The following is a 57082-nucleotide window of genomic DNA, read 5'->3' as shown; positions in this document are numbered from 1 at the left end:
CCAAACCTCTGCGCCGCCGCCTTTGGAATGAGTATATAAAAATCGGCGTCATTGCGCACGGTGCCGGCAAGCTCACCGGCGTCATAGCCCGAGCCGGTAAAAATATCCCCGCGGGCCGGCCCGACGATCGCCGAACCGGTATCCAGCGCCAGCATCAACCTGGCGAACGGCCTGCCGTCGTCGAGATGGGTCAGGTTTTCCGAACGGATGAAGAAAGGAAAGCCGAACGTATGGATCAGCCGGTCCACCGCCAGAGAACGGCCTGATATCAGCGGCACCTTGGCGGCCGCGATCGGACCCAGGCTCTCGTCACTAACATCGGCCTCGCGGAAGAAAATATAGGATCTGTTGTGTGCGAGGACGTCATCGACCTCTTGCGGGTGCGCATAGAGCCAGTCGCGGATCGTCTGCATCGAAATCGTCGCCCGGTCGAGCAAGCCACGATCGATCAGCAAGCGGCCGACAGCGGAGAAGGCATGGCCGGCCTTGGCGGCATAGGTGATGCGGCCCAGGCGTCCATCGGGATAGCGCAGCCTGGCGGCGCCCTGCACATGCACAAAGAAGACATCGACCCTGGATTTCGCCCAGGCGATCTCCAGACCTTTGCCGTCCAGATAGCCACGATCGATCTCGCCGCGATCGGGATAGGCCGAGACGACGCCATCGCGAAGCCGACCGAACATGTAAGACGGATCGAGTTCCGCAGGCCTGTTGCTATCGTCGAGGTCGATCAGATCATCCGGTCGGCGATAGAACGGATAGCGGTAGGCTTCATCCGGGGTGGCGGAAACCTCGATTTCCGGCTCGAAAAACGCCGTGACAAAACCATTGCCTCCATCGCTGCGGCGGATGAAGAAGGGCTGGCAGTGCTCTTCGAAGAAAGCCCGTGCCTCGGCAGCGTCTTGCGGCTCGCGATCTTCGGCGGCATCAAGCAGCGCCAGGAGATCATTGCTGGTTAGCCCCACCGCACCGGTGCGATAGGGCTTCAGGTCGCGGATATGGATCCGACAGTCCTTCATAGCACGAAAAAGGCTGGAAGGATCATCATCCTCCCAGCCCTTCAGATCGGCGAAGGTTGCCGGCTCCAGCCTGAATTGCTGCAATGGGCTCGTCATTGTTCGGATTCGGTCGCCACAAGTTTCCAGTTCGGATCGCGCGAGCGCGTATCGCGGGAAAAGGTCCAGAGATCGCTGATCTCCGCCACGGTCTCCGCATCGCCATCGATCAGCGTATCGGCCTTGTCGTAGGTTGCCGAAATCATCTGGCTGACGAGGCGCATGGTGACGAAAACTTCCGTTCCCTTCATCTCGGCGCTGAGCATGTCTGCCTTGTCGATGCCGACGAAGGTCGATTTGATTTTCTCGCCCTTGGCCTCGCGATCGGCGATGGCGGCATCGAAGCCGTCATAGACCTCCCGCGACAAGAGCCCCTTCAGGGCCTTGCGGTCGCCATCGGCAAAAGCCATGACGATCATTTCGTAAGCCATGCGGGCGCCATTGACGAATTCCTTCGGATTGAAGGAGGGGTCGGCCTTGTTCACCTCGCGCAGCGAATCATTCAGCGGCGTGCCTGCCGGCGTGAAGGCGTCGATGGCGGCAAAACGATCTTCCTCTTCGGTCGCATCGCGACGTGGCAGGGTCACCACCTTGCCGGCATCCGGCGCCGTCTGACCATTTGCCGCATCGGTGGGGCTATAAAGATCGCGCGGCGGCTTCTCATTCCCCGTGCGGCGGCCAAGGACGCTGCGCAACTGAAAGAAGATCAGCACCGCTGCCACTAGGAAAAAGATCGTCACAAAGTCGTTTGCACCCATCTCGTATCGGAACCACCGTTAAAATTAAAGTTTCAATCCCCATATAGTCCGCATCGATCTATCATTCAAATAGCGGACCAGTTTCTTTATTATGCGTGATCAACTAACGATTATGCCTAGAAACCCGCATTCAGGACCACGGTACCATGCGCCTATCACTTCTTCCTATCTTCGTTTTTCTGATGCCGCTGGCGGAAATCGCCGGCTTTATCGTCGTCGGAAAGATGGTTGGCGTCTGGGCGACGCTGGGATTGGTGATCCTTAGCGCCATCCTCGGTGCGGCGCTCCTGAGAATTCAGGGGATCGGCATTCTGCAGCGCATCTCGACCGAGAGCCGCAACGGCGGTGATCCGGGCCGTGAGATGGTGCATGGCGCCATGATCGTGATCGCGGCCTTCTTCCTGATGCTGCCTGGCTTCATCTCCGACATTATCGGCCTGTTGCTGTTCATCCCCGCGGTCCGCGACATTGCCTGGAGAATCCTTCGCAACCGCATTGTCGTCGTCGGCAATTCCCGCGCCTTTCGCCGCGGGCCAGGACCCGGCAACGGTCCGCAAGCTCAGCCGCGCAACAAGGGAACGGTGGTCGATCTCGACGAAACCGATTTCCATCGCGAACCCAAGCGCAACTCGCCCTGGTCCGACCAGAAGCGGCTCGAGGACTAGCGCGGCGGCCAAAAAGCGCTGGGGTATAAGGGTTGTAAGCCCTAATTCGAAATGCTAGATGGCGACACCCATTGACGTGAGAGGACACCCCCATGGCCAACGAGACCAACGGCAACGGCGCTGCCAGCCCGAGCCTCAGCATCCTTGCTCAGTACACCAAGGATCTTTCCTTTGAAAATCCGGGTGCGCCGCGCTCGCTTCAGGCCCGGGAAAATGCTCCGGACATCAATATCAATGTCAACGTCAACGCCAATCCGCTGTCGGATTCGGATTTCGACGTCGTGCTGACGCTGAATGCCGAAGCCAAGGACGGCGATCGCGTTCTCTTCCACACCGAGCTGGTTTATGGCGGTGTCTTCCGCGTTACCGGCTTCCCGCAGGAACACATGCTGCCGCTGCTCTTCATCGAGTGCCCGCGCCTGCTCTTCCCCTTCGCACGCCAGATCATTGCCGACATCACCCGCAATGGCGGCTTCCCGCCGCTGATGATCGACCCGATCGATTTCGCGCAGATGTTCACGCAGCGCATGGCTGAAGAACAGACCCGCGCCCAGGTTTCGGCCGTTCCGAACTAAGCTTTGCTTCTTTCCATTGCTGGAAACAGAAATGCCCGGATCAACGTCCGGGCATTTTCTTTTGGTGCCTTGAGATATCCCTATTCGGACATGCGATATTTGGACCAGATTCCCTTCGCGCCGAGTTTGGCAACCAGTGCGGCATGGGCTGCCGCTTCTTCTTCGCTGACCCTGCCCGGCAGAGGATCGGGCCGCACGAAGATATCGGCGACGACGTCTTCCGCATCATCGTTCTGACGGGAACGCGCCGATGAACCGTTGCTGCTGCCGAGACCGAGCGCAGTCTGCCGGCCGCCGATCATCTCGATATAGACTTCGGCAAGCAGTTCGGAGTCGAGCAGCGCGCCGTGCCGGGTGCGGTGGGAGTTGTCGATGCCGTAGCGCCGGCAAAGCGCATCCAGCGAGTTCGGTCCCATCGGATGCTTGCGGCGCGCCATGGCCAGCGTGTCGATCACCATATCGGGCAGGATCGGCGGCCGTCCCAGCCGCGCGAACTCGGCATTGACGAAGCCCATGTCGAAGGTGGCGTTGTGCGCGATCCACTTGGCATCGCCGAAGAAATCGAGGATCTGATCGACGACGTCGGCAAAGGGCGGCTTGTCCTTCAACGACTCATCGGTGATGCCGTGCACGGCGAGCGCATCCGGATGAACCTTGCGGTCACCTGGATTGATATAAAGATGCAGCGTGTTCCCTGTCGGGAAATGGTTGATGAGCTCGATGCCGCCGATTTCGATGATGCGGTCTGCCCTGTTGTCCAGCCCGGTGGTTTCCGTATCGAAAATGATCTCGCGCATCAGGGCTCTCCGCTTTCGGGTGCATCGGCTTTCGGCTTGCGCCGCAGGTCCGCTATGATCTCTTTTACCTGTTCGCGCGCCGCATCGATGCTGCCGCCGGTATCGATGACGTAATCGGCACCTGCCCGCTTTTCCGCATCCGGCGTCTGGCGGGAGAGAATCATCTCGAATTTCTGCTCCGTCATACCCGGCCGGGCAAGCACCCTCTGCCTTTGAATCTGTGGATCGCAGCTGACGACGACGATCTTGTCCACCCTTTTGTCGCCACCGGTCTCGAACAGCAGCGGAATATCGAGCACCACCATATCGGCGCCCGCTTGTCGCCGAGTTTCGAGAAACAGGCGCTCGTGCTCGCGAACCAATGGATGGACGATAGCTTCCAGCCGCTTGAAGCCGGAGGGATCGGCCGCGAGCTTTCGGCCAAGCTCCTGCCGGTCGACCATTCCGTCCCTGATCGATCCCGGGAAAGCCGCTTCGACGAGGGGAACGGCTTCGCCGCTGTAGAGATCATGCACCACCGCATCGGAATCATTTACCGGGATGCCGGCTTCGGCAAACAGCTTTGCCGAGGTCGATTTTCCCATCCCTATCGATCCGGTGAGGCCGATTTTGATCATTTGTGTTTATCCATGTCGGCGACGATCAAGGCCCTCAGGGCTTCATCGACGACCGGGCGTTTCCCGAACCACTTTTCGAAACCCGGCACGGCCTGATGCAGCAGCATGCCAAGACCATCGACGATGGCAAAACCCTGCTCTTCGGCCTGCGCCAGAAGCGGCGTCTTCAGCGGCACATAGACAATGTCGGTAACGACGGCCCCTTTCACAAGAGGCGAAAAATCGATGTGCAGGGCCGCTTCGCCATCCATGCCGAGCGAAGTGGTGTTAATGAAGAGGCCGGCGCCCTGCATGACTTCGCCAAGTGCAGCCATCGGATGCGCGTGAACCCGCTCGCCGAAGCGATCGGCAAGTTCCTGCGCGCGGGCGACGGTGCGGTTGACGACATGGATCTCCTGGAAACCACGATCGCGGACGGCCTGGATGATGGCGCGGCTGGCGCCGCCCGCCCCGAGGATAACAGCCCGGCCACTGCGATCCCAACCGGGATGACGCTCATCGAGATTGGCCGTGAAACCCTGGCCATCGGTATTGGTCGCGTGAAGCAACCCATCTTGAAGCCACAGGGTGTTGGACGCACCGAGCTCTTTCGACAGTTCATCCGGCCGATCCACCGATTTGAACGCCAGTTCCTTGTGCGGGATGGTCACGTTGCCGCCGACAAAGCCGCTGGTACCGTCCTTCAGCGAGGTGATGAAGGCCGGAAAATCCTCCACGGAAACTTCATGCGCGCGGTAGCTGCCGGCAAGGCCAAGCTGACGGAGCCAATGACCATGGATCAGCGGCGAGCGGGAGTGCTTGACCGGATAGCCCGTGACGAAGGCTTTCGGAGCCAGTGTTTCACGTGAATCATCCATCGATCGCCCCCAATTCCCGCAGCTGCTGAAGGAGCGGCAGCATCGGCAGCCCCACAATAGTAAAGTAGTCGCCCTCGATTTTGGAGAAGAGCTGAATGCCCTCCCCCTCCAATTGATAGGCGCCAACGCTCGACAACGCCTTCTCGCCGACCCGGCTCAAATGCCGATGAATGAAATCGGGCGAGAGTTCCCGCACCGTCAGCTCGGCGTGTGACACGTGCTCCCAGATGATATCGCCGTTCCGCGCAAGCGCGATGGCGCTGTTCAGGCGATGGGTTTTACCCGACAACGTCCTCAAGTGATTTTCGGCGTCGGCCATGGACGTCGGCTTGTGGAAGACCTGGGCGCCAAGTGACATGGTCTGATCCGAGCCGATGACGAGCGAGCCCGGAAAGCGGTCACTCACTTCTTTAGCCTTGGCCTTGGCCAGCACCAGCGCCACCGCATCGGGGCTGGCGCCATTGCGCTCCAATGGCGCCTCGATCGAGCGCTCATCGACATTGGCCGGAATCGCTTGAAAATGCAGTCCTGCATTCTCCATCAGCATCCGCCGAAACGGGCTGGACGATGCAAGGATAAGGGGCACGGTCATGACGGCTGCCTCCGAAATAATGGTGTGCAGCGCTTAGCGCAGCTTGGGGCGCAGGGCAACAATGGCGGCGGCAGTCTCTTCGATGGAGCGGCGCGTGACATCGATGATCGGCCAATTATGCCGCGCACAGAGTGAGCGGGCATATTTCAGCTCTTCCGAGATGGCGGCGCGATCGGTGTAATCACCGCGATCGAAGCCAGGGGTCGTGCCGAGAATGCGGTTTTCGCGCACTTGCGATATCCGATCCGTCGTTGCCACCAGACCTACGATCAATGGCTTCGTCGCCCTGGCCAGGCTTTCCGGCAGGGGCACACCTGACACGATCGGAATGTTGGCGGTCTTGATACCACGGTTTGCCAGATAGATGCTGGTTGGCGTTTTCGAGGTTCGGCTGATGCCGATGATGACGACATCGGCATCGTCGTAATCATCCGGCATCTGCCCATCATCATGATCCATGGTGAAGTTCAGGGCTTCGATGCGGGCAAAGTAGTCAGCATTCATCACATGCTGCGCCCCGACTCGCCGGCGCGACGCCGTGCCGAGATAGGTCTGAAAGACATTCATGACCGGCTCGAGAACATTGACACAGGGCACACCCATCTCCCGGCAACGTTCATCGATGAAATCCGCGAGCTCGCGATCGACGATCGTATAGAGGACAATACCGGGGCTATGATCGATCGCTTCCAAAACCGGCAGGAGCTGCTTGCGATTCCGAATCAGCGGATAGACGTGCTCGATCGGCTGTGTGGCATGGAATTGAACGGAAGCAGCGCGCCCGGCAGAGATCAGAGTCTCTCCCGTTGAGTCAGAAATCAGGTGCAGATGAAAGAAGCTTGTTCGGTTTTCCACGCTACTTTCCATCACCTGTTGATATCCCGGGACAAAACAGAGGTACGAGAACCGGCCTCTCCTGGGCAAGTGGAAAACTGCCGAGTTTTCCACATTTGGGGTTTTCGTGGGGAGCCTTCAGCGAGGCCTGTGGGCAATGTGGACAAGATGAAGTAGGCCGGACAGGTCCCCACCTTATCCCCAGATACCGCTGGCAGAAGATTCCCCTCAAGCCTCTCAAAAGATTGAATAATCAATTCTGTTTTCCACATATCCTCGAAGCAGCACCGATATGATTGCACGATTGGCGATAGAGGCGCGACAAATTGGACAGGCTCTGGATGAGTTTTAATCCTTGATAGTCACCGACTCTAAGAAATAGAAACCTTTAGATATATGTTTGTTTTTATATAGGACGACGTCATTGACCGATGAACGCCGGAAGATCTTACGGGTGCTGAGCGGAGAAACGCTAAGCCCACCCCCTCTCTGGCTGATGCGTCAGGCTGGACGCTATCTGCCCGAATATCGGGAGACACGCGCCAAGGCAGGAAGCTTCCTCGATCTCTGTTATTCGCCTGACCATGCGGTGGAAGTGACGCTGCAGCCGATCCGTCGTTATGGCTTCGATGCGGCCATTCTCTTTTCCGACATCCTCGTCATCCCTGACGCATTGAAGCGCAATGTTCGCTTCACCGAGGGACACGGCCCCGAGATGGATCCGATCGATGAGGCGGGCATCCTGGCTTTGAAGCCTGAGGGCGTGATTGAATACCTTGCGCCTGTCATGGAGACGATCCGGAGGTTGCGGCGGGAGCTGCCCACCGAAACGACCCTTCTCGGCTTCTGTGGCGCGCCATGGACCGTTGCGACCTATATGATTGCCGGTCACGGCACTCCCGACCAGGCCCCTGCCCGCTTGTTCGCTTATCGTTATCCGAAGGCATTCGAACATCTACTGATGTTGCTCGCCGATATCTCCGCCGCTTACCTGGTGGCGCAGATCGATGCGGGCGCCGACGCTGTGCAGATTTTCGATTCCTGGGCCGGAGTGCTCGGCGAGAGGGAATTCGAGGCATTTGCCGTCAAACCGGTCGCGAGAATGATCGCCTCCGTCAAGGCGCAACGGCCGAATGCGCGGATCATCGCTTTCGCCAAGGGTGCGGGCTATCAGCTGAAGACCTACCGCCAGAAGACCGGTGCCGATGCGATCGGCCTGGATTGGTCGGTGCCGCTGGCTTTCGCGCGGGAACTGCAGCTGGAAGGCCCCGTGCAGGGCAACCTCGATCCGATGCGGGTCGTTGCCGGCGGAAAATCACTGGAGGACGGGATCGACGATATCCTGCAGTATCTCGGCAATGGTCCGCTGATTTTCAATCTTGGACACGGGATCACGCCGCAGGCAGACCCGGCCAATGTCGCAGCGCTCGTCGAGCGGGTTCGGGGATGGAGAGGCAGATGACAATCGAGAAACAGACGGATGCCGCACCCGGCAAAAAGGCGGGAATGCGCGCCTATTTCATGATCCTGATATTCGCCGCATTGGCGATCGGGCTGTTTGCCTGGCATCCGGCCGATCTCTATCTCTGGATCAAGGCGCTCCACATCATCGCGGTGATTTCCTGGATGGCCGGCATGCTCTATCTGCCGCGGCTTTTCGTCTATCACACCGATGCCGAGCCGGGGTCGCAGCAATCCGAAACCTTCAAGGTGATGGAACGGCGCCTGCTGCGGTACATCATAACGCCGGCGATGATCTTGACCTGGATCTTCGGGCTTTATCTCGCCTGGTCGGTCTATGATTTCCACGGCGGCTGGCTGCATGCGAAGATCGGGCTCGTTGTCCTGATGTCGGCTGTTCATGGCCATTTCAGCAGCGCGGCGCGCGCTTTTGCCCGTGACGAAAACAAGCGTTCGGCGCGCTATTGGCGCATGATGAACGAGGTGCCGACGCTGTTGATGATCGTGATTGTCATACTCGCTGTCGTGAAACCGTTTGCGTGAGACGAGGCTTTTTTAGCGGTGACGTTAAATTTCCTTCATTTTGCCTGCCCCCCTTGCGGGCCATAGACTGAATCGCTATTTTCCCGCCATCTCTTCTTCGTGGCATGTATCCATTCTGTCTCCCGCGAACGCCCCTATCGCGGTTCTGAATACGAGCAACATTGCCTTTCCCCTCCTAAAAAATGAGTAACTCCCTTCATGGCTGAAATGAAGCTTCAAGAACTGAAAAACAAATCCCCGACCGACCTCCTGGCCTTTGCCGAGTCGCTCGAGGTCGAAAACGCCAGCACGATGCGCAAACAGGAATTGATGTTTGCGATCTTGAAGGTGCTCGCAAGCCAGGACGTAGAAATTATCGGCGAGGGCGTCGTCGAAGTTCTGCAGGACGGCTTCGGTTTCCTTCGCTCCGCCAATGCCAATTACCTTCCCGGCCCAGACGACATCTACATTTCTCCCTCCCAGATCCGCCGCTTCTCGCTGAAGACGGGCGACACGGTCGAGGGACCGATCCGTGGTCCGAAGGAAGGCGAGCGCTATTTCGCGCTGCTGAAAGTCAACACCATCAATTTCGACGATCCGGAAAAGATCCGTCACAAGGTTCATTTCGACAATCTGACGCCGCTCTATCCGAATGAGCGTTTCCGCATGGAGCTCGACGTCCCGACGTCGAAGGATCTTTCGCCGCGCGTCATCGATCTGGTCGCGCCGCTCGGCAAGGGCCAGCGCGGCCTGATCGTCGCACCGCCGCGTACCGGTAAGACCGTTCTCTTGCAGAACATCGCTCACTCGATCACCGCCAATCATCCCGATTGCTATCTGATCGTTCTCCTGATCGACGAACGCCCGGAAGAAGTGACCGACATGCAGCGCTCCGTGCGCGGCGAAGTCATCTCCTCGACCTTCGACGAACCGGCTGTGCGCCACGTTCAGGTTGCCGAAATGGTCATCGAGAAGGCCAAGCGTCTGGTCGAGCATGGCCGCGACGTTGTCATCCTGCTCGATTCGATCACCCGCCTCGGCCGCGCCTACAATACCGTCGTTCCCTCCTCCGGCAAGGTTCTGACCGGTGGTGTCGACGCCAACGCCCTGCAGCGCCCGAAGCGCTTCTTCGGTGCCGCCCGTAACATCGAAGAGGGTGGCTCGCTGACGATCATCGCGACTGCGCTGATCGATACCGGCAGCCGCATGGACGAAGTCATCTTCGAAGAATTCAAGGGCACCGGTAACTCGGAAATCGTGCTCGACCGCAAGGTTGCCGACAAGCGCATCTTCCCGGCGATGGATATCCTCAAGTCCGGTACGCGTAAGGAAGATCTGTTGGTGCCGCGTCAGGACCTGCAGAAGATCTTCGTTCTGCGCCGTATCCTCGCGCCGATGGGCACGACCGACGCGATCGAATTCCTGATCGACAAGTTGAAGCAGACGAAGACCAACCCCGATTTCTTCGAGTCGATGAATACCTAATTCATGGACTGAATTCGCCGGACTGTCATTTCGATGACGGTTCGGGATATGGTACGATCGGGTCGCCTTGTGCGGCCCGATTTTCATTTATGGAGTCCGAGGACTTCCTGCGCAATTTGCGATCGATTCGGAAGCGGATCAATTTATGCACGCGACAAACAAAACGATCTACGCTCTCTCGAGTGGGAGCCTTCCGGCCGGTGTGGCGGTGGTTCGCATCAGCGGTGCCGCGGCTTTGACCGTCGCTGAATCACTGGCAGGCGCTTTACCGCCGGCGCGACATGCAGCCCTTAAATCGATTCGGACTCGTAACGGTCTTCTTATCGACCGTGGGCTCGTACTCACATTTCCGGGTCCAGCCTCTTTCACTGGCGAGGATTGTGTCGAGATCCACGTTCACGGCGGTAAGGCAGTCGTTGCAGCACTGCTGGCCGAGCTCTCGACATTCGATAATTGCCGTCTCGCTGAACATGGTGAATTCACAAGGCGCGCGATGGAAAACGGCAGGATGGATCTTGTCGAGGTCGAAGGGCTTGCCGATCTCATCAGCGCGGAAACGGAGATGCAGCGACGGCTGGCCATGGAGCATGCGGCCGGTGGTCTCTCTGATCTCTATGATGGCTGGGCGGATCGCCTCACCCGTGCACGGGCGCTGATCGAGGCCGAACTCGATTTTGCCGATGAGGATGATGTTCCGGGCTCGGTGTCGGACCTGGTGTGGAAGGATATGGAACGGCTCCGTTCCGAACTTTCGGAGCATCTGGCCGGAGCCGATTTCGGCGAAATCATCAGGGATGGCTTGAAGGTGGTTATTGCCGGCCCGCCAAACGCCGGCAAATCGAGCCTGATGAACATATTGGCGAAACGCGAAGTGGCGATTGTAACGGATGTCGCGGGAACAACCAGAGACGTTCTGCATGTCGACCTCAATATTGAGGGCTATGCCGTCAAACTGTACGATACGGCCGGCCTGCGCGAAACGGAAGAGCGTGTTGAGCGGGAAGGAATTCGCCGCGCGCTTAAAACCGTTGCCGACGCCGATCTGGTTCTGTCCCTTGCTGAAATCGGCCAGCCCGCTCAAACAGACTTTCCCGACTTCGTCGGTGATGTTCTGACAATCGGCACCAAGTCCGATATTCGTGATGGTGGTGAAGATGGCTACGACCTGCTGGTTTCATCAGAGACCGGATCGGGATTGGCGGCGCTTCATCAATGCCTGCTGAGGAACCTGCAGGATCGCTCAGCGTCCTTGTCCCTCGCCTTGCCAAGCCGATTGCGTCATCGAGGGTTGCTCTCAGAGAGCCTGAAGGCCTTGGATGCCGCTGTAGGTTCAGCAGGCCACGGTCTCGACATAAGGGCGGAATATCTACGGCAAAGCGCAAACAGCTTGGGCCGTATTACCGGGCGGGTCGATGTCGAGGATTTGCTCGATGTTATCTTCTCAGAATTCTGCATCGGCAAATGATTCACGTGAAACACGGCCAGCGGCACTGCCGGTGGCACCATTTGCTGACGTTTCACGTGAAACCTTCTTGACTCCCAAAACCGATGTGCCAAACAAGCGGCTTCATCGAGGATCGCGATTATGCTCGACACTATATATGATGTCATCGTTGTAGGGGGTGGCCACGCCGGTAGCGAGGCCGCGGCTGCGGCCGCGCGTTTGGGTGCCCGCACGGCTCTTATCACCCATAAGCGCAGCACGATCGGCGTCATGTCCTGCAATCCGGCCATCGGCGGACTTGGCAAGGGGCATCTTGTGCGTGAGATCGACGCCCTGGATGGTCTCATGGGCCGCATGGCCGATGCCGGTGGTATCCAATTCCGTATGCTGAACCGGAAAAAGGGTCCTGCGGTTCGCGGCCCTCGAACGCAGGCTGACCGCAAGCTCTATCGGCTCGCGATGCAGGCGGAAATCGACAACACTGCCAATCTTAACGTGATCGAGGGTGATGCCTTTGATCTGACGATAGAACAGGGGCGTGTTTCGGCCGTTGTGCTGAAGGATGGCAGAATTTTCCGCTGCGGCGCCGTCGTTCTAACGACCGGCACCTTTTTGCGCGGCCTGATCCATATTGGTGATAAGAAGATTCCAGCCGGCCGTGTTGGAGAAGAGCCGTCAGTCGGTCTGTCCGGGACGCTGCTGCGATATGGGCTGGCACTCGGTCGGCTCAAGACCGGGACACCGGCTCGCTTGGATGGCGCCACGATCGATTGGGAATCAGTTGGTAGGCAAGGTGCAGACGAGGATCCGACACCATTTTCCTTCATGACCGATAGTATCACAAACCCGCAGATCGAGTGTGGGGTGACGCGTACAACGAGCGAAACTCATCGGATCATCGCCGAGAACCTCAATCGTTCCGCCATGTATTCCGGCCAGATCGAGGGCATCGGCCCGCGCTATTGCCCGTCGATCGAAGACAAGATCGTCAAGTTCGGCGAGCGCGACGGCCACCAGATCTTCCTCGAACCGGAAGGTCTCGACGATACGACGGTTTACCCGAATGGCATTTCGACCTCCTTGCCCGAAGAGGTTCAGGATGCTTTCATCAGAACCATTCCGGGTCTGGAACGAGTCAGCATCCTGCAGTGCGGCTATGCAATCGAGTATGACCACGTCGATCCGCGGGAGCTGAAGCTGTCGCTGGAAGTCGAGAAAATCCCGGGATTGTTCCTGGCGGGCCAGATCAATGGCACTACCGGCTATGAAGAGGCTGGCGCGCAGGGTCTTGTTGCCGGGTTGAATGCCGCGCGGCTGGCATCTGGCGGGCAGCCGGTGGAGTTCAGCCGTACAGAATCCTATATCGGCGTCATGATCGATGATCTGACGTCGCGAGGCGTTGCCGAGCCCTATCGTATGTTCACCTCCCGGGCGGAGTATCGACTGTCGTTGCGAGCTGACAATGCGGATGTGCGCCTGACGCCGATCGGGCAGGCTATTGGCTGTGTTGGCACTGACCGCGCGCAGCGGTTCGAGCGTTATACCAAAAAGCTCGAGGAGGCGCGTATTCAGTTGAAAGAGCTGTCGGTGACGCCGAGCGAGGCGGCAAAGGCGGGTTTGCATCTGAACAAGGATGGCCAGCGTCGGTCTGCCTACGAACTTCTTTCATACCCGGACCAGTCGATCGAATCGCTGTCGCGGCTATGGCCTCAATTGGGCTCGATCGAGCGGAATGTCGGTGAGGCCGTCGAGATTGAAGCAGCCTACGCCGTTTATATGGATCGGCAGACCGCGGATATTGTTCAGGCCAGGAAAGAGGAAGAGCGCGCTATTCCCACCGACTTTGATTTTGCCGTTCTTTCCGGCCTGTCCAACGAGCTGAAGCAGAAGCTGATCGCTGCTCGTCCGAAGAATATTGCTCAGGTATCCCGCATCGACGGGATGACCCCGGCCGCTATTTCCTTGCTGCTGGCGCATCTTCGGAAGCTAGGCAGCGCAGAGAAGCAAAAGCTCGTTTCTTAAATTTGCAAGGTTTGAGAGTCCAGAATATGGAATTGAACGGTGTACGTGTTTCACGTGAAACACAGGAGCGGTTGCAGCATTTTGCCCAGCTTTTCCAGAAATGGGCAAAAACGATCAACCTTGTAGCGCCATCGACGATTGATGACCTCTGGCGGCGCCACATCGCCGACAGCGCACAGATTTTCCAGATTCACCCCAGGACTGATCATTGGGTTGACCTAGGTAGCGGCGGTGGTTTTCCGGGGGTGATCACCGCGATTCTGCTTTCGGAACACGGCGCCGGGCATGTCGATCTGGTGGAGAGCAACCAGAAGAAGGCCGCTTTTCTACGCGTCTGTTTGCGGGAATGTGGCGCTCGCGGCACTGTTCATGCTGTTCGGATCGAGGAAGCGCCGGCGGCTATCCAACATTGCGATATTATTTCGGCGCGTGCCCTCGCCGAGCTTGAAGGGCTGCTCGATTATTCGGCTCCCTGGCTCGAGCGCAACGAGAATTTGATTCTTCTGCTGCATAAAGGCCGGGATTATGAACGCGAGCTTGAGAAAGCCCGTGGTCGTTGGGAATTCGATCTGGTAAAACATCAGAGTGTCGTCGAGCGAGATTCCGTAATTTTGGAACTGAGTCGCCTTCGGCGCCTGATTTAACCGGAATTGGATGTGCGACAGATGATCGGCGAGCGAAATCGGATTATTACCATCGCAAATCAGAAGGGTGGCGTCGGAAAGACTACGACGGCGATCAATCTGGCGACGGCGCTGGCCGCGATTGGCGAGCGCGTTTTGATCGTTGATCTTGATCCGCAGGGCAATGCGAGCACCGGCCTCGGGATCGAGCGTCGGGATCGAAAGCAATCATCCTATGACCTTTTGGCCGGGACTCACACGATTCTGGAGACAGTCCAGGAAACTGCCGTCCCGAATCTTTTTATCGTGCCGTCAACCATGGATCTGCTTGGCGTCGAGATGGAAATTGCGCAGCAACCAGATCGCGTCTTCAGGCTTCGCCGCGCACTGAACACCCCGGATGCGCTTTCCTTCTCCTATATTCTGGTTGATTGCCCACCTTCTTTCAATTTGTTAACCATGAATGCCATGGCGGCTGCACATTCGGTGCTGGTGCCGTTGCAATGCGAATTTTTTGCGCTTGAAGGCCTCAGCCAGTTGCTTGAGACCGTTGATCAGGTTCGGCGTACCGTCAATCCGTCGCTCGATATTCAGGGTATCGTGCTGACAATGTTTGACTCCCGTAACAATCTCGCCCAGCAGGTTGTCAGCGATGTACGCACGCATTTGGGTGAAAAAGTCTACCATACGTTGATTCCGCGCAACGTACGCGTGTCCGAGGCCCCTTCCTATGGCAAGCCTGCTATTCTCTACGATCTGAAGTGCGCGGGCAGCCAGGCCTATTTGCAGCTGGCCTCCGAAGTTATCCAGCGAGAGCGGCAACGCAAGGCCGCAGCCTGATTATAGTATTTGTTCCAGAGTGAGTACCGGTGATGAATGATGATCCTTCGAAGCGGCGTCTTGGGCGCGGACTAGCAGCTCTCATTGGAGAGATGGACCAGCCGACGCCTGTGGATGCCGGGAAACCGGCGGTCAATCCGGATCGCATGGTGCCGATCGAATTCATCAGCCGTAATCCGCGCAATCCACGTCGCTACTTTGATGAAACAGAGCTTCACGATCTCGCCAGCTCTATTCGTCAGCACGGCATCGTGCAGCCGGTCGTCGTTCGCACTGTTTCGGCAGATCGCTATGAGATCATCGCCGGTGAAAGACGCTGGCGGGCGGCACAACTTGCTGGTTTGATTGAGATTCCGGTCATCGTCCGAGATGTGGACGACAAGACGGCGCTGGAAATCGCCATTGTCGAGAATGTTCAGCGCGCCGATCTCAATCCATTGGAAGAGGCTCTGGGTTATGAGCAGCTGATAGCCGAGCATGGCTACACGCAGAATGATCTTGGCGAGATCATCGGCAAAAGCCGCAGTCACGTCGCCAACTCCCTGCGGTTGCTGAAGCTGCCTGATCCTGTGCGCGATATGCTTGCCGGCGGCAGTCTGTCGGCGGGCCATGCGCGGGCGCTGGTGTCTACGTCCGATCCGACCACCCTCGCCCGCACAATCGTTTCGAAGGGCATGTCGGTTCGCGATGCCGAGCGATTGGCGCAGAACGACATCAAGGCGCAGAATGATCCCCGTCCCGCCGGACCGCGCAAGGATGAAAAGGATTCCGACACGCTGGCGCTGGAGCGCACTCTGTCGGATACGCTCGGGCTCGATGTTGCGATCAACCATCGCGGCAGTGGCGGGCAGGTCAAAATATCCTACAAGACGCTGGAGCAGCTTGAGGAAATCTGCCGGCTGCTCGAGCGCCGCTAGGGTAATTTCAGGAAGCCGTATAACGGTTTTTCGCAGAAATTATAGCAAAAACAATGTGATAGATTCCATCAGCGATTTCGTGAGGCGCTGGTGAGAGCAATATGCTTTTCATGAAACCTTAGCCCTTGCGGGCTGATTGCAGCGTGGTCGCGAGCAAGGTTTGCGTGGCGATCGTATCCTCGAGGCTGGCGCGTTGTCGTGTCTGGAGGATGGCTGACTGCAGCCTGTTCATCTCACGCGCAATGGCAGGCGCCGTCCAGGTCTTGAGGGCCTGTTCGATAATCGGCTTGCGGCGAAAATGCAGGTGACGTCCGTGTGACTGCATGACCTGTGCCGGAGCCGACCGCTTTTCATCCATTTCGGCACGCATCGCATCCAGCAGCTGAAACTGCTTGAGGCAGCCCTGCAACACGAGAAACATCGGCGTCTTGGAGGTGGAGATCTTCTGCATGGCATGCAGGAAGGCTTCCGAATCGCCCTTCAGGATCGCGTCGACGGCGTCGTCGGCGGAGACGGCGCTGGCATCGCCGATGATTTCGGTGACGTGTTCTTCCTCTATCGTGCCCAGCCCGCGGCAATAGAGCGCCAGCTTGCGGACTTCATTGCGCGAGGCAATCCGGTCGCCGCCGAGAAGCTCCAACAGCACCTGGCGTGCGGCCGGCGTGATCCGCAGGCCTTCATTTGCCAGCTCGGTGTCGATCAGGCTATTGAGCGCTCTGATATCATCAGCATAGCAGGGGATTGTCGCTACGCTGCGCGCAGGCTCGACAACCTTGCGCAGCCCGGAACCCTTCTTGAGGTCACCGGCTTCCACGATGACAAAACTGCCATCCGGCGGATTGGCGGCAATGATCTGCAGCGAATCGACCAGGGCCTTTTCGTTGGCGGCGCCACGAATCCAGACGAGCTTTTCGCCGCCGAAAAGACCAATGGCGTTGACTTCGTCCAGCAGGCGGCCCGCATCGTTCTGAAGATCACCGACATCAAGCTTGATAAGGGAAAATGGATCCTTCAGATCGACGCCGGTCTTGGCCGCAATCTGAGCGGCACGCTCGGATACCAGACCACGATCCGGGCCATAAATGACGAAGATGCGGTAATTGCGCGCGGCATTTTGGAGGAATCCGTCAAACTCGTGAGACTTGATTTCCGCCATGCCGCGCTCTTGATCAGCGGCTGAGCGCAGCAGCGATGTCGGCAGCCACCATCTCGGCGACTTCGCGGGAGGCGCGGTCTTCCGAATCACGAACTGCGCGCTGCTTGGCGAATTCCTGTGTTGGGAAGTCGACCAGCGAGGTTACCGCGCGGCTACCGGATTTGATCACCTTGCCGGTGATTGCATCCTTCAGGGTGAAAGATGCGGTTACCGTGGTGCGGCCGGCGCCAGATGTGTCGGAAGACGGCAGATAGAGGACGCCGCCGGTTCCGGAGGTGACGCTCAGGTCAACGGTGTATTTCGGCGTCTTTGTCTCGCCGGCGCCGCGGCCGGCGATGAAGATCAGCTGGTTGCGGACTTCCTGGCCGACGCGCGAATTGGCGTCGGAGAAGGATACTTCCGACAGCTTCTGGGTGACGCCGGTGCTCAGGGCATAGAGCGGCTTCACCTGGCAGGCGGACAGAAGACCGGTAACAGCCACCAGAAACGCAATGCCGGCGATGCGGGCGAACTTGAAGAGAGTATCAGACGACAATGTTTACGATCCTCTGTGGAACGACGATGATCTTCTTTGGCGCCTGACCATTCAACGCGCTTTTGACGGCATCCAGGGCGAGAACGGCCTGTTGCACGGCATTCTGATCCGCATCGCGCGCGATTGTCAATTCGGCGCGCTTCTTACCGTTGATCTGAACGGGATAGACGATCTCGTTCTCGATCACCAGCGCTTCGTCATAGCTGGGCCAGGGGCTCGTGGCGATCATATTGGTGTTGCCGAGCACCGCCGAGCATTCTTCGGCAAGATGCGGTGTAATCGGCGCAACCAGCGCAATCAGGATTTCCACGGCTTCGCGGGCAGCTGAGACATAGGCCGCATCGGCATGGCCGGCGGCGACCTTGCCCAACGGAGCTGCCAGCGCATTGACGAATTCATAGATGCGCGCGACCGCCTTGTTGAAAGCGAGCTTGTCGTAATCACCCTGGACAGCCTTAAGCGTGCGATGTGCGATCTGCGAAATCGCCAGCGCCTCACCTTCCTTAGCCGGATTCGGTTTTGCAGCTTTCAGCGCGTCTGCCGCTTCTGAGACCAGACGCCACATGCGCTGCGTGAAACGATGCGCACCTTCGACGCCGGCTTCGGACCAGATGACGTCACGGTCTGGCGGTGAATCGGACAGCACGAAGAAGCGCGCCGTGTCGGCACCGTAGGACGCGATGATGTCATCGGGATCGACGACATTCTTCTTCGACTTCGACATCTTCTCGATCGAGCCGATGGCGATGTTTTCTCCCGTGGAGAGCAACGTGGCGCTGCGCTGGCCGTCGACTTCCTCGATGCGGATATCGGCCGGTGACACCCATTCGCGCGTCAGGCCCGAGCCGCGGCTATAGGTCTCGTGCACCACCATCCCCTGCGTGAACAGTCCCTTGAAGGGCTCCTTGACGTCGAGATGGCCGGTTTCGCGCATGGCACGCGTGAAGAAGCGCGAATAGAGCAGATGCAGGATCGCATGCTCGATGCCGCCAATATACTGGTCGACGGGCAGCCAGCGGTTGGCGGCGGCCTGGTCGGTCGGCTGGTTCTCCCATGGCGCGGTGAAGCGGACGAAATACCAGCTCGAGTCGACGAAGGTATCCATCGTGTCCGTCTCGCGGCGAGCGTCCTTGCCGCATTGCGGGCAAGCGACATGCCGCCATGTCGGATGCCGATCGAGCGGATTGCCGGGCTGGTCGAAGGTAACGTCGTCAGGCAGCCGGACCGGCAGATCCTGCTTTGGCACCGGCAGCACGCCGCAATCATCGCAATGGATGACCGGGATCGGGCAGCCCCAATAGCGCTGGCGGGAAATGCCCCAGTCACGCAGACGGAAATTCACCTTGCGCTCGGCCTGCGGCGCATTGCCGAGGCTGGCGGCAGATAGTTTCGAGGCGACGGTATCGAACGCCTCTTCCGTGCCCATGCCGTCAAGGAAGCGCGAGTTGATCATGACGCCGTCACCATCATAGGCGACATCGCCGACGCTAAAGCTTGCCGCATCGCCATCCCTAGGCATGACCACGGGCACGACAGGCAGATTGTATTTGCGGGCGAAATCCAAGTCGCGCTGGTCACCGGACGGGCAGCCGAAGATCGCGCCCGTGCCATAGTCCATCAGCACGAAATTGGCGATGTAGACGGGCAGTTCCCACGAGGGATCAAAGGGATGGCGCACGCGAATGCCGGTGTCCATGCCCTTCTTTTCGGCGGTTTCGAGCGCGGCGAGCGAGGTGCCGGCGCGGCGGCACTCCTCGCAGAAGGCTTCAATCTCGGCATCCTTTGCGGCAGCTTCCTTGGCGAGCGGATGGTCGGCCGAGATCGCCAGGAAGGAGGCGCCGAACAGCGTATCGGGACGCGTCGTATAAACGGCGATTTCGCGGTCGCTGTTGGGTGCGGTTTCCGGCACGATTTCCCAGCGAATGGTCAGACCTTCTGAGCGGCCGATCCAGTTCTTCTGCATCAGCCGCACTTTTTCCGGCCAATGGTCGAGTGTATCCAGTGCGTCCAACAACTCCTGGCTGAACTCGGTGATCTTGAAGAACCATTGCGTCAGCTCGCGCTGCTCGACGAGCGCGCCGGAACGCCAGCCGCGGCCGTCGATGACCTGCTCGTTGGCCAGAACGGTGTTGTCGACCGGGTCCCAGTTGACCTTAGACTTCTTGCGATAGACCAGGCCCTTCTCCATCATGTCGATGAAGAGCATCTGCTGGCGGTGGTAATAATCGACGTCGCAGGTGGCGAATTCGCGGCTCCAGTCCAGCGACAGGCCCATGGCCTTCAGCTGGGTGCGCATCGAGGCGATGTTCTGGTAGGTCCATTCCTTGGGATGAACCTTGTTGTCGCGGGCGGCATTTTCGGCCGGCATGCCGAAGGCGTCCCAGCCCATCGGGTGCAGCACGTTATAGCCGCGAGCGCGCTTGTAGCGCGCGACGACATCGCCCATGGCATAGTTGCGCACATGGCCCATGTGGATGCGGCCGGACGGATACGGAAACATTTCTAGAACGTAGTATTTCTCACGCGGATCGGCATTGTCGGTCACGAAGACCTCGTCTTCGTTCCATTTCTGCTGCCAGCGGGGCTCGGCGTCGCGCGGATTATAACGTTCGATAGTCATCTGATCTTGTATTCCGGAAAATCATGGGGATTAAGGGGTGACCTTCACCACGAAACCATCCAAGCGTCAAGTTTAGCAGGTGCGGCAAGTGCTTTATCTTGCAAAGCAAAGCCGGATTCCGGCGCATTCGCCCTTGGCAAAGGCCGCCTGCCTCATTATTGCAAAGTCTGAGAAGCAAGCGTGAATATCGAGGCGAAAAGATGGAACTTCAAGAGCGCCTGAACGAAGTTCGTTCCCATATCGCGGCAGCGGAGCGTCAGGCCGGCCGAGCGGCCGGCTCCGCGCAGCTGGTTGCCGTTTCCAAGACCTTCGATGCGGATCAGATCCGCCCGGCAATTTCGGCCGGCCAGCGTGTGTTCGGCGAAAACCGAGTGCAGGAAAGCCAGGGCAAGTGGCCGGAGCTGAAGGCGGAAACGCCCGGGATCGAGCTGCATCTGATCGGGCCGCTGCAATCGAACAAGGCTGCCGACGCGGTGGCGCTGTTCAATGTCATCGAAACCATCGATCGGGAGAAGATCGCGCGCGCGATTGCCGATGAAATGAAGCGCCAGGGCAAGAGCGTCAGGCTCTACGTCCAGGTCAATACCGGGCTGGAGCCGCAGAAGGCAGGCATCGCGCCTGATGATACGGTTGCCTTCGTCGACCTCTGCCGCAAGGAGCTCGGACTTTCGATCGAGGGCCTGATGTGCATCCCGCCTGCGGACGAAAATCCGGGGCCGCATTTCGCCTTGCTGGCGAAGCTTGCCGGCGAGGCAGGTGTCGAAAGGCTGTCGATGGGCATGTCGAGCGACTATGAAACCGCGGTTGCCTTCGGCGCGACAAGCGTTCGCCTTGGTTCGGCGATTTTTGGCGCGCGGTAGATCTTTCAGCGAACACAAAAGCAACGGCGTCATGGATCGGGCGGAGATGCGTGTGGCCATCCGCCACCCGCCCTCGTGGTTCGAGACGGCCCTGTGGGCCTCCTCACCATGAGGGCTGGTTCTCTCGCCCTGCTCGCAGCTCGCTCCGCCCTCATCCTGAGCTTGTCGAAGGATCGGGGCGGCCCATGATCGAGCAAAAGACCACTCCTCATCCTGAGGCGCGGAAGCTTCTGAGCTTGGCGAAGGGAGGCGAAGGGGACGGCCTGTGTCTTCCGACAAAAAAGCCCCGGTCGAAAACCGGGGCTTTGAAACTAGCGAAGATCGATCCCGCCTCAGAACTGATCGTCGTCTTCGTCGTCCGGTGTGGTCGACTTCAGCGACTTGAGCTTGGCGAAAACGGCGTCGGCGTCGATTTCCTTTTCCTTCGGCTCGTCACGCTCATAGCTGAAGCCGAGCTTTTCGGTTTCCTGAGCGGGCTGCAGCGTCGCGCCGAGTTCGGCGGCGGTCGGCAGCGGACGGCCCTTGGCGGCCTTTTCGACTTCCATGTCAAGATCGATCTGGCTGCAGAGGCCAAGCGTTACCGGGTCCATCGGCGCCAGGTTGGCCGAGTTCCAGTGGGTGCGGTCGCGGATCTGCTCGATGGTCGACTTGGTGGTGCCTACGAGACGGGAAATCTGCGCATCCTTCAGTTCCGGATGGTTGCGCACCAGCCAGAGAATGGCGTTCGGGCGGTCCTGACGCTTGGAGACGGGCGTGTAGCGCGGGCCGCGGCGCTTCGATTCCGGCACGCGAACCTTCGGCTCGGAAATCTTCAGCTTGTGGTTCGGGTTGGCTTCGGCGCGGGCAATTTCATCACGCGAAAGCTGGCCGGTCGAGATCGGGTCGAGGCCCTTGATGCCCTGTGCTGCTTCGCCATCGGCAATGGCCTTCACTTCGAGCGGATGCAACCTGCAGAACTGCGCGATCTGTTCGAATGACAAGGCTGTATTGTCGACAAGCCAGATGGCAGTTGCCTTCGGCATGAGCAATTGTTGAGCCATGGATATAGTCCTTCTGTCAGTCCGCGCCGGTGTCGCGGTCCGGGGTGTAACACCTCAATGTCCGGGAAATACGGCCCTATATAACGATAGTGTCGCGGAATTGCAATTCTTTGCGGATGAAATGCACTTTGTCCAATTGCTGTCATGGTTTGACCTGCTATTGATGGCGCGGAAAGTGCGCCCATACTTGCAAATCAGGGTGCCAGGACTCGAGGAGGAGACTATGTCGGAAAAGATTCATCCGGTGACGAAAGCGGTCGAGGCGCATGCTTTGATCGATCAGGCGAAATATCAGAAATGGTATCAGCAGAGCGTCGAGGATCCCGACAAATTCTGGGGCAAGCACGGTAAGCGTATCGACTGGTTCAAGCCCTATACCAAGGTCAAGAACACGTCATTTACCGGCAAGGTCTCGATCAAATGGTTCGAGGACGGCGTCACTAACGTCTCCTATAATTGCATCGACCGGCACCTGAAGAAGCATGGCGACCGCGTCGCCTTCATCTGGGAAGGTGACAATCCCTATATCGACAAGAAGGTTACCTATAACGAGCTTTACGAGCAGGTCTGCCGTCTGGCGAACGTCCTGAAGAAGCAGGGCGTCAAGAAGGGCGACCGCGTTACCATCTATATGCCGATGATCCCGGAAGCGGCCTATGCGATGCTCGCCTGCGCCCGTATCGGCGCGGTGCATTCGGTCGTCTTCGGCGGCTTTTCGCCCGAGGCACTGGGTGGCCGCATCGTCGACTGCGAATCGACCTTCGTCATCACCTGCGATGAAGGCGTTCGCGGCGGCAAATCCATTCCGCTGAAGGAAAATACCGACAAGGCCGTCCAGATCGCCGCCAAGCAGAAGGTCGATGTCAAGACTGTGTTGGTGGTGCGCCGCACCGGCGGTAAGGTCGCCTGGGAAGCCGGCCGCGATATCTGGTACCACGAGGCAACTGCCAAGGTGAAAGCGGATTGTCCGCCAGCGAAAATGAAGGCGGAAGATCCGTTGTTCATTCTCTATACCTCCGGCTCGACGGGCAAGCCGAAGGGCGTGCTGCATACGACCGGCGGCTATCTTGTTTATGCGGCGATGACGCATGAATATACGTTCGATTATCACCCCGGCGATATCTACTGGTGCACGGCCGATGTCGGCTGGGTGACCGGTCACTCCTACATCGTCTATGGGCCGCTTGCGAATGCGGCGACCTCGCTGATGTTTGAAGGTGTGCCGAACTATCCGGACCAGGGCCGCTTCTGGGACGTCATCGACAAGCACAAGGTCAATATCTTCTACACGGCGCCGACGGCGATCCGCTCGCTGATGGGTGCCGGCGATCATTTCGTCAAGCGTTCGTCGCGCTCCAGCCTCCGCCTGCTCGGCACGGTGGGCGAGCCCATCAATCCGGAAGCTTGGGAATGGTATTACAAGGTGGTCGGCGACAGCCGCAGCCCGATCGTCGATACCTGGTGGCAGACGGAAACCGGCGGTCACATGATCACGCCGCTTCCCGGCGCGACTGACCTCAAGCCCGGTTCAGCCACCCTGCCCTTCTTCGGTGTGCAGCCGGAGCTGGTCGACAGCGACGGCAAGGTGTTGGAAGGTGCGGCCGACGGCAACCTCGTCATCGCCGACAGCTGGCCGGGCCAGATGCGCACGGTCTATGGCGACCATGAGCGTTTCATCCAGACTTACTTCTCCACCTACAAGGGCAAGTATTTCACCGGTGACGGCTGCCGCCGTGACGAAGACGGCTACTATTGGATCACCGGCCGCGTCGACGACGTGCTCAACGTCTCGGGCCATCGTCTCGGCACGGCTGAGGTCGAATCGGCGCTGGTGTCGCACAAGCATGTGTCGGAAGCTGCCGTCGTCGGCTATCCGCATTCGATCAAGGGCCAGGGCATCTACTGCTACGTGACGCTGATGGTCGGCCAGGAAGGCTCGGACGCGCTGCGCCAGGAGCTGGTGAAACACGTTCGCGCCGAAATCGGCCCGATCGCCTCGCCGGACAAGATCCAGTTCACCCCCGGCCTGCCGAAAACCCGCTCCGGCAAGATCATGCGCCGCATTCTGCGCAAGATCGCCGAGGACGATTTCGGCGCGCTTGGCGATACCTCGACGCTCGCCGATCCGGCTGTTGTCGATGATCTGATCGCGAACAGGCAGAACAAGGCGGATGCGGCTTAAATCGAGCCGCGCGAGTATTCGCTTGAGCTCATGATTTGAAATCGCAAAATCTACGTTGGCGAGGGCTTGTCCCTCGCCAATTCATTTCACGTGAAACCTTCAGTGATTTTTAAACTCACTACGGAAGTCGGATTCGGCAAGCTTGCATGTTCCAAGGATCACCCTCAGCAAGGAGCTTCCCTTCGTCGACAAGGGCGATTAGTCGTGCCTGCAGCATAACGTCTCCAACCTGGTAGTATGGGTCGCAAGTCAAACCCATTGTGTCTCCGACAATGCGAGCCATTTTTTGCCACTCTGGGGATGCGTGTTCGAGCAGGACTCGATCGAAGTAATCCAGAGGTGCGGATACTAATCCCGTCGACGTAACGATGCGAAAAGGAGCGTTTTCATCCATCAAGCGCTTCCATTCGTTCTGGCTCGCAAGATCGTGTTCGGGCACGACGAGCTGCGCCTTGTCCAATATGGTCGCCAAAGTTTCGGCTCTAATTAGAGAAACTGCCTGTGGGGAATAGGTCGTAGGTGTGGCGTCGTCTCCTGGCCGACTTGGGAGGTGCAAGTCGGTGACATCGATGACATCATAGGCACGACCGTTCATATGGAAAGCCCAGGCGAGCCTGAAGGCAAGCTCCTGCGCGCAATGCCGTCCAAACCACACGACCAATCTATCGTCGGTTTCATCGATGCGCCGCCAGAAGTTTTGAAAATGCTCGCCCATGGCATCTTCGTAAAATGGGTGCCACCACGCCGCCCTAGCTGCAGCGTCGGAATTAATCGGTCCGCAAGTCAGGTCATCTCCGAAAGGCAGGACGTCATCTTCCCGGCCTGCCAACCGGAGTGCTTCGCGCAGTGAGCCCGCGGCGGAAAAGCCAGGCGCTACATGCAAAGTTTTCATTGCCCGGTTCCGATGAGCGAAATGGTTTCATATCAACGTGGAGGATGCACTCGAATTTAGTTCATAATCAAAAATCGATCGCCCGCCCATTAATCTCCCAATCTCCAAATCGAGCCGGGTCGGCGCCGCCGCGGCCGCCGATTTCGGGGGCGATTTCGGCCTGCGCTTGAGTTTCCTGCGCCTTGCGGCGCTCCTCGGCTTCGGCAAGTGCGCGCTTGGCAGCCGGCGAGAGCGGCTTGCGTGTCATTTCACCGGTTTCGGTGTCGAGTTTATTGTCGTTATCGGCTGTCTGCATGATCTGATCGGCCCGGAACCGTTGAATTAGGCGGAGGAATAGCCAAATCATAGTGCGTCCGGCCGCAAAGAAAAAGGTTTGGACGACAGTTGATTTGGAGAACCGTTGATGAATCTCATGCGTACCGCGATGCTGCTTGCCTTCATGACCGCGCTCTTCATGGGCGTCGGCTATCTGATCGGCGGTCAGTCCGGCATGTTGATCGCGTTTGTCGTTGCGGCGGGCATGAATTTCTTTTCCTACTGGAATTCTGACCGCATGGTGCTCTCCACCTACAATGCGCAGGAGGTCGATGAGCGCAGCGCCCCGGAATTTTACCGGATCGTGCGCGATCTCGCCCGCAATGCCGGCCTGCCCATGCCGAAGGTCTATCTCTATGACAGCCCGCAGCCGAACGCCTTTGCGACGGGCCGCAATCCGGAAAACGCCGCCGTTGCCGCCTCCACCGGCCTGCTGCACGCGCTGACGCCGGACGAGGTGGCCGGCGTGATGGCGCATGAGCTTGCACACGTCCAGAACCGCGACACGCTGACCATGACGATCACGGCGACGCTGGCCGGCGCCATTTCCATGCTCGGCAATTTCGCTTTCCTGTTCGGCGGTCGCCGCGACAACAACAATCCGCTCGGCATGGTCGGTGTTGTTGTGGCGATGATTGTTGCGCCCCTGGCAGCGATGCTGGTGCAGATGGCAATCAGCCGTACGCGCGAGTACTCGGCCGACCGTCGTGGTGCCGAAATCTGCGGCAATCCGCTGTCGCTCGCCTCGGCGCTCGGCAAGATCGCCCGCGGTGCCTCGCATATTCCGAATGAAGAGGCCGAAGGCCACCCCGCGACGGCGCATATGTTCATCATCAACCCGCTCTCCGGCGAGCGTATGGACAATCTGTTTTCGACCCATCCGAACACGGAAAACCGTATTGCCGCGCTGCACGAAATGGCCCGCCACGGCGGCGGTGGCACCTCTACCAGGGCGCCAACTTCGGGCTTTGGCTCGACGGGACCGGTCTTGGCTGCTAATCCGGAACGCAAATCGCGTTCCGTACCGAATACGGGTCGCGGTGGTTCGCAACCGCCGAAGGGACCCTGGTCTTGAGTTCTGACAATAAAAACAAAACGTTCAACAGAGACGGAAGACGACCGGGCAAAGGGTCTGCCGAGTTCCGCTCGCGTGATTCGGCGCCTGCAAAGCCCGGTTTTGCGGCGCGCGCAGCCGCGACGAAGATCCTGGCCGCCGTCATCGACCGCAAGACGCCGCTTGACGGCATGCTGGATGCGGAAGGCGGCAATCCTGCGTACAAGGCACTGGGCGATAGCGACCGTGCGCTGGTGCGCGCCATTCTCAACAGCGCCTTGCGGCATCTGCCGCGCATAGAGACGGCGATATCGTCTCTTCTCGATGCGCCGCTACCGGAAGGAGCCCGCGCGCTCCATCATGTGCTTGTCGTCGGCGCCGCGCAGATGCTCTATCTCGATGTGCCGGATCATTCCGCCGTCGACCTTGCCGTCGAACAGGCCAATCGCGACCCCCGCAATCGTCGCTTTGCCAAGCTGGTCAATGCCATTCTCCGGCGCATCGGCCGGGAGAAGCAGGTCATTCTCGAGCAGGTCGCAAGCGTGCCGGCGATGCCGGCTTGGTTTCTCTCGCGGCTCGAAGCTGCCTATGGCGCTGAGGCGGCAATCAAGATTTCTGACACGCAACTCGAGCCGGCAGCGATCGATCTCACGGTGAAATCCGATGCCGAGGGCTGGGCGAAGCGTCTCAATGGCGTGGTATTGCCGACCGGCGGCGTGCGGCTTGCCGCCTTTGAAGGATCCATACCCTCGCTTGAAGGCTTCGAGGACGGCGAATGGTGGGTGCAGGATGCCGCCGCCAGCATTCCGGCGAAATTATTCGGCTCTCTTGCCGGCAAACGGGTCGTGGATCTCTGCGCCGCGCCCGGTGGCAAGACGGCACAGCTCGTCCTCGCCGGCGGCAAGGTCACGGCGCTCGATCAATCGGCCAATCGGCTGAAAAGATTATCCAGCAATCTCGCGCGCCTCGGCCTGGAAGCGGAAACCGTCGTTGCCGATATGAGCAAATATCAGCCCGAAGAGCTCTTCGATGCCGCCCTTCTCGACGCTCCCTGCTCCTCGACGGGAACGACGCGCCGTCATCCTGACGTTCTTTGGACCAAGGGACCGGAGGATATCGCCAAGCTCGCCGCTCTGCAGGAGCGCCTGCTTCGCCACGCCTTGACGCTGGTCAAACCAGGCGGTGTGGTCGTCTTCTCCAACTGTTCGCTTGATCCTGAAGAGGGCGAGGATCTCGTTGCCCGCCTTCTCGCGGATACGGATGGTGTCGAGCGTGTTCCGATCGACCCTGTGGACTGGCCGGGTCTGGAAGCAGCGATCTCGCCCCTCGGCGCTTTCCGCACCGCGCCTGATATGCTGCCGCTTGCCGGCGACTTTGCTTCCGGCCTCGACGGATTTTTCGCCGCCGTGCTTCGCCGCACGCACTAGTCGCACCTATCGGTGTGGTTTTCTCGCGTTAGTTAAGAATCCGGTAACATGTCCTTAATTGGTATATGTGTAACCTCTTTTTAACTACAGGTAACAAGAGTAAGCAGAAGCGAATATGCAGGTCTGCGGCAGGGTTTCGTGAGTTCATACATGCGGGAAGCATGGCGGCGGATGTCTCGCCGCGCGGCGTTGACGCGATTGCGTCTCACCCGCCACACCATGCGTGTGCCGGAACGGCTGATCGTGGCGCCGACAGACCTGCGCAATGTCGATCCTTTTTTTGTCGAAGAGCTTTTGAACGGGCGCATCCTGCTCGCTGGCCGGGTGCTGGAAACGCAGGGCGCATCGCCATTCTCGCTCGAGCTGCCATCGCGGACCTTTGCCGCACGATTGCATAATTTCCGCTGGCTGCGGCATTTGCGGGCGGAAAAGAGCGATCAGGCTTCGGCAATGGCACGCTCCATTCTCACCGATTGGATTGCCGTTCACGGTCGTCGGCTCCATGGCCTCGCCTGGTCGCCGGATATTGCCGCGCAGCGCCTGATTGCCCTGCTGTCGCATTCGCCCGTGCTCCTGCATGGCACGGATAGCGGCTTTTACCGCCGCTTCATGCGCATGCTCGTCTTCCATGTGCGCTATCTCAGGCGGATGGCCTCGACGTCGCGGGATGGCACGACGCGGTTTCGCGTGCGCATCGCGCTTGCCATGTCGTCGGTTGCCATGCCCAACAGTGCGCTCGCGCTGAAACGCGCGGGACAGGCGCTTGATCGGGAGATCGACCGGCAAATCCTGCCCGATGGTGGCCATATCTCCCGCAATCCGCGCGTATCGCTGGAACTGCTGCTCGATCTGCTGCCGCTGCGCCAGACCTATGTCAATCTCGGCCATGACGTGCCGATCCGCCTCATCCCCGGCATAGACCGCATGTATCCGGCGCTGCGTTTCTTCCGCCACCAGGATGGTGATCTGGCGCTGTTCAACGGCGCGACCTCGACGCTGGCCAATGAGCTGATGTCGGTCCTGCGTTACGACGAGACGGCCGGGCAGGCTTTCAAGGCGCTGCCGCACACGAAGTATCATCGGCTGGCCGCCGGCCAGGCCGTCGTCATCGTCGATGTCGGCGCCCCGGCCTCCGTCGATCTCAGCCGCACGGCTCATGCGGGCTGTCTCTCCTTCGAAATGTCATCGGGCAAGACGCGCTTCATCATCAATTCCGGCGCACCGGAATTTGCCGGAGAGCGCTACACGCAGGCGGCGCGGGCAACTGCCGCGCATTCGACGGTTACGCTCAACGACACCTCGTCGAGCCAGTTCTCCAAGTCGAAGTCGCTGGGGCCGATCATGGTCGGCGGCGTCAAGAAGATCATTGTGGAGCGCGCCGAAACCGACGATGGACGCGACTATGTCCGGGCCGCGCATGACGGCTACCTCTCCACCTTCGGCTATGTTCACGAGCGCGAGCTGAGCCTCAACGCCAGCGGGACCATTCTTGCGGGTCGCGATCGCTTCCTCGTGCCCGAGGGCAGAAAGCAGGCGCCAAAGGGCGAGGGCATCGCATCGGCGCGTTTTCATATCCACCCCTCCATCAGCCTGTTGCAGACCGAGGTCGACTCCGCGCTGCTGATCGCGCCGGATGGAGAGACCTGGGTGTTTTCCTCGCCCGGCAACGAGGTGCTGGTGGCGGAAGATATCTTTTTTGCTGATCCCTCGGGCTTGCGCTCCTCAGACCAGCTCGAGATCGTTTTTCAGATCACCGAAAAGCCGGAAATCCGCTGGTTTTTATCCTATCGGCCATAGGCTAACCGCCTCAGCTATGCTAACGGGGCGGCATTATCGTCCCGCGCCCTTTTTCGCCGGACATCTCCTCATGCCAGAGCGTTTTTCGCTCTGTTTTTGTTATCTCGCAATTCCGGACGGAAAACCGCTGCGCACTTTTCCTGGAATTGCTTCAGACCGGAGAAAGCCCATGGCCGTCGTTTCCAAGAAAATTCCTGCTCCCGACAAGGTGAAGGTGAAAACCGCGCTTCTGTCAGTTTTCGACAAGACCGGCATTGTCGAGCTGGCGCGTGCGCTGAGCGAACAGGGCGTGCGGCTGCTGTCGACCGGTGGCACGCACAAGGCGATCGCCGCGGCCGGTCTTGCGGTCACCGACGTCTCGGAAGTGACGGATTTCCCGGAGATCATGGACGGCCGCGTCAAGACGCTGCATCCGAAGGTGCATGGCGGGCTGCTCGCCATCCGTGACGACGCCGAGCATCAGGCTGCGATGAAGGAACACGGCATCGAAGGCATCGACCTTGCCGTCATCAACCTCTATCCCTTCGAGGACGTCCGCAAGGCCGGCGGCGATTATCCGACGACGGTGGAGAATATCGACATCGGCGGCCCGGCGATGATCCGTGCTTCGGCCAAGAACCACGCCTATGTGACGACGCTGACCGATCCCTCTGACTATGCCGAGCTGCTGGCGCAGCTGTCCGCCGATGCCGGCCAGACGACCTATGATTTCCGCAAGCGCATGGCCGCCAAGGCTTTCGCTCGCACCGCCGCCTATGATGCGATGATCTCCAACTGGTTTGCCGAAGCGCTCGATATCGCCACGCCGCGTCACCGCGTCATCGGCGGCGTGCTGCGCGAGGAAATGCGCTACGGCGAGAACCCGCACCAGAAGGCGGCCTTCTACGTCACCGGCGAAAACCGCCCCGGCGTTTCCACCGCGACGCTGCTGCAGGGCAAGCAGCTCTCCTACAACAACATCAACGACACCGATGCGGCCTATGAACTCGTTGCCGAGTTCCTGCCGGAAAATGGTCCTGCCTGCGCGATCATCAAGCATGCCAACCCCTGCGGCGTTGCGACCGGCCCAAGCCTCGTCGAAGCTTATAAGCGGGCGCTCGCCTGCGATTCTGTCTCGGCCTTCGGCGGCATCATTGCTCTCAACAGCCTGCTCGATGCCGAAACGGCCGAAGAGATCGTCAAGCTTTTCACCGAGGTCATCATCGCACCAGAGGTGAGCGAGGAAGCCAAGGCGATCATCGCCCGCAAGCCGAACCTCCGTCTGCTCTCGGTCGGCGCCCTGCCCGATCCTCGTCTGCCGGGTCTCACCGCCAAGACTGTTTCCGGCGGCCTGCTCGTCCAGAACCGTGACAATGCTCTTGTCGAGGACATGGATCTCAAGGTCGTCACCAAGCGCGCGCCGACGGCACAGGAGCTTGTGGATATGAAGTTCGCCTTCCGTGTCGCCAAGCATGTGAAGTCGAATGCGGTCGTCTACGCCAAGGACGGCCAGACGGCCGGCATCGGCGCCGGACAGATGAGCCGTGTCGATTCCGCCCGCATCGCTGCGATCAAGGCGGAAGAAGCCGCCAAGGCCATGGGGCTTGCCGAGCCATTGACGCGCGGTTCCGCCGTTGCCTCCGAAGCCTTCCTGCCGTTTGCCGACGGCCTGTTGTCGGCGATTGCCGCCGGCGCTACCGCGGTCATCCAGCCGGGCGGCTCGATGCGCGATCAGGAAGTCATCGATGCCGCGAACGAGCACAATGTTGCGATGGTCTTCACCGGCATTCGTCACTTCCGCCACTAAGCCGTGGATATACCCAGCTAGAAAAATTGATATCCCGGTTGGTTTTCCAGCCGGGATTTTCTTTGCCTACTTTGTCGCCTTGTCGGCCGGATACGGCGTTGGTAGCAGAAGCAGCAGGCCGCCGGCGAGGAAGATGACCAGCGTTGCCATGCCGAGGCGGGCCGAGCCGCTCCAATAGGTCACCAGCGAGAAGAACAGCGTCGCCATGAAGCTGGTGGCGCGGCCCGAGAGCGCGTAGATGCCAAAATAGCGGCCGGCCTCGGCCAGGCTGACGCTGCGAGCGAGATAGGAGCGCGAGGAAGCCTGCACCGGCCCGAAGGCGATGCCGATCAGCAGGCCATAGCCGATATAGGCCTTTTCCGCCGCCGTGCCGAACAGGCTACCGGTGCTGACGGTGGAGAGCGGAACGAGGCCGAAGAGCGTGAAGCCCGGTCCGGTCGAGATGATGCCGAAAGTGGCGACAAGCAACAAAGTCAAACTGATGACGACTGTCGTTTTCGAGCCGAGCCAGCGGTCGACATAGCTTGCGGCAAAGCAGCCGAAAATGGCGATGACATTGAGGATGATGCCGTAGATGCCGATCTCGATCGTCGCCCAGCCGAACATGCCGGCTGCAAAGGTGCCGCCGAGGATCAACAAGCCGTTGACCCCATCCTGATAGACCATGCGGGCGACGAGGAAGAGGCTGATGCCGCGCCGGCGTTTCAGTTCGCCGAGCGTCGTCGCCAGTTCGCGCAGACCCGAGCGAACAGCGGCGCGAAGCGGCAGACCGCGGGCGGCATCGGGCGTAAAGAAGAACATCGGCAGGATGAAGAGAAAGTACCAGACCGCGGAAATCGGCCCGGTGATGCGCGCATCCTCGCCAACCGTCGCGTCGAGCCCGAAGAGCGGTGTCAGGCCGAAGATGGTCTTGCCGGTTTGCGGATTGCCCGCCAGCAGCGCCACGACGGTGATCAGCACGATCATGCCGCCGAGATAGCCGAGGCCCCAGGCAGCGTTCGAGAGCTTGCCGACATCGTCCTTGCCGACCAGCCGCGGCATCATCGAATCATTGAAGACGATCGAAAATTCCGCCGAGATCGAGGCGAGAATCATGAAGATGACGGGGTAGATCAGCGGCGATCCCGGCGCGGCACCCCAGAGACAGAAGAGGCTGGCGATCTTGATGGCGGCGAAGAAGGCGATCCACGGTTTGCGTGCGCCGGATTGATCGGCGATCGAGCCGAGGACCGGCGACAGGAGGGCGATGATCACCGAGGAGATCGTCGCCATATTGCTCCATGTCGTCTGCGCGGAAACCGGATCGGCGGTCAGCCGCGCCACGAAATACGGGCCGAAAATGAAGGTGGTGACGACGGTGAAGAACGGCTGCGCCGCCCAGTCGAAGAACATCCAGCCCCAAATACCCCGTGCCGGCACTTTTGCCGGCACGCTGTTGTCGATTTCGGTTGCCACTAGATCCAGCCCTTGATTCCCTCACCCGTGTGCCGGGTCGGGGCGGACTGTGTCACCTTGCCCGGCCGTTCGCAAGATCGCTGAGCAGGCCGGCGGCAACGGTGATGCGGGCGAGATTGGGATCGCCGCTTTCGCTGAGGCCGCCGAGCTCTTCGGCGATGCGATTGATGCGGATGCGATCCTCTGCATGCCACGCCTGTATCGGCTGCTTTTCCTTCGGATGGTTCGACAGGGCCGAGATGACGATATCGCGGCGGGCACCGGCGATCTGGTCGAGGCTGCGCGCCAAAGCGAGGCTCTCATAGTGGTCGCCCGTGACGATCCGGCTGCCGGCAAGCAGCAGGCGGCCGACGCGGAAGGTCTGCGACACGGTGAAGTAGCTTTCGGCTGCGCGGTTCAGCGTATCGCCGGTGCGCTCGGCGATCTGCATGATCTCCGGAACGAGGACGAGTGCGTAGATCGTGGCGATTTCCGAAGCGAGCTTCTCCGGCAGGCCGGCAGCCTGATATTCCGCCTCGCGAGCTGCGATTTCCGCTGCGAAATCCGCCGGGATATGGGTCAGGAAGACAGGTCGCAGTTTCTTCAGAGCTGCGCGAAGCCGGCTAACCGTTTCCTCTATATCGCCCTTGACGGCCCCTGTCTTCAGGAGCAGCCGCGTGAGCACCGTATAGACCTCGGTGATCTCGCCATAGACGCGGTTCTGCATCTGGCCGCCAACGCTGCCGTCAAGTGCGTCCGTCTCATTCCAAAGGCGGTCGAGGTCGAAGCCGTCGCGGGCGACCACGGCCGCCTTGACCACTTCGGCAGCTGACGCCGCCGTCGCGTCCATCATGCTGACGGCAAAGCCCGGACCGCCGCGATTGATCGCTTCGTTGGCAAGTGCCGTCGCGATGATCTCGCGACGCAGCCGATGGCTGTCGATATCGGCTGCGTTGGAGCGCTGCATCTTGACCGGAAAATAGCGGCTGAGGGTCGCGGCGAAATAGGGATCATCAGGCAGGTTGCTGGCAACCAGCGCATCGAAGAGGACGATCTTGGCGTAGGAGAGCAGCACGCCGATTTCGGCGCGGGTCAGCGGCCGCCCATTGGCGTAACGCTCAGCGAAAGTCTGTTCGTCAGGCAGCGTCTCGACCTTGCGGCTGAGCTGCTTGGCCGTTTCCAGCACGCTCATGAAGCGGCTGAGTTCCAGGCCGTTGCCGGTGCCCTTGCGCTCCGTCAGCGAAATCGCCAGGGATTGCAGATAGTTGTTCCGCAATACCAGGGTGCCGACTTCGTCGGTCATCGAGGCCAGCAGAACGTCGCGCTTGGCTCGTGTCAGGCGGCCGTCATGCATGGCATTGGCGAGCGCGATCTTGATGTTGACCTCGACGTCGGACGTGTTGACGCCGGCAGAATTGTCGATGGCGTCGGAGTTGCAGCGACCGCCCTTGAGGCCGTAGGCGATGCGGCCCTTCTGGGTGACCCCGAGATTGGCGCCCTCGCCGATTACCCTGGCACGAACCTCTTCGGCCGTGATGCGGATCGGATCGTTCGCACGGTCGCCGACGTCCGAATCCGTTTCCGATGGCGCCTTGACATAGGTGCCGATGCCGCCGAACCAGAGGAGGTCAACGGGCGCTCTCAAGATCGCCGTCATGATCTCGAAGGGCGTGGCGACCGATTTGTCGATGCCGATGGCAGCGGCTGCCTCCGGCGTCAGGGTTACCGATTTTGCCGAGCGCGAAATGATCATCGCACCCTTCGACAGGATGGACTTGTCGAAGTCCTGCCAGCTGGAGCGCGGCAGGTCGAAGAGGCGCTGGCGTTCGGCAAGCGTCTTTTCCATGTCCGGATCGGGATCGATGAAGATGTCGCGATGGTCGAAGGCGGCGAGCAGTCGGATCTTCGGCGAGAGCAGCATGCCATTGCCGAAGACGTCGCCAGACATGTCGCCGACGCCGACGACATTGAAGGGCGTCGTCTGGATATCGATGTCCATTTCACGAAAGTGGCGCTTGACGGTTTCCCAGGCGCCGCGGGCGGTGATGCCCATCTTCTTGTGATCGTAGCCGGCCGAGCCGCCCGACGCGAAGGCATCATCCAGCCAGAAGCCGGCTTCCTGCGCCAGCGCATTGGCGGTGTCGGAGAAGGTGGCGGTGCCCTTGTCGGCGGCGACGACGAAGTATGGATCGTCGCCATCGAGCCGTACGGTGTCGGCGGGTGGAATGATGTCGGCGCCGGAGATATTGTCGGTGATCGACAGCAGCGTGCGGATATAGGTCTTGTAGGCTTCGCGGCCGGTGTTGAAGATCTCGTCGCGGCTGCCGCCGACGGGGAGCTTCTTCGGATAGAAACCGCCCTTGGCGCCTACGGGCACGATGACGGCGTTCTTGACCTGCTGCGCCTTTACGAGCCCCAGCACTTCGGTGCGATAGTCTTCGGCGCGATCCGACCAGCGCAGGCCGCCACGGGCCACCTTGCCGAAGCGCAGGTGCACGCCTTCCACTTCGACGCCATAGACGAAGATTTCGCGGAAGGGCCGCGGCTCGGGCAGGCCGTCGAGGAGTTTCGGATCGAGCTTGAAGGCCAGCATCGCCTTTGGCGTACCGTCGGCGTTCTTCTGGAAGTAGTTGGTGCGCAGTGTCGCGTCGATGGCGTTGACGTAGCGGCGCAGGATGCGGTCGTCGTCGAGGCTCGGAACGTCGGCAAGCTCGGTTTCGATGGCCTCATGCAGTTCGGAAAGCTTCTTCGTGCGGCTCTTGTCGGCAAGCTTCGGATCGAGCGTGTCGTGGAACAGGCGGAAGAGCGAGGCTGCGACGCGCGGATATTTGTCCAGCGTAGCGGCAATGTAATCCTGGGAATAGGCGATGCCGGCCTGGCGCAGATAGCGCGAATAGGCACGCAGCACGTTGGTTTCGCGGGCGGAGAGATCGGCCGAGACGATCAGCCGGTTGAAGACGTCATTGTCGATCGTACCACCGAAAGCGGCAAGGAAGGCTTCCTTCAGCGCTGCGCCATGGCGGGCAAGATCGATCGTCAGGCCGCCGCGCGCTTCCAACTCCATGTCATGCAGCACGACATGACCGGTCGAGCCGTCCTTGGCGGTGACATAGATGTCGAAGGTCCGCTCGCTGATGACGTTGAAGCCGAGGTTTTCGAGCAGCGGCACGCGGCGCGACAGCGCCAGATTGCCCTGACCGTGGAAGATCTTCAGGGAGAGAATGTCACCCGTCTCATCCTTGCGGATATAGAAGCCGATGCGGATCGGATCGGCGCCGGCCGTGGCCGAGATGTCGGGCAGGTCGGCAACGGCGTCTTCGGGCGTAAAGGCTTCCTGAAAGGCCTGGCTGACGGAGATGCGCGGTGCCTTCGGGCCAGCCAGCATGACGAAACGCTCGTCCCAGCGGGCTGTTATGGCGCGGATCGCCTCTTCGAGCTTCGCCTGCGGAATATGCGGCGTCTTGCCGGCGCTGCGGCCGATGATGAAATGCACGCGCGCCACGCCGCCTTCCGGGAAGGCCGGGTAGTAGGCGGAGACGCGACCGTCATAGACTGTTTTCAGGTAGTTGCCGATCTTCTCGCGGACGACGGAGTCATATTCCTCGCGCGGGACATAGACGATGACCGAGACGAAGCGGTCGAAATGGTCGATGCGCGGCAGCGCGCGCACGCGCGGCCGGTCGGTGAGGTCGTTGATCTGCTCGGCGAAGCTCGCAAGCAGGGTCGTGTCGATCTGGAAGAGGTCATCGCGAGGATAGGATTCCAGCGTATTGTCGAGCATGCGGCCGGAATGGCTTGTGGGGTCGAAGCCGAAGTGATCCTTGACCTTCTGCACCTTCGAGCGCAGCAGCGGCACTTCGATGGCGGCGCTGGTATAGGCCGTCGAGGTGAAAAGGCCGACGATGCGCAGCTCGCCCGTGACGTTGCCGTCAGCGTCGAAGCGCTTGACGCCGACATAATCCATATAGGCGCGGCGGTGAACGATGGATTTGACGTTGGCCTTGGTGACGATCAGGAAGTCCGGCCCATTGAGGAAGGCGAGGATCTCCGGCGTCGTGGTGACGGCATCCTTGCCCTGTCTCAGGACGCGGACATCCGGATTGGAGAGAATGCCGAGGCCGGTGCCGCGATCACGCTCGACCTTGGCGTCCGTGCCCTTGCCGGAATAGACATATTCGCGCATGCCGAGGAAGGTGAAATTGCCGCCCCGCAACCAGGCGAGGAAGGCCAGCGCCTCGTCGCGATCGCTCTTGCGGCGTCCCGCCGCCTCATAGGTGGAGAGCTCCGAAATGACAATATCGAGGCGCGCCAGCATCGGCTTCCAGTCGGAAACGGTGAGATGCGTCTGATCGAGCACGGTCTGTACGCGCTTGATCAGGTCCGTTGCCTGCGCTGCCGTCAGGGGCGACAAATGAAGCTGGATATGGCTGACGCGATGGGCAGGATCGCTCGGGTGATCGGCGGAATAGAGGCTGGGTTGCTTGCCGTCCTCGATCACCAGGATCGGGTGCACGGCCATGTAGAGATCGCGGTAGGTACTGCTGACCTCACCCATGATCGATTCGTAGAGGAAGGGCATGTTGTGGTCGGTGATCGACAGGATCGACACTGCAACGCCATCGGGCTCGATACCGGCCATCTGCTCGATGCTGATGCGCGGAGAGGTACCGCTCCAGGCGGCCAGCTCGTTCGCTGCGTGCGCCGCAGCAAGGGCCAGCATTTCCGGGCTGTAATGCTCGATGTCGTCATTGCTTGCCCGGCCGAACAGGATTTCGGGGTCGATATGGGCTCCCCCGGTCGCGGCCGCGATCTTGCGGGCTGCGTCGATCTGTTTTTCCCGTTTCGGATTGGTCTTGGGCGCCATGAAATTCCTCCGGATTTTCGAATTTTGAGCACAGTAGCAGAAGGTTTAGCGAAAAAACTGGCAAAAAGAATGCGAATTTGGTTGCTTTCGGACCAATTTGAGCCCGTTTTTTCAAAAATCTTGCCGAAAGCTGCGATATCGACGCGAAGCGCATGAGACCGGCGTGAAGTTGGCGGACTCGGCCTTTCAACAAAGGGTTTCATGACTCTGTGAAGTGCAGTTGACAGAGTGCCGCGAAAGGGATCATCAACGGCGCCATTGCATTTTGAGACCCCTGAACTGAGAGCAAGCATCATGTCGCAAATGTCGGCCGGCGCCGTTATCGTCATCTCCAGTCATGTCGTCAGAGGTTCCGTCGGAAATCGCGCCGCGGTGTTTGCGTTGGAAACGCTCGGGCATCCGGTCTGGGCGCTGCCGACCGTCGTTCTGCCTTGGCATCCCGGCCATGGCCGTTCGACGCGATTGACCTTCAACGAGACGGATTTCGACCATGCGATCGACGATCTGATCGCCGCCCCCTGGCTTTCGGAGGTGAAGGCGGTTCTCTCCGGATATTTCGGCAATGCAGCGCAGGCGCTTTCCGTTGCAAAGCTGGTAGCGGCGCTGCGAGAGAAGAATCCCGATCTCATTTATGCCTGCGATCCTGTCATCGGCGATGCCGGCGGGCTCTATGTGCCGGAAGCGACGGCGGAAGCCATTCGCGATCATCTGATCCCGCTCGCATCACTGGCGACCCCTAACCGTTATGAGCTTGCCTGGCTTGCCGGTGCGCCGCTCGACGACAACAATGCCATTATGGAAGCGGCGCTTGCGCTCGGGCCGTCACGCATGCTGGTGACCTCGGCGGTGCCGATGATGTCCGGCGGTATCGGCAACCTCTATCTCAGCGGGCGAAATGCCTTGCTTGCCGAACACCGCAGCATCGAGAATGCCCCGAACGGGCTTGGCGATCTGCTCTCCGCTCTGTTCCTGTCGCACCTGCTGTCCGGCATCGACGAGGAAAGGGCGCTGCAGCTGACGACGGCGAGCGTCTATGAGGTGCTGGCGCGCGCCATCAAGCGCGGCAGCGACGAACTGACGCTGGCGGCGGATGCGGCGAGCCTGTCGACGCCGATGGCGATGGTGCAGCTCAGGCACCTCGTGCACCCGGCTCAACGGCGCAAGAAATAGCATCGTGATGCAACAGGAGCTTTTTGCAGCGCAATAGTTGCCATCCGCCTGACTGCGCTGTAATTCAATATCCATGCAAAGCTTTCCCGACACCCTTTTGAACGGCTATCGCAATTTCATGAGTGGGCGTTACGTCGACGAGCGCGAACGCTATCGCACGCTCGCCGAGCGCGGCCAGAATCCGTCGACCCTCGTGATTGCCTGTTGTGACTCCCGCTCGGCACCGGAGATCATCTTCGATGCCGGTCCGGGAGAGCTCTTCGTCATCCGCAACGTAGCCAATATGGTGCCGCCCTATGAGCCGGATGGGAATTTCCACTCGACCTCGGCGGCACTCGAATTTGCTGTCCTGTCGCTCAAGGTGGCCAATATCGTCGTCATGGGCCATGGCCGCTGCGGCGGCATTCGCGCCGCCCTCGATCCGAATGCCGAACCGCTGTCGCCTGGCGACTTTATCGGCCGCTGGATGGGCCTGCTGAAGCCGGCTGCCGAACAGATCCAGAGCAACGACATCATGACGCCGACCGAGCGGCAGACGGCGCTGGAGCGCATCTCGATCCGCAATTCGCTCGACAATCTGCGCAGCTTTCCGGAGATCAAGGCGCGGGAAGAAGAAGGCAAGCTGAACCTGCATGGCGCATGGTTCGATATTTCGACCGGGGAATTATGGGTGATGGACCCCGAAACCCGCGATTTCGTCCGGCCCGATGTCTAGAGCTGTTCCGCTTTTCTTCGAATAGCGAAAATGCTCTATCTTCCTGTTTCTTTGCGCATTCCGGACGGAAAACCGCTGCGCACTTTTCCTGGAAGTACTCTAAGATCTGAAGGCAGACCAAACAAAAAGGCGCCGCAGACCATATGGTCGCAGCGCCTTTTTTGTTTTGGTCCAGCTTATCTGCCGTCGATCTGCTGGCCGATATAGGCGATTGCCTGCTGATAGACCTTGGCGTCGTTCCAGCCGGCAATGGCGGAGAAATTCGGCTCACCCGGCTGATAGCCGGCGCCGGGTTGCCAGCCATGGCCACGCAGGAAGTTCGCCGTTGAGGCAAGCGCGTCCGCGCGCGATCCTACAAGGTCGACCCTGCCGTCGCCATCCTCGTCGACACCGAAGGCGACGACGTTTTTTCGGCATGAACTGCGTCTGGCCGATTTCGCCATGGGCGGCGCCACGGGCCGATGGGCTGAGGTAGCCTTCGCCGACGAGCTTCAGAGCGGAGTAGAGCTGTTCGGTGAAGAAGGCTGAGCGGCGGCAGTCATAGGAGAGAGTTGCTACGGCCGAAAGCGTGTGCTGATCGCCCATATAGCTGCCGAAGCCGGTTTCCATGCCCCAGATCGCGATGATCGGGCCTGGGGGCACGCCAAAACGCTTCTCGATCTTGGCAAACAGCGCGGCATTGGCCTGCTTCATGCTCTTGCCGCGATTGATGATCGTCTGGCCGCCGCGCTTCTTCATGAATTCCTCGAAGGAAAGCTTGAAGCTCTTCTGGCCGCGATCGGCGCGTATGGTAGGCTGGTTATAATGGACGTTGGCGAAAGCCCGGTCGAGGACGGACGGGCTGACGCCCTGCCCCTGCGCTTCGCGCTTGAATTCCTGCACCCAATTCTCGAAACCGGCGGAAGTGTTGCCGCAGGACGCGGCGTTGGCCGTCATCGGCATCGCCAGCAGCAACCCGCCCGCCACGAGAGCTGCCATTCCAGACTTTGTGATGCGCATTCAATTTCCCCGAATTCTTACCGCGCTGCGAACGCGGTAACCGTTTTTTTAAAGCACGCATAAACCCACCAATCTCTGGGTTTATGCGCTGTCTAGTCACCACTGGACCATGCCAGCATCCGGCCGTCCTGTCATTATCACATTTTAGCGATCAATGTTTTCGCTTCCCGTGAAACATTGCCGCCAGATGCATTTGCAAAAGCCCCGCCTTTCATCCGAAATGGCGAGGCTTCCATTCAATCCTGCTTAGCTAGCGAAGATTTATAAACCGTAAATTGGTTTACGAATTCTTATGCAGCCTGCTTGCGCGGCTTGATCAGGCCGCGATTGACAAGCAGTTCGGCGATCTGAATGGCGTTCAGCGCCGCACCCTTGCGCAGATTGTCGGAGACGACCCAGATGTTGAGGCCGTTTTCGACGGTCGCATCCTCGCGGATGCGGGAAATGTAGGTCGCATCCTCGCCGGCGGATTCGTAAGGCGTGATGTAGCCGCCGTTTTCATGCTTGTCGATGACAAGGCAGCCCGGTGCTTCGCGCAGGATGTCGCGGGCCTGATCGGCAGTGATCTCGTTTTCGAACTCGATATTGACCGATTCCGAATGACCGATGAAAACCGGCACGCGAACAGCGGTGCAGGTGACCTTGATCTTCGGGTCGAGCATCTTCTTGGTTTCAGCCAGTACCTTCCACTCTTCCTTGGTGTAGCCGTCTTCCATGAAGACGTCGATGTGCGGAATGACGTTGAAGGCGATGCGCTTGGTGAACTTCTTGTTCTCGATCGGGTCGGCGACGAAGACGGCGCGGGTCTGGTTGAACAGCTCGTCCATGCCATCCTTGCCGGCACCGGAAACGGACTGGTAGGTCGAGACGACGACGCGCTTGATCTTGGCGAAATCATGCAGCGGCTTCAGCGCGACGACGAGCTGCGCGGTCGAGCAATTCGGGTTGGCGATGATGTTGCGCTTGGTGAACTGCGTGATGGCATCCGGATTGACTTCCGGCACGATCAGCGGCACGTCGGCGTCGTAGCGCCAGGCAGAGGAGTTGTCGATGACGACACAGCCCTGGGCGCCGATCTTCGGCGAGAACTTCTTCGAAACGTCTCCGCCGGCCGACATCAGGCAAATGTCGGTGTTGGAGAAATCGTAGTTCTCCAGGTTGGAAACCTTCAGCGTCCGGTCGCCATAGGAAACCTCGGTTCCCTGCGAGCGGGCGGATGCGAGCGCCACGACTTCATCGGCCGGAAAGCCGCGTTCGGACAGGATGTTGAGCATTTCACGGCCGACATTCCCGGTCGCGCCCGCTACTGCTACTTTGAAACCCATTTCTCAAGCTCTCTTTCTCTTCTCTCCTCTTTGGCGAGGGGGGAACCGCGGCCATGACGACCGGTTCCTGTCCCCGACCGAGCCGGGGAGAGAGCGGCAGGCCAGAGACGTCAGACGGTTTTCGTCGTCGTTTTGGCCTTGGTTTTGGAAGAAACCGGAAAATAGACGTCCGGCCCGGCACATTCCGCCAGGTGACTGAAGCATTCGATCTGTTCGAAGCGAGCCATGGAAGTCTTCCTTTTCCGTCGCCGGTTCTAAGAGGTTTTCCACAGGAGTCAAGGATTTCCTCGTTTCCGCCGAGGCGGGAGCGAGGAAATCGAGATTATGGCATCCAGCTGCCGGCCAATCGCGCCCGGCAGCGGATGTCGCTGTGACTAGCGGTTTGACTTGCGGGTGGATTCGAACAGGAACCATGTGCGGCGTTCCGTCTCGTCCAGCCAGTTTTCGAGAAGGCTGGCGGTGGCGATATCGCCATATTCGTCGCAGACGTCGTGAACGGCGCGGATTTCGGCTGAAAGCTTGAGGTTGTTATCCGCCAGCTCGGCCAGCATGTCCTGCGGGTCGACATATTCGGCGTCGTTGTCCGGAATGCGCTGAAGCTTGGCGATCTGGCCGATCGACCGCAGCGTGGTGCCGCCAATCTTGCGGGCGCGTTCGGCCATGGGGTCGGTCATCGCGAAAATCTGATCGCCCTGCTCGTCCAGCAGCAGGTGATAGTCGCGGAAATGCGGCCCGCTCATGTGCCAATGGAAATTCTTGGTTTTCAGATAGAGTGCAAAGACATCCGCCAGCAGCGCAGTCAGCGCCGCGGAAATGTCGCGTGTCGCGTCTTCGCTGAGATTGGTGCGGGTACCCAGTTTCGATTTGGTATTGGCGGTATTCATAAAAACGTCCTCCGTTTGTTTTTCACGACAGCGATCGCCGGCGGATATTAGGGGAGTTCGATGACATCAGCTGTTGTGTTGGATCGCATTGAAGACGCGATCTGTTTTGAAATTTCGCGGACGAGATGTCGCGGCGCGGCACGGTCGACTGCGGTGCTATGCGGAAAACCCGAGCACACCTACTAAATAGGAAAATGGATTGGTTTGGCAATTGCTTGCTAACATAATGGCCAGGCGTGCGGTTGTGTCACGCCCGGCAAACCGCCCTCTTGTCGGAGGGCGGTATCGCGAAGGGTAGTTACTTCAGGCCGCCGCCGGCATAGATGGTTTCACCCGTCAGCCAGTGTGCATCCTGCGACGCCAGGAAGACGGCAATCGGTGCGATGTCCGTTGGTTGACCAATGCGGCCAAGCGGCGTCTGCGAGACGAGGTGCTTTTCGAAATCACTGCCAATGACGCCTGCCGCAACGACGCCCTCGGTCTCGACGCCGCCCGGTGCCAGGTTGTTGACCCGGATATTCCGCGATCCGAGTTCCTTTGCGAGGACCTGGGTGATCGAGCTTACGGCGGCCTTGGTCGCGGTGTAGACGGACGCGGTCGGCAGGTTCATGCTGACGGCGTTGGAGCCGATGTTGATGATGTTGCCGCCCTCCGGGCCGAAATGCTTGACGGCTTCGCGCGTGGTCAGCAGCGTGCCCAGCACGTTGATATTGAATTCACGATGGAATTCCTCCTCGGTGAACTCTTCTATCGGCGCGAATTGATAGACGCCGGCATTGTTGACGAGAATGTCGACGCCGCCGAAGGCCTGTTTCGTTTCTTCGAAGAGCCGCTTGACGTCTTCGGATTTTGAAACGTCGCCGTGGACTGCGAGCGCCTTGCCGCCCTTGGCGGTAATTTCCGCAACCACCTTGTCGGCACCCTCGCGGCTCGAGGCATAGTTGACCACGACGGCAGCACCTGCCTCGCCCATTGCCTTGGCGATGCCCGCACCGATGCCCTTGGATGCTCCGGTCACGATTGCGACCTTGCCTGTCAGTTTGCTCATGTCATCTTCCTCAGATAATTGTTAGACAATTTTATAATCATCAAACTGTTTGACGTGCGCGACCCGAAAACCGTCCGCTGCTGTCACTTTGATATTTAGATAATCATCTAATTGATACAAGAGCAGGAGGCGCGAATTGCAAAGACGAAATTTTCAAATTCTGGAAAGCTCCGCCATGTAGGCATTCAGAACGTCGCGGCACAGCACGAGATTTGCAAACTTGCCTTCGCGCTGGATCTCGATGAGACCGGCGTTTTCGAGTTCCTTGATATGGTGGGATATGGTTGCGGCGCTGACGGTGTGGCATTCGTTGAGAATGCTGCAGGGCATCGGCTCGGTCCGCTTGCCGATTTCTTTCAGGATCTGCACCCGGCGCGGCTCGGCGAGCGCCCGGGAAATCAATCCCAGCTGTCTTTCGCTCAAACGTATCGGGCCGGCATCCATGGTTTTCATCGCAGTGGAAACGAAATCGGGTTGACCGTTTTTGGCGGTCGGTATCCTGCCAGATATATGAATGACCGATGAGCTTGGCAACCTTTACGGCGGGGTTGTGGTGGGAGGTTGCCGTTCGACGGCCAAAGGAGTTCCTATGCCCGTCAAGCGCGCAGCTTTATTTTGTAGCGTAGCTGGGAGTTCTCGAGCGCGATAATCGTCGCCGGTCGAAGGCTTACTTGCTCTTCAAAAGCGGCCATTTCGGTGTCGGCCAGCCGGCGGCATTGATGCGGAAGAGCAGGCCGTAGCGGGTGTAGACGATTGCGGTCATGAAGGAAAACCATCCGCCGAGTGCAAGACCGGCCATGACATCGCTCGGATAATGCGCGCCGATCATGACGCGCGTGATCGCAAGCCAGAGGGCGCAGGCGGCAAAGATGTAGCGATAGCGCGGGAAGAGGAATGCAAGGGCGACGAAGAGGGCGCCGATGGTGGTGGCATGGCCCGATGGGAAGCTTTCGAAACTGGCCCGACCGTTGAAGGGCGAGAAGCCGAAGGGACCCCAATCGGCGAAATGCGTGGGTCGGGCGCGGCCGATGGTGCGTTTCAGCAGGTTGGCGAGAAGGCCGGAGAGCACGATGGTCGTCAGCAGATAGCCGCCGATCTGGCAGATGCGCAGCGCCTGGCAACGACAACGTTGTGAGTGAAGCAGCCTGCTGCCGGCCCAGCCTTCGAAGAACAGGAAGGCACTGATGATGATGATCCAGCCGGAATCGCCGAAATCGGTCAGCGCCCCGCCAAAGAAGCGAATGGAGGGCGATAGGGTTTTGAGCGTCGCGCCGACAGGCCAGTCGAACAGCAGGGCGGAGAGAAGAACGATATTAGCCGTCAGGAAAAGACAGATCTTCCAGTGAGATGGCGCAAGCCGCGCATCGCTTCGCCGCCAACGTCTGTCAAGAGACGTCAAGATCGCCTGCATATCTACCGTCCCTGTCGTCTAACTTCCAATCAAGTCGACAAGAACACCTAGCAGGCTCCTGTAACAGTATTTTTAAGGTCGTCGCCTATCGCTTCGTCGAGTCGGGATCTATGGATTCTTCGTTGCCGTCAAAGAAAAACCCCGCACTGCGCGAGCAGAGCGGGGTTGGTGTTTCACGTGAAATATAGCTGGCGATTTATGCCGAGAGAGCCTTGAATTCGGCCAGGATGGCGTCGCCCATTTCGGCCGTGCCGACCTGGCGGCTGCCTGCCGACATGATGTCGCCGGTGCGGATGCCACTGTCCAGCACGTTGGCAATCGCCTTTTCCAGCGCATCGGCTTCAGCAATCAGGTTGAAGGAGTAACGCAGGCACATGGCGAAGGAGGCGATCATGGCAATCGGGTTGGCGATGCCCTTGCCGGCGATATCTGGAGCCGAGCCGTGTACCGGCTCATAGAGCGCCTTGCGCTTGCCCGTCTTGGCGTTGGGGGCGCCGAGCGAAGCCGATGGCAGCATGCCGAGCGAGCCGGTCAGCATGGCGGCAACGTCGGACAGCATGTCGCCGAACAGGTTGTCGGTGACGATGACGTCGAACTGCTTCGGCTGGCGCACGAGCTGCATGCCGCCGGCATCGGCGAGCATGTGCTCGAGCTGCACGTCGGAATATTTTTCCTTGTGCGTCGCGGTGACGACCTGATTCCAGAGCACGCCTGACTTCATGACGTTGCGCTTTTCCATCGAGCAGACGCGGTTGTTGCGGGTACGCGCCAGTTCGAAGGCGACGCCGGCAATGCGCTCGATCTCGTAGGTGTCATAGATCTGGGTGTCGATGCCGCGCTTCTGGCCGTTGCCGAAATCGATGATTTCCTTCGGCTCGCCGAAATAGACGCCGCCGGTGAGCTCGCGGATGATGAGGATATCGAGGCCGTCGACCAGTTCCGGCTTCAGCGAGGAAGCGGATGCCAGTGCCGGATAGCAGATGGCCGGGCGCAGGTTTGCAAACAGCTGGAGATCCTTGCGCAGGCGCAGCAGGCCGGCTTCCGGACGCACTTCGTAAGGCACGTCATCCCACTTCGGACCGCCGACGGCGCCGAAGAGAACGGCGTCAGCCGCCATTGCCTTTTCCATGTCGGCATCGGAGATCGCCGCGCCATGCGCGTCATAGGCGCTCCCGCCGACAAGGCCCTCGTCGGTGACGAAACCGGCATTCTTGGCCTCGTTCATGTAAGCGATGATCTTGCGAACTTCGCCCATGGCCTCGGGGCCAATGCCGTCACCCGGCAGAAGGAAGAGATTGCGCACTGTCATGGGGAAGCCTCCGCAAAAGAAAAAGTTGCGGGGTTTTTAGACCCGCAAATGCGGCTTTTCAAGCGAGGAAGCGGCCGAAACGGTACGGTTTTCGGGCTTTTGAGTATAACCCACCACCCCTCGCCCTTCGAGACGGCCCTTTGGGCCTCCTCAGGGTGAGGGGTGGGTCTTTTGCTCGATCATGGGCCTCCCTGATCCTTCGACAAGCTCAGGATGAGGGCGGAGCGAGCTGCTAGCCGGGCGAGAGAACTAGCCCTCATGGTTAGGAGGCCCGAAGGGTCGTCTCGAACCACGAGGGCGGGTGATTACCTCAACCGGCTCTCCCCAATGATCAGTTACTCAGCCAACCCGAGCGAAGCCAGATAAGCAGCCGATGCCGGGATCTTCGACTTGTCCTTGATCTCGATGATCAGCCGCGGATTGCTGTCGAGCTTGGCAAGGGCGGCGAAGACGGCGCGCCAGTGAATATTGCCTTCGCCGAGGCTCCAGTGGCGGTCGGCATAGCCATCGGCATCCTGCAGGTGGACATGCTGCAGACGGTTGCCGGCGGCGTGGACATAGTAATCGACCGGCGGAGCGCCTGTGTAACCATGGGCATAATGGGCATGGCCGGTGTCGATCGACACGGCGACGGCGGGCGAGTTGAAGCTGTTTGCAAGACCGACGCGGATATGGGGATCCTTGTCCTCGATGTTCTCGATGACCATGGTCAGCCCGATGTCTTCGGCGCGCTTCACGGCATCCTTGAGCGTCAGATGCGTGTATTCGATGATCTTTTCGCGCTCGCCCTTGTTGTTGTCGAGGTTGTTGTAGGACCAGGACGTATAAGGGCTATGGACGACCATCTGTGTGGCGCCGATATTGGCGCAGACGTCGAGCGCCTGCAGCAGGCGCTTGGAAACGACAGCGCGGACATCCGGGTCCTGCGAGGCGATGACGAAGCCCCAGAACGGGCCGTGAATGCCGAGGCGGCCCTGATGGCCATCGAGCAGCTTGCGGGCGCGCTCGGCCAGCGGCTGCCAGTCGCCGTTCAAAACTTCGGCTTCGACGAAGCTCTGCAGTTCCAGATCGCGCGGCTTTTCGAGCAGCCAGTTGCGATGGGTTTCGACGTCGTCAAGCGTCATGGCGGCGCCGACAATAGGAAGGGATGTCATGGATGGGCTCCATTGCGTGGAGAGGAATTAAGACGGGAGGAGAGGCCGCAATGGCCTCGGCAGGCTTATATGGACCCCCTTCTTGTCGATCATATTACAACACGCAGAAAAGGAGGGCCTTTCCAAATGCTTAAAACAAAAAGCCGGGCTGTTAAGCCCGGCTTTGAAACGTGACAGTTATGATGAAACCGATCAGGCGGCCCAAGGGCGCGACGCGGCGTTCGACTTTTCGTAAGTGTCGATCGCGGAGGATTTCTCCAGCGTCAGGCCGATATCGTCGAGGCCGTTCAGCAGGCAATGGCGCTTGAATTCGTCGAGTTCGAACTTGAGCGAACCGCCGTCCGGGCCGGTGATTTCGAGGTTTTCCAGATCGATCGTCAGGATAGCGTTGGAGCCGCGCGAGGCGTCGTCCATCAGCTTGTCGAGATCTTCCTGGCTGACCTTGATCGGCAGGATGCCGTTCTTGAAGCAGTTGTTGTAGAAGATGTCGGCGAAGCTTGTGGATATGACGCAGCGGATGCCGAAGTCGAGGAGCGCCCAAGGCGCGTGCTCGCGCGAGGAACCACAGCCGAAATTGTCGCCGGCGACGAGGATCTTGGCATTCTGATAGGCCGGCTTGTTCAGCACGAAATCCTGGTTCAGCGAACCATCTTCATGGTAGCGGGCTTCAGCAAACAGGCCCTTGCCGAGACCGGTGCGCTTGATGGTCTTCAAATAATCCTTCGGGATGATCATGTCGGTATCGACATTGACGACCGGGAGGGGTGCCGCGACACCGGTCAACTTCACGAACTTGTCCATGGGGTCCTGCCTTCATTCTCGTCTAAAGCACGAATTATCCTGCCAATAGAGCAAATCCGGCCCGAAATGAAGGAGAATCTTGGAAATGCTCTAAAACGCGGATCTTTGGTCGCAGCCTGCCCATCAGACATAGGTCCAGATCGAGGCAAATGCGTTCGGCAGCCTGCAAACAGGCTGCCGCTGCCCTGTATTCGACGTCAGAGATCGATGATCGTGCCGCGACCGTCGTTCCAGATGCGCATTTCGCGCTGGCTGTTCGTCTTGGCGCGCACCGGTGCCGGCTTCATGCGAAGCGAAATCGCACGGGCTGCCATAAGCACAGTGAGGATACCACCGACGGCAAGCGTCAGCGAAACGGTAAACAGCGCCATGGCTGCAAACACGGTGATACCGGCAAGCGCGATGAACAGGGAACGGATATTCTGCATGGTCGAGACCTCTCTACTTACAGCAATGTGGGCCTGTTCCTTTTCATCTGCAAGAGGAGCGTGGCTTTTTGTTGACTTGCCTGGAGATTAAAAGCGCGGCAAAACGGCGCTATGAGCCAATCCTCCTCTTCCCGCCCCGCCCGCCTGCGCCGCTCGGTCTTAAGCGTCCCCGCCATCAACCGCCGCGCTTTGGAAAAGCTTGCCAGCCTCGATTGCGATGCTGTTATCTTCGATCTCGAAGATTCGGTTTCGCCGGAAAAGAAGGCCGAGGCGCGGGAGAATTTGCGGGCGTTCTTCGCCTCGTCTCCGCTATCGGCCAAGGAGCGGATCATCCGCATCAATGCGCTTTCCTCCAATTTCGGCGCCGAGGATCTGGCGCTGGTCGTGGAGCTGGAGCCGGATGCGGTGTTGCTGCCCAAGGTGGATGAGCCGCAGGACGTGATGCTCGTGGGTGACAGGCTCGCGGAAGCCGATGCGCCGGAAAACCTGCGCATCTGGGCGATGATCGAGACCCCGCGCGGCATCCTGAATGCCGCTTCGATCGCCGAGGCCGGACGCACCGCGGGCAGCAGGCTCGATTGCTTCGTCGTCGGGCTCAACGATCTCAGAAAGGAAACGGGCGTGCTGCCGCAGTCGGGCCGCGCCTATCTTGTGCCCTGGCTGATGCAGGTGGTGTTGGCCGTCAGTGCCTATGGGCTTGAGGCCATCGACAGCGTTTTCAACGATTTCAAGGATATGGACACGCTCGATGCGGAATGCGCCCAGGGTATCGCCATGGGCTTTTCTGGCAAGATGCTGATTCATCCGAGCCAGATCGAGGCCGCCAATCGGCATTTTGGTCCGGATGAAGCGGCTGTTGCCGAGGCTGAGGCGATCATATCAGCCTTTGCCGAACCGGGTGCCGCCGATCTCAATGTCGTGAACCTCGGCGGCCGATGGTGGAACGGCTGCATCTTGTCCAGGCGGAAAGACTCGTCCATAAAGTTCGCCTGATCGAGCAGCGCCATCGCCCTTCGACAAGCTCAGGGTGAGGGCTTATATTTACGAAAGACGCTTTGATGAAACTCTACCGCTTCCTCACCGGCCCCGATGATGCTTCTTTCTGCCACAAGGTATCGGCAGCGCTGAACAAGGGCTGGGAGCTCTCGGGCTCGCCGACCTATGCCTTCAATGCCGGGAACGGCCGGATGGAATGCGGCCAGGCCGTCGTCAAGGAAGTCGCCGGCAAGGATTACGATCCGGAGATGAAGCTTTCCGAGCAGTAAGAGGACGTAATTCCTCATCGAAGGCTTGATGTTTTTCCCTGACCGTCCTGCGGTCGGGGCCGATACTACCGATCCGTCGCTTCCTCGGCGCTCGCCTCGATGCGTTCCATGTCCTCGTCGCTCAGGCCGAAATGATGACCGATCTCGTGGATCAGGACATGGGTGATGATATCGCCGAGGGTTTCCTCGTTTTCAGCCCAGTAATCGATGATCGGCCGGCGGTAGAGGCGGATCTTGTTCGGCATTTCGCCGGTCTGGGCGGTGAAGCGCTCCGATATGCCGCGGCCCTCGAAAAGGCCGAGCAGGTCGAAGGGCGTTTCCAGCGCCATATCCTCGAAGACATCGTCATCGGGAAAATCTTCGATGAGGATGATGAGGTTGCCGGTGAGCGAGCGGAATTCGTCCGGCAAGTGGCTGTAAGCCTCCATAGCCAGAGATTCAAATGTGCTGATTGAGGGCGCGTGGCGGTCCCGCCAATCCTCGCTCTGGTCAATGCGAGCCATGAATGCTTCCTTCCTTAGCTGGTCATATAGAGACTTTGCGCAGCTTTTACGAGAGCGGATTGGGGCATGATGCCGAAAAGTCTTTGAGCGGCTTTCGGACGGCACCATGGTCTACCTGTTTGATTTTAGGGCGGATTCAGATTTCAGGTTGAATAGACTCCAATCATTCGGCTCTGTGCACAGGAATATTTTCTTATAAATTGGTGTTGACTCTTTTTCCGACCTCTGGAATCCATAAGAACATAACAGGAACATTATCGATCTGGAGTGAACGTCATGGCCGAGGCCGCCGTGGCGGGGGAAACGCTTTTTGCCCTGCGTGAAACCATTGCCCGACTGGAAGGCAGGCCGATATCGGCGCTGGCTGCGGCGGCGCATGAGACGCTGGCGGAGAAGGCAAGACCCCGTTCGGCGGGGGCTGCCCAATCCTTGCTTGCGATCGGGGTCGAGGACCTCGATGACGCGATGCAGGGTGGCGTGCCGCTGGATGCATTGACGGAAATCCGCTCGCTGGGCCTGCGTGATGCGGGCGTAGCCAGCGGCTTTACCCTTGCTCTTGCCGCGCGGCTTCATGCGCAAGCCGCCGGCACAGATGCGGCCATATCCCCGGTTCTCTGGATCGGCGATACGGTCGCCGCGATGGAGGCGGGCCTGCCCTATGCCATCGGGATCATGGATTTCGGACTGGAGCCGGCCGGCTTCCTGCAGGCATCTCCGCGCAAGCTGGAGGAAGCGCTCTGGCTGGCGGAAGCAGCGCTTGCCAGCGCGGCCTTTGCGGTCGTCATCCTGGAAGTGCGCGGCAATCCCGCGCGTTTCGGGCTGACGGAAAGCCGGCGGCTGGCGCTCAGGGCCAAGGCGACAGGCCGGCCCCTGTTTTTATTGCGGCAGGGAGGCGAGGAGGAAGCGAGCAGCGCCCTCTTCCGCTTTTCCGTCGAACCCGCGCCGGCGCAGGCGCGGCCCCTGCCGGACGGATCGGTGCTTGGCGGCAGCATCGGTCATCCGGCCTTTCGTCTGACCTTGGAAAAGAGCCGCAACCCCGCGCCTCTTTCCATAACCCTGGAGTGGAATGCCCATGACCGCCGCTTTGCCCCTGTCTCCGATGCTCAGCACCCTGCCCTTCCCGGCGAACACGCAGCGCATTCTGGCGCTGACTTTTCCGCATCTGCCAACCGACCGGATCGCGCGCAAGCGCTGGGGCCTGTCCTGGCGTTCGACAGGCAGGCTTGAAGCGCCACCACTCGTCTGCGCCGGCAGGCTGAACAATGCCATGCGGCTGACCGCGCTCAACGAGCGGGCGGAGATGATCGGCCTGAAGCGCGGCCAGGGCGTGGCCGAAGCTCGGGCGATCTGCCCTACCCTCGATGTCATCGAGGAAGATCTTGCGGCGGATCGCAAGCTGCTGGAGGCGATCGCCGACTGGTGTGACCGCTATACGCCGCTGGTGGCAATCGATGGCAAGGATGGCCTCTTTCTCGATATTACCGGCTGCGCTCATCTCTTCGGCGGCGAAGAAGCGCTGCTCGAGGATATATTGATCCGGATTTCCCGGCTCGGGCTCGATGTCCGCGGCGCGATTTCCTCCGCGCCGGGCCTCTCCTGGGCGGTCGCCCGCTTCGAGGAAAGTCGCATTGTTCCCCCTGAAGCCATGGAGGAGGCGCTGGCGCCGCTGCCGGTGGCGTCGTTGCGGCTTGGCGAGGAGAGCGTTGCCGCCTTGCAGAAGATGGGCCTGAAGCAGGCGGGCGATCTCCTGGCGGCGCCACGGGCGCCGCTTGCCCGTCGCTTCGGCGCACAGGTGTTGTTGCGGCTCGATCAGGCAGTCGGCCTCATCGAGGAGCCGATCTCGCCGCGCCGGCCGGTGGCGCAATTATCGGCCGAGCGCCGGCTTGCCGAGCCGGTGCAGGCGGAAGCCGATATTCTGCAGCTCGCCCACATGCTTGCCGAAACGCTGAAGCCGGGTTTGGAGGCGCGTGGCGTCGGCGGCCGTTCCTTCGAGCTTTTGCTGTTCAGGGTGGATGGGGCGGTTTTCCGCATCGCCGCCGGGGCATCGCAGCCGCTGCGGGAGCCGGGCCGGATCGCCAGCCTGTTTAACGAGCGCTTCACCGCCATTCATGACGATCTCGATGCGGGATATGGTTTCGAGATTGTCCGTCTCAATGTGCTGCAGCACGCGCCCTTCGATGCGCTGCAGGGCGATTTCGTCGAGGAGGACCGACAGGGCACGTCACTTGCCGCCTTCGTCGACCGGGTTGCAGCACGGCTGGGGCCGGATTGCCTGCAGGGTTTCGAGCTCAGGGAAAGCCATATTCCCGAACGGGCCGCCCGGCCGGTGCCAGCCATGCAAATCCTCGCGGCTCGCCGGCGGACAGGCAGAGAATATGCCGGCCGCGGCTTTTTCCGGGGCGAACGGCCGTTGCGGCTGTTTCGCATGCCGGAACTGGTCGAAACCGTTGCCGCCGAAGTGCCTGACGGCCCTCCCCGGCAGTTCCGCTGGCGGCGCGTCATGCATCGGGTCAGCCGGGCCGAAGGGCCGGAGCGGCTTTCGGCGGAATGGTGGGTCGAGGAAAAGGAAGAACCTGTCCGCGATTATTTCCAGATCGAGGACGAGGAAGGCCACCGTTTCTGGCTGTTCCGCAAGGGCCTCTACGGCCAGACCGCAACGCCGCCGGATTGGTACATGCATGGGGTCTTCGCATGAGCGCGCATCCGACCCCTCTCGCGTCAGCGCCTTTTTTCGAGATCGGCGCGAGAACGAACTTTTCCTTTCTCGAAGGCGCCTCGCATCCGGAGGAGATGGTGGCGCAGGCCACCCTCCTGAAGCTTTCCGGATTTGGAATTGCCGACCGCAATTCGGTTGCCGGCGTCGTCAAGGCGCATGCGCATACCAAGGTTCTCCGGGCGGAATATAAAAGGATTGCTGAGGAAAACATTGAACGTCGCGCCAAAGGGCAGCCGGAAAAGCCGCTCCTGAAACCGGTCGCTTTCCAGCCCGGCGCCCGCCTGGTCTTTTCGGACGGCACACCCGACATTCTTGCCTATCCGCAGAACCGCAAAGGCTGGGCACATCTTTGCCGGCTGTTGAGCGCGGGCAATCTCAAGGCTGAAAAAGGCTCCTGCAAACTCCAAGAGGCTGACCTCATGGAATGGGGCGACGAGATGATGCTGGCGCTCGTTCCCGATGCTGACAGCGTGGAGACGACGGAAGGCCAGGCAAGGCTGGAGCAATGCCTTAAGCGGCTATGGATGCGTTTCGGCCGGAAGTTTCATATGGTCCTGTCGCCGGCCTATGACGGGCGGGATCGGCTGGTCTTTGCCACGCTTTCCATCATTGCGATTCGAAACGGCGTGCGGCTGATCGCCAGCAACCAGCCGCTTTATCACGCAACCGAACGCAAGCCGCTTGCCGACATCGTCGTTTCGATCCGCGAGCATGTGCCGATCGCCGAGGCCGGCTTCAAGCTGGCGGCCAATGCCGAACGTTATCTGAAGGATGCTGCCGAGATGAGCCGCCTCTTCAAGGATTATCCGAAGGCCCTCGCCAATACACAGAAGTTCTTTAGCCGGCTTTCTTTTTCGCTGGATGAGCTGAAGCATAATTATCCCGATGAAAGCGTTGATGGCGAAACCGTTGAGGAAACGCTGAAGCGGCTGACATGGGAGGGCGCGAGATGGCGCTATCCCAATGGAATCCCCGAAAAGGTCGCCAAACAGATCGATCATGAGCTCGTTCTTATTCGAGAGCGGCAATATGAGCCCTATTTCCTGACGGTGCATCGCATCATGGAATATGCCCGCAGTCAGAATATCCTGTGTCAGGGGCGCGGTTCTGCCGCCAATTCGACGGTCTGTTATTGTCTCCGGATTACCGAAGTCAATCCGGAAATCACGACCCTCTTGTTCGAGCGCTTCATCTCGACGGAACGCGAGGAGCCACCGGATATCGATGTCGATTTCGAGCATGAGAAGCGCGAAGAGGTTATCCAGTTCATCTACAGGCATTACTATAAGGAGCATGCGGGGCTGACGGCGGCGGTGACCAGCTATCGGGCGCGCTCGGCCGGCCGTGAAGTGGCGAAGGCCTTCGGCCTGTCGGAGGATGTGCAGTCGGCTCTTGCGAGCGGCGTCTGGGGCTGGTCGACCGAGGGATTGTCTGATCGGGAAGCAAAGCTCGCCGGCCTCGATCTCACCGACAAGACGACCAATAACGTGCTGTCCTATGCCTCTACGCTGATAGGGTTTCCTCGGCATCTGACGCAGCATGTCGGTGGCTTCGTCATTACGCGGGATCGGCTGGATGAAGTGGTGCCGATCATGCATACGGCGATGGACGATCGCTACATGATCGAATGGAACAAGGACGATCTCGACAATCTCAACATATTGAAGATCGACGTGCTGGCGCTCGGCATGCTGACCTGCCTTGCCAAGGCCTTCGACCTGCTGCTGCTGCATTACGACGTGAAGAAGGAACTTGCCGATCTCGGGAGTGGCGAATATCCCGACCGCGTACCGGTCTATGACATGATTTGCCGCGCCGACACGATCGGCGTCTTCCAGATCGAAAGCCGGGCGCAGATGAGCATGTTGCCGCGTCTTAAACCCCGCAGATTCTATGATCTGGTTATCGAGGTGGCGATCGTCCGACCCGGTCCCATCCAGGGCAATATGGTGCATCCCTATCTCAAACGACGGGATGACGTTCTTCAGAATCGACCGATCGAATACCACCGTCCGGAATTGAAAGCGGTCCTAGAAAGAACGTTGGGAGTGCCTCTATTTCAGGAACAGGCGATGCAGATCGCCATTACTGCGGCTGGATTTTCGCCCGCCAAGGCCGATCGGCTACGCCGATCCATGGCGACGTTCAAACGTACGGGAAAGGTGGACGAATTCAAGCAGGACATGGTTTCAGGCATGGTTGCGAAGGGTTACCCTCAAGACTTTGCCGAGCGCTGTTTCAGCCAGATTGAAGGTTTCGGCGAATACGGTTTTCCCGAAAGCCATGCGGCGTCCTTTGCGCTTCTCGTCTATGCCTCTTCGTGGCTGAAGACCTATTATCCCGATGTCTTCTGTGCGGCGATCCTCAATGCCCAGCCGATGGGCTTCTATGCGCCGGCGCAGCTGGTGCGCGATGCGCGCGAGCATGGCGTCGAGGTGCGGCCGGTGGATGTCAATCATTCCCACTGGGATTGCCTTCTGGAGGAAGCGCGTTTCGACAGGAACGCTGTCGAGCCGCGCCATGCGACGATGCGCGATCACATCAAGACGAACCGCGCTGTCCGCCTGGGCTTCCGGCAGGTCAAAGGCCTGTCTGAGGATGAAATGCAGCAATTGGTCGTGCGACGCGGCGATGGCTATCAATCCGTGCGCGATCTCTGGCTGCGGTCCGGGCTCGCCAAGTCGCAAATCGAGCGGCTGGCGGATGCCGATGCCTTCCGCTCCATCGGCTTGAGCCGGCGTGAGGCGCTCTGGGCGGTGCGGGCGCTCGATGCCGGCAGTGCTGCCGAAAAGCTTCCCTTGTTCGATCTCGGCAATCACGCAGACTTGCAGGTAGAGCCGGCCGTTACCCTGCCCGCGATGCTGCCCGGCGAACAGGTCATCGAGGATTATCGCTATCTGTCGCTATCCCTGAAGGCGCATCCGGTTTCGTTTCTGCGCGCCGATTTCGCCAATATCGGCATCGTGCAGAACCGGGATTTGCCCAATGTGGCGAATGGACGGATGGTGACGATCGCGGGTCTGGTGCTGGTGCGCCAGCGGCCCGGTTCGGCCAAAGGCGTGATCTTCATGACGCTGGAAGACGAGACCGGCGTCTCAAATGCGATCGTTTGGCCGAAAATATTCGACAAATATCGCGCCATCGTCATGGGCGCGCGGCTGGTCAAGATTCGCGGCAGCCTGCAGAGCGAAAGCGGCGTCATTCATGTGGTGGTCGACTACATCGAGGACATGACTTCGGCGCTGGGTATCCTGCAACGTGAGGCGCGGCGTTTCGGCGTCAGCGACCGGGCGGATGAGGCGCTGCGGCCGACCATGGATCACAGGCA

General features: G+C 59.7%; 47 protein-coding genes and 2 pseudogenes (2 of these 49 cut by a window edge). 23 read left to right on the top strand and 26 right to left on the bottom strand.

All coding sequences use genetic code 11. The annotated features are described in order from the left end of the window. Together BSK43_RS03625 and BSK43_RS03620 are read right to left on the bottom strand one after the other, a co-directional pair. On the bottom strand, positions 1–1115 hold the 5' portion of the coding sequence (locus BSK43_RS03625; protein ID WP_136686706.1) for a murein transglycosylase A. Its footprint begins 4 nt before the window's first position; the window shows 1115 of its 1119 coding nt (coding positions 1–1115); the start codon lies at positions 1113–1115; its stop codon lies beyond the left edge, outside the window. Then, positions 1112–1813: a Tim44/TimA family putative adaptor protein gene (locus BSK43_RS03620; RefSeq protein ID WP_068390402.1), complete on the bottom strand. Its 702-nt coding sequence runs from the start codon at positions 1811–1813 to the stop codon at positions 1112–1114. Before BSK43_RS03620 ends, BSK43_RS03625 begins: the two co-directional genes overlap by 4 nt. A 146-nt stretch (positions 1814–1959) precedes the next feature. On the opposite strand from BSK43_RS03620, the gene BSK43_RS03615 reads away from it, so the two are divergent. Together BSK43_RS03615 and secB are read left to right on the top strand one after the other, a co-directional pair. Next, on the top strand, positions 1960–2478 hold the full coding sequence (locus tag BSK43_RS03615) for an FxsA family protein (protein WP_077470411.1): 519 nt from the start codon (positions 1960–1962) through the stop codon (positions 2476–2478). Between the two features lie 92 nt (positions 2479–2570). Next, a complete protein-coding gene (secB, locus tag BSK43_RS03610) occupies positions 2571–3053 on the top strand; it encodes a protein-export chaperone SecB (RefSeq protein ID WP_068390396.1) in 483 nt (160 codons plus the stop codon). An 80-nt stretch (positions 3054–3133) separates the two neighbouring features. Here secB and dnaQ read toward each other — a convergent pair whose 3' ends face one another. Genes dnaQ through BSK43_RS03585 form a run of 5 tightly spaced genes read right to left on the bottom strand, consistent with a single transcriptional unit; the run spans position 3134 to position 6771 of the window. Beyond that, complete coding sequence (gene dnaQ / locus BSK43_RS03605; protein WP_077470412.1) at positions 3134–3850, bottom strand: DNA polymerase III subunit epsilon; 717 nt, start codon at positions 3848–3850, stop codon at positions 3134–3136. Beyond that, positions 3850–4467: a dephospho-CoA kinase gene (coaE, locus tag BSK43_RS03600; protein WP_077470413.1), complete on the bottom strand. Its 618-nt coding sequence runs from the start codon at positions 4465–4467 to the stop codon at positions 3850–3852. Before coaE ends, dnaQ begins: the two co-directional genes overlap by 1 nt. Then, positions 4464–5324 (bottom strand): shikimate dehydrogenase, encoded by an 861-nt coding sequence (locus tag BSK43_RS03595; RefSeq protein WP_077470414.1) that lies wholly within the window; start codon positions 5322–5324, stop codon positions 4464–4466. The genes coaE and BSK43_RS03595 overlap by 4 nt, the downstream gene beginning before the upstream one ends. Continuing rightward, positions 5317–5916 carry a Maf-like protein gene (locus tag BSK43_RS03590; RefSeq protein ID WP_077470415.1) on the bottom strand — a complete coding sequence of 200 codons (600 nt, stop codon included), beginning with the start codon at positions 5914–5916 and terminating at the stop codon, positions 5317–5319. Before BSK43_RS03590 ends, BSK43_RS03595 begins: the two co-directional genes overlap by 8 nt. Before the next feature lie 33 nt (positions 5917–5949). Beyond that, positions 5950–6771, bottom strand: coding sequence for a pyruvate, water dikinase regulatory protein (locus tag BSK43_RS03585; RefSeq protein WP_068390558.1), 822 nt, complete (start codon positions 6769–6771; stop codon positions 5950–5952). Positions 6772–7174: 403 nt separating this feature from the next. Between BSK43_RS03585 and hemE the strand changes: the two genes are divergently transcribed. The 8 genes from hemE (at position 7175) to BSK43_RS03545 (ending at position 16064) form a co-directional block, all read left to right on the top strand. Further along, positions 7175–8212: a uroporphyrinogen decarboxylase gene (gene hemE / locus BSK43_RS03580; RefSeq protein ID WP_077470416.1), complete on the top strand. Its 1038-nt coding sequence runs from the start codon at positions 7175–7177 to the stop codon at positions 8210–8212. Beyond that, entirely contained in the window at positions 8209–8754 is a 546-nt protein-coding gene (gene hemJ, locus BSK43_RS03575) for a protoporphyrinogen oxidase HemJ (protein WP_205910586.1), read from the top strand. The genes hemE and hemJ overlap by 4 nt, the downstream gene beginning before the upstream one ends. Positions 8755–8952: 198 nt before the next feature. After that, positions 8953–10218, top strand: coding sequence for a transcription termination factor Rho (gene rho / locus BSK43_RS03570; RefSeq protein WP_136686704.1), 1266 nt, complete (start codon positions 8953–8955; stop codon positions 10216–10218). Between the two features lie 145 nt (positions 10219–10363). Further along, complete coding sequence (gene mnmE, locus BSK43_RS03565) at positions 10364–11683, top strand: tRNA uridine-5-carboxymethylaminomethyl(34) synthesis GTPase MnmE (protein ID WP_077470521.1); 1320 nt, start codon at positions 10364–10366, stop codon at positions 11681–11683. A gap of 120 nt (positions 11684–11803) precedes the next feature. Then, positions 11804–13684, top strand: coding sequence for a tRNA uridine-5-carboxymethylaminomethyl(34) synthesis enzyme MnmG (gene mnmG / locus BSK43_RS03560; RefSeq protein ID WP_077470417.1), 1881 nt, complete (start codon positions 11804–11806; stop codon positions 13682–13684). 26 nt (positions 13685–13710) lie between these two features. Next, positions 13711–14328 carry a 16S rRNA (guanine(527)-N(7))-methyltransferase RsmG gene (rsmG, locus tag BSK43_RS03555; RefSeq protein WP_077470418.1) on the top strand — a complete coding sequence of 206 codons (618 nt, stop codon included), beginning with the start codon at positions 13711–13713 and terminating at the stop codon, positions 14326–14328. A gap of 21 nt (positions 14329–14349) precedes the next feature. Next, positions 14350–15147 carry a ParA family protein gene (locus BSK43_RS03550; RefSeq protein ID WP_077470419.1) on the top strand — a complete coding sequence of 266 codons (798 nt, stop codon included), beginning with the start codon at positions 14350–14352 and terminating at the stop codon, positions 15145–15147. Positions 15148–15179: 32 nt separating this feature from the next. Further along, a complete protein-coding gene (locus BSK43_RS03545; protein WP_077470420.1) occupies positions 15180–16064 on the top strand; it encodes a ParB/RepB/Spo0J family partition protein in 885 nt (294 codons plus the stop codon). A 118-nt stretch (positions 16065–16182) separates the two neighbouring features. Here BSK43_RS03545 and holA read toward each other — a convergent pair whose 3' ends face one another. Genes holA through leuS form a run of 3 tightly spaced genes read right to left on the bottom strand, consistent with a single transcriptional unit; the run spans position 16183 to position 20375 of the window. Then, positions 16183–17220 carry a DNA polymerase III subunit delta gene (gene holA / locus BSK43_RS03540; RefSeq protein WP_077470421.1) on the bottom strand — a complete coding sequence of 346 codons (1038 nt, stop codon included), beginning with the start codon at positions 17218–17220 and terminating at the stop codon, positions 16183–16185. A 13-nt stretch (positions 17221–17233) separates the two neighbouring features. After that, positions 17234–17755, bottom strand: a complete 522-nt coding sequence (lptE, locus tag BSK43_RS03535) for an LPS assembly lipoprotein LptE (RefSeq protein ID WP_077470422.1) — start codon at positions 17753–17755, stop codon at positions 17234–17236. Next, positions 17745–20375: a leucine--tRNA ligase gene (gene leuS / locus BSK43_RS03530; RefSeq protein WP_077470423.1), complete on the bottom strand. Its 2631-nt coding sequence runs from the start codon at positions 20373–20375 to the stop codon at positions 17745–17747. The genes lptE and leuS overlap by 11 nt, the downstream gene beginning before the upstream one ends. Positions 20376–20575: 200 nt before the next feature. Here leuS and BSK43_RS03525 point away from each other — a divergent pair, with 200 nt between their 5' ends. Next, entirely contained in the window at positions 20576–21235 is a 660-nt protein-coding gene (locus tag BSK43_RS03525) for a YggS family pyridoxal phosphate-dependent enzyme (protein ID WP_077470424.1), read from the top strand. A gap of 332 nt (positions 21236–21567) precedes the next feature. Here the strand turns inward: BSK43_RS03525 and BSK43_RS03520 are convergent, their stop codons facing one another. After that, on the bottom strand, positions 21568–22275 hold the full coding sequence (locus tag BSK43_RS03520) for a DUF1013 domain-containing protein (RefSeq protein ID WP_068390349.1): 708 nt from the start codon (positions 22273–22275) through the stop codon (positions 21568–21570). A 223-nt stretch (positions 22276–22498) separates the two neighbouring features. Here BSK43_RS03520 and acs point away from each other — a divergent pair, with 223 nt between their 5' ends. Beyond that, complete coding sequence (gene acs / locus BSK43_RS03515; RefSeq protein ID WP_077470425.1) at positions 22499–24457, top strand: acetate--CoA ligase; 1959 nt, start codon at positions 22499–22501, stop codon at positions 24455–24457. Between the two features lie 118 nt (positions 24458–24575). Here the strand turns inward: acs and BSK43_RS03510 are convergent, their stop codons facing one another. Continuing rightward, positions 24576–25349 carry a DUF3658 domain-containing protein gene (locus BSK43_RS03510; protein ID WP_077470426.1) on the bottom strand — a complete coding sequence of 258 codons (774 nt, stop codon included), beginning with the start codon at positions 25347–25349 and terminating at the stop codon, positions 24576–24578. 67 nt (positions 25350–25416) lie between these two features. Beyond that, entirely contained in the window at positions 25417–25644 is a 228-nt protein-coding gene (locus tag BSK43_RS03505; RefSeq protein ID WP_077470522.1) for a DUF1674 domain-containing protein, read from the bottom strand. A gap of 108 nt (positions 25645–25752) precedes the next feature. On the opposite strand from BSK43_RS03505, the gene htpX reads away from it, so the two are divergent. From htpX to purH, 4 genes are all read left to right on the top strand, one after another. Beyond that, entirely contained in the window at positions 25753–26739 is a 987-nt protein-coding gene (htpX, locus tag BSK43_RS03500; RefSeq protein WP_077470427.1) for a zinc metalloprotease HtpX, read from the top strand. Then, positions 26736–28145 carry an RsmB/NOP family class I SAM-dependent RNA methyltransferase gene (locus tag BSK43_RS03495; RefSeq protein WP_077470428.1) on the top strand — a complete coding sequence of 470 codons (1410 nt, stop codon included), beginning with the start codon at positions 26736–26738 and terminating at the stop codon, positions 28143–28145. Before htpX ends, BSK43_RS03495 begins: the two co-directional genes overlap by 4 nt. A gap of 150 nt (positions 28146–28295) precedes the next feature. After that, positions 28296–29942: a heparinase II/III family protein gene (locus tag BSK43_RS03490; protein ID WP_077470429.1), complete on the top strand. Its 1647-nt coding sequence runs from the start codon at positions 28296–28298 to the stop codon at positions 29940–29942. A gap of 169 nt (positions 29943–30111) precedes the next feature. Continuing rightward, entirely contained in the window at positions 30112–31728 is a 1617-nt protein-coding gene (gene purH, locus BSK43_RS03485) for a bifunctional phosphoribosylaminoimidazolecarboxamide formyltransferase/IMP cyclohydrolase (RefSeq protein ID WP_077470430.1), read from the top strand. A gap of 66 nt (positions 31729–31794) precedes the next feature. Here purH and BSK43_RS03480 read toward each other — a convergent pair whose 3' ends face one another. After that, positions 31795–33183, bottom strand: coding sequence for an MFS transporter (locus BSK43_RS03480; RefSeq protein ID WP_077470431.1), 1389 nt, complete (start codon positions 33181–33183; stop codon positions 31795–31797). A gap of 52 nt (positions 33184–33235) precedes the next feature. Further along, the gene (locus BSK43_RS03475) at positions 33236–38026 is read right to left on the bottom strand and encodes an NAD-glutamate dehydrogenase (protein WP_077470432.1); all 4791 of its coding nucleotides are present in this window, start codon (positions 38024–38026) and stop codon (positions 33236–33238) included. A gap of 294 nt (positions 38027–38320) precedes the next feature. Between BSK43_RS03475 and pdxY the strand changes: the two genes are divergently transcribed. Both pdxY and BSK43_RS03465 read left to right on the top strand, forming a co-directional pair. Further along, positions 38321–39196 (top strand): pyridoxal kinase PdxY, encoded by an 876-nt coding sequence (gene pdxY / locus BSK43_RS03470; protein WP_136686702.1) that lies wholly within the window; start codon positions 38321–38323, stop codon positions 39194–39196. A 73-nt stretch (positions 39197–39269) separates the two neighbouring features. After that, on the top strand, positions 39270–39911 hold the full coding sequence (locus tag BSK43_RS03465; RefSeq protein ID WP_077470434.1) for a carbonic anhydrase: 642 nt from the start codon (positions 39270–39272) through the stop codon (positions 39909–39911). Between the two features lie 176 nt (positions 39912–40087). Here the strand turns inward: BSK43_RS03465 and BSK43_RS03460 are convergent. From BSK43_RS03460 to BSK43_RS03415, 10 genes and pseudogenes are all read right to left on the bottom strand, one after another. Further along, positions 40088–40910 (bottom strand): annotated as a pseudogene (locus BSK43_RS03460) (lytic murein transglycosylase). A 290-nt stretch (positions 40911–41200) separates the two neighbouring features. Continuing rightward, the gene (locus tag BSK43_RS03455; protein WP_068390314.1) at positions 41201–42235 is read right to left on the bottom strand and encodes an aspartate-semialdehyde dehydrogenase; all 1035 of its coding nucleotides are present in this window, start codon (positions 42233–42235) and stop codon (positions 41201–41203) included. Positions 42236–42609: 374 nt separating this feature from the next. Then, positions 42610–43119 (bottom strand): DNA starvation/stationary phase protection protein, encoded by a 510-nt coding sequence (locus BSK43_RS03450; RefSeq protein ID WP_068390311.1) that lies wholly within the window; start codon positions 43117–43119, stop codon positions 42610–42612. A gap of 298 nt (positions 43120–43417) precedes the next feature. After that, positions 43418–44167: a glucose 1-dehydrogenase gene (locus BSK43_RS03445; RefSeq protein ID WP_077470436.1), complete on the bottom strand. Its 750-nt coding sequence runs from the start codon at positions 44165–44167 to the stop codon at positions 43418–43420. Positions 44168–44320: 153 nt separating this feature from the next. Further along, positions 44321–44590: a helix-turn-helix domain-containing protein gene (locus BSK43_RS03440; protein ID WP_246662485.1), complete on the bottom strand. Its 270-nt coding sequence runs from the start codon at positions 44588–44590 to the stop codon at positions 44321–44323. A 244-nt stretch (positions 44591–44834) separates the two neighbouring features. Next, positions 44835–45578, bottom strand: a complete 744-nt coding sequence (gene lpxE, locus BSK43_RS03435) for a lipid A 1-phosphatase LpxE (RefSeq protein ID WP_077470438.1) — start codon at positions 45576–45578, stop codon at positions 44835–44837. Between the two features lie 196 nt (positions 45579–45774). Then, positions 45775–46887, bottom strand: a complete 1113-nt coding sequence (gene leuB / locus BSK43_RS03430; RefSeq protein ID WP_077470439.1) for a 3-isopropylmalate dehydrogenase — start codon at positions 46885–46887, stop codon at positions 45775–45777. A gap of 335 nt (positions 46888–47222) precedes the next feature. Beyond that, positions 47223–48041: a sugar phosphate isomerase/epimerase family protein gene (locus BSK43_RS03425; RefSeq protein WP_077470440.1), complete on the bottom strand. Its 819-nt coding sequence runs from the start codon at positions 48039–48041 to the stop codon at positions 47223–47225. A 192-nt stretch (positions 48042–48233) separates the two neighbouring features. After that, a complete protein-coding gene (leuD, locus tag BSK43_RS03420) occupies positions 48234–48842 on the bottom strand; it encodes a 3-isopropylmalate dehydratase small subunit (RefSeq protein WP_068390293.1) in 609 nt (202 codons plus the stop codon). A gap of 197 nt (positions 48843–49039) precedes the next feature. Beyond that, on the bottom strand, positions 49040–49270 hold the full coding sequence (locus BSK43_RS03415; protein WP_037195680.1) for a hypothetical protein: 231 nt from the start codon (positions 49268–49270) through the stop codon (positions 49040–49042). A gap of 111 nt (positions 49271–49381) precedes the next feature. On the opposite strand from BSK43_RS03415, the pseudogene BSK43_RS03410 reads away from it, so the two are divergent. After that, a pseudogene (locus BSK43_RS03410) lies at positions 49382–50301 on the top strand (CoA ester lyase). 27 nt (positions 50302–50328) lie between these two features. Next, positions 50329–50535, top strand: coding sequence for a DUF1737 domain-containing protein (locus tag BSK43_RS03405; protein ID WP_077470441.1), 207 nt, complete (start codon positions 50329–50331; stop codon positions 50533–50535). 65 nt (positions 50536–50600) lie between these two features. Here the strand turns inward: BSK43_RS03405 and BSK43_RS03400 are convergent, their stop codons facing one another. Then, positions 50601–51038, bottom strand: a complete 438-nt coding sequence (locus tag BSK43_RS03400) for a metallopeptidase family protein (protein ID WP_034481264.1) — start codon at positions 51036–51038, stop codon at positions 50601–50603. A 276-nt stretch (positions 51039–51314) separates the two neighbouring features. On the opposite strand from BSK43_RS03400, the gene BSK43_RS35565 reads away from it, so the two are divergent. The 3 genes in view from BSK43_RS35565 to BSK43_RS03385 are tightly spaced (at most 40 nt apart) and all read left to right on the top strand, a layout consistent with a single transcriptional unit that may run on beyond the window. Then, the gene (locus BSK43_RS35565) at positions 51315–52265 is read left to right on the top strand and encodes a hypothetical protein (RefSeq protein ID WP_246662484.1); all 951 of its coding nucleotides are present in this window, start codon (positions 51315–51317) and stop codon (positions 52263–52265) included. 40 nt (positions 52266–52305) lie between these two features. Beyond that, positions 52306–53733, top strand: coding sequence for a DNA polymerase Y family protein (locus BSK43_RS03390; RefSeq protein ID WP_246662489.1), 1428 nt, complete (start codon positions 52306–52308; stop codon positions 53731–53733). Next, on the top strand, positions 53730–57082 hold the 5' portion of the coding sequence (locus tag BSK43_RS03385; RefSeq protein ID WP_077470443.1) for an error-prone DNA polymerase. Its footprint extends 118 nt past the window's final position; 3353 of the gene's 3471 nt are visible here — the first part of the coding sequence; it begins with the start codon at positions 53730–53732; its stop codon lies off the right edge, out of view. The genes BSK43_RS03390 and BSK43_RS03385 overlap by 4 nt, the downstream gene beginning before the upstream one ends.

The organism is Rhizobium sp. P44RR-XXIV (genome assembly GCF_001999485.2).
Classification (GTDB): Bacteria; Pseudomonadota; Alphaproteobacteria; order Rhizobiales; family Rhizobiaceae; genus Rhizobium.
Note: the sequence above shows the minus strand (reverse complement) of the source record. Positions and strands in the feature narration are given on the sequence as shown.

Excerpts from the sequence above, each read along its gene's own strand:
- acs (WP_077470425.1), top strand. The coding sequence starts at position 22,499 with ATGTCGGAAAAGATTCATCCGGTGACGAAAGCGGTCGAGGCGCATGCT.
- hemJ (WP_205910586.1), top strand. The coding sequence starts at position 8,209 with ATGACAATCGAGAAACAGACGGATGCCGCACCCGGCAAAAAGGCGGGA.
- dnaQ (WP_077470412.1), bottom strand. The coding sequence starts at position 3,850 with ATGCGCGAGATCATTTTCGATACGGAAACCACCGGGCTGGACAACAGG.
- BSK43_RS03525 (WP_077470424.1), top strand. The coding sequence starts at position 20,576 with ATGGAACTTCAAGAGCGCCTGAACGAAGTTCGTTCCCATATCGCGGCA.
- BSK43_RS03615 (WP_077470411.1), top strand. The coding sequence starts at position 1,960 with ATGCGCCTATCACTTCTTCCTATCTTCGTTTTTCTGATGCCGCTGGCG.
- BSK43_RS03490 (WP_077470429.1), top strand. The coding sequence starts at position 28,296 with ATGCGGGAAGCATGGCGGCGGATGTCTCGCCGCGCGGCGTTGACGCGA.
- BSK43_RS03545 (WP_077470420.1), top strand. The coding sequence starts at position 15,180 with ATGAATGATGATCCTTCGAAGCGGCGTCTTGGGCGCGGACTAGCAGCT.
- BSK43_RS03595 (WP_077470414.1), bottom strand. The coding sequence starts at position 5,324 with ATGGATGATTCACGTGAAACACTGGCTCCGAAAGCCTTCGTCACGGGC.
- BSK43_RS03405 (WP_077470441.1), top strand. The coding sequence starts at position 50,329 with ATGAAACTCTACCGCTTCCTCACCGGCCCCGATGATGCTTCTTTCTGC.
- holA (WP_077470421.1), bottom strand. The coding sequence starts at position 17,220 with ATGGCGGAAATCAAGTCTCACGAGTTTGACGGATTCCTCCAAAATGCC.
- mnmG (WP_077470417.1), top strand. The coding sequence starts at position 11,804 with ATGCTCGACACTATATATGATGTCATCGTTGTAGGGGGTGGCCACGCC.
- secB (WP_068390396.1), top strand. The coding sequence starts at position 2,571 with ATGGCCAACGAGACCAACGGCAACGGCGCTGCCAGCCCGAGCCTCAGC.
- BSK43_RS03450 (WP_068390311.1), bottom strand. The coding sequence starts at position 43,119 with ATGAATACCGCCAATACCAAATCGAAACTGGGTACCCGCACCAATCTC.
- BSK43_RS03455 (WP_068390314.1), bottom strand. The coding sequence starts at position 42,235 with ATGGGTTTCAAAGTAGCAGTAGCGGGCGCGACCGGGAATGTCGGCCGT.
- BSK43_RS03620 (WP_068390402.1), bottom strand. The coding sequence starts at position 1,813 with ATGGGTGCAAACGACTTTGTGACGATCTTTTTCCTAGTGGCAGCGGTG.
- BSK43_RS03520 (WP_068390349.1), bottom strand. The coding sequence starts at position 22,275 with ATGGCTCAACAATTGCTCATGCCGAAGGCAACTGCCATCTGGCTTGTC.
- BSK43_RS03550 (WP_077470419.1), top strand. The coding sequence starts at position 14,350 with ATGATCGGCGAGCGAAATCGGATTATTACCATCGCAAATCAGAAGGGT.
- BSK43_RS03475 (WP_077470432.1), bottom strand. The coding sequence starts at position 38,026 with ATGGCGCCCAAGACCAATCCGAAACGGGAAAAACAGATCGACGCAGCC.
- leuB (WP_077470439.1), bottom strand. The coding sequence starts at position 46,887 with ATGACAGTGCGCAATCTCTTCCTTCTGCCGGGTGACGGCATTGGCCCC.
- BSK43_RS35565 (WP_246662484.1), top strand. The coding sequence starts at position 51,315 with ATGGCCGAGGCCGCCGTGGCGGGGGAAACGCTTTTTGCCCTGCGTGAA.
- purH (WP_077470430.1), top strand. The coding sequence starts at position 30,112 with ATGGCCGTCGTTTCCAAGAAAATTCCTGCTCCCGACAAGGTGAAGGTG.
- coaE (WP_077470413.1), bottom strand. The coding sequence starts at position 4,467 with ATGATCAAAATCGGCCTCACCGGATCGATAGGGATGGGAAAATCGACC.
- BSK43_RS03505 (WP_077470522.1), bottom strand. The coding sequence starts at position 25,644 with ATGCAGACAGCCGATAACGACAATAAACTCGACACCGAAACCGGTGAA.
- lpxE (WP_077470438.1), bottom strand. The coding sequence starts at position 45,578 with ATGCAGGCGATCTTGACGTCTCTTGACAGACGTTGGCGGCGAAGCGAT.
- pdxY (WP_136686702.1), top strand. The coding sequence starts at position 38,321 with ATGTCGCAAATGTCGGCCGGCGCCGTTATCGTCATCTCCAGTCATGTC.
- BSK43_RS03510 (WP_077470426.1), bottom strand. The coding sequence starts at position 25,349 with ATGAAAACTTTGCATGTAGCGCCTGGCTTTTCCGCCGCGGGCTCACTG.
- leuD (WP_068390293.1), bottom strand. The coding sequence starts at position 48,842 with ATGGACAAGTTCGTGAAGTTGACCGGTGTCGCGGCACCCCTCCCGGTC.
- leuS (WP_077470423.1), bottom strand. The coding sequence starts at position 20,375 with ATGACTATCGAACGTTATAATCCGCGCGACGCCGAGCCCCGCTGGCAG.
- mnmE (WP_077470521.1), top strand. The coding sequence starts at position 10,364 with ATGCACGCGACAAACAAAACGATCTACGCTCTCTCGAGTGGGAGCCTT.
- BSK43_RS03590 (WP_077470415.1), bottom strand. The coding sequence starts at position 5,916 with ATGACCGTGCCCCTTATCCTTGCATCGTCCAGCCCGTTTCGGCGGATG.
- htpX (WP_077470427.1), top strand. The coding sequence starts at position 25,753 with ATGAATCTCATGCGTACCGCGATGCTGCTTGCCTTCATGACCGCGCTC.
- BSK43_RS03445 (WP_077470436.1), bottom strand. The coding sequence starts at position 44,167 with ATGAGCAAACTGACAGGCAAGGTCGCAATCGTGACCGGAGCATCCAAG.
- BSK43_RS03465 (WP_077470434.1), top strand. The coding sequence starts at position 39,270 with ATGCAAAGCTTTCCCGACACCCTTTTGAACGGCTATCGCAATTTCATG.
- BSK43_RS03390 (WP_246662489.1), top strand. The coding sequence starts at position 52,306 with ATGCGGCTGACCGCGCTCAACGAGCGGGCGGAGATGATCGGCCTGAAG.
- BSK43_RS03415 (WP_037195680.1), bottom strand. The coding sequence starts at position 49,270 with ATGCAGAATATCCGTTCCCTGTTCATCGCGCTTGCCGGTATCACCGTG.
- rho (WP_136686704.1), top strand. The coding sequence starts at position 8,953 with ATGGCTGAAATGAAGCTTCAAGAACTGAAAAACAAATCCCCGACCGAC.
- BSK43_RS03425 (WP_077470440.1), bottom strand. The coding sequence starts at position 48,041 with ATGACATCCCTTCCTATTGTCGGCGCCGCCATGACGCTTGACGACGTC.
- rsmG (WP_077470418.1), top strand. The coding sequence starts at position 13,711 with ATGGAATTGAACGGTGTACGTGTTTCACGTGAAACACAGGAGCGGTTG.
- BSK43_RS03400 (WP_034481264.1), bottom strand. The coding sequence starts at position 51,038 with ATGGCTCGCATTGACCAGAGCGAGGATTGGCGGGACCGCCACGCGCCC.